The 57204-nt window shown below is 63.1% G+C and carries 52 protein-coding genes (1 of these 52 running past the window's edge); 19 read left to right on the top strand and 33 right to left on the bottom strand.

Translation table 11 applies throughout. The annotated features are described in order from the left end of the window. From QCE49_RS10100 to QCE49_RS10080, 5 genes are all read left to right on the top strand, one after another. On the top strand, nucleotides 1-145 hold the 3' end of the coding sequence (locus tag QCE49_RS10100; protein WP_033537200.1) for a GlxA family transcriptional regulator. It extends 854 nt beyond the left edge of the window; only the last 145 of its 999 coding nucleotides appear in the window; its start codon lies off the left edge, out of view; its stop codon occupies nucleotides 143-145. Between the two features lie 143 nt (nucleotides 146-288). Then, nucleotides 289-1818 (top strand): mannose-1-phosphate guanylyltransferase/mannose-6-phosphate isomerase, encoded by a 1530-nt coding sequence (locus tag QCE49_RS10095; protein ID WP_239295211.1) that lies wholly within the window; start codon nucleotides 289-291, stop codon nucleotides 1816-1818. Nucleotides 1819-1930: 112 nt separating this feature from the next. Continuing rightward, nucleotides 1931-3310, top strand: coding sequence for an undecaprenyl-phosphate glucose phosphotransferase (locus QCE49_RS10090; RefSeq protein ID WP_008342527.1), 1380 nt, complete (start codon nucleotides 1931-1933; stop codon nucleotides 3308-3310). A gap of 50 nt (nucleotides 3311-3360) precedes the next feature. Then, nucleotides 3361-4515: a polysaccharide biosynthesis/export family protein gene (locus QCE49_RS10085; protein ID WP_008342525.1), complete on the top strand. Its 1155-nt coding sequence runs from the start codon at nucleotides 3361-3363 to the stop codon at nucleotides 4513-4515. A gap of 86 nt (nucleotides 4516-4601) precedes the next feature. Beyond that, nucleotides 4602-6833 (top strand): polysaccharide biosynthesis tyrosine autokinase, encoded by a 2232-nt coding sequence (locus QCE49_RS10080; RefSeq protein WP_250457483.1) that lies wholly within the window; start codon nucleotides 4602-4604, stop codon nucleotides 6831-6833. A gap of 11 nt (nucleotides 6834-6844) precedes the next feature. On the opposite strand, the gene QCE49_RS10075 is transcribed toward QCE49_RS10080, so the two are convergent. Then, a complete protein-coding gene (locus QCE49_RS10075) occupies nucleotides 6845-7132 on the bottom strand; it encodes a hypothetical protein (RefSeq protein WP_250457484.1) in 288 nt (95 codons plus the stop codon). Between the two features lie 97 nt (nucleotides 7133-7229). Here QCE49_RS10075 and QCE49_RS10070 point away from each other — a divergent pair, with 97 nt between their 5' ends. After that, entirely contained in the window at nucleotides 7230-7688 is a 459-nt protein-coding gene (locus QCE49_RS10070) for a hypothetical protein (protein ID WP_034472777.1), read from the top strand. Nucleotides 7689-7699: 11 nt separating this feature from the next. Here QCE49_RS10070 and QCE49_RS10065 read toward each other — a convergent pair whose 3' ends face one another. Continuing rightward, nucleotides 7700-9121 (bottom strand): hypothetical protein, encoded by a 1422-nt coding sequence (locus QCE49_RS10065; RefSeq protein WP_309805928.1) that lies wholly within the window; start codon nucleotides 9119-9121, stop codon nucleotides 7700-7702. A 536-nt stretch (nucleotides 9122-9657) separates the two neighbouring features. On the opposite strand from QCE49_RS10065, the gene QCE49_RS10060 reads away from it, so the two are divergent. After that, nucleotides 9658-10353: a dienelactone hydrolase family protein gene (locus tag QCE49_RS10060; protein ID WP_008342514.1), complete on the top strand. Its 696-nt coding sequence runs from the start codon at nucleotides 9658-9660 to the stop codon at nucleotides 10351-10353. Between the two features lie 44 nt (nucleotides 10354-10397). Here the strand turns inward: QCE49_RS10060 and QCE49_RS10055 are convergent, their stop codons facing one another. From QCE49_RS10055 to QCE49_RS10035, 5 genes are read right to left on the bottom strand one after another with little or no spacing between them, the layout of a single operon-like run. Further along, a complete protein-coding gene (locus QCE49_RS10055) occupies nucleotides 10398-11507 on the bottom strand; it encodes a glycosyltransferase (protein ID WP_033537192.1) in 1110 nt (369 codons plus the stop codon). Between the two features lie 58 nt (nucleotides 11508-11565). After that, on the bottom strand, nucleotides 11566-12600 hold the full coding sequence (gene galE / locus QCE49_RS10050; RefSeq protein WP_034472825.1) for a UDP-glucose 4-epimerase GalE: 1035 nt from the start codon (nucleotides 12598-12600) through the stop codon (nucleotides 11566-11568). Nucleotides 12601-12625: 25 nt separating this feature from the next. Continuing rightward, nucleotides 12626-13765: a glycosyltransferase family 4 protein gene (locus QCE49_RS10045; protein ID WP_250457486.1), complete on the bottom strand. Its 1140-nt coding sequence runs from the start codon at nucleotides 13763-13765 to the stop codon at nucleotides 12626-12628. Between the two features lie 19 nt (nucleotides 13766-13784). Continuing rightward, a complete protein-coding gene (locus QCE49_RS10040) occupies nucleotides 13785-14591 on the bottom strand; it encodes a glycosyltransferase (protein WP_250440066.1) in 807 nt (268 codons plus the stop codon). Then, nucleotides 14588-15850 (bottom strand): oligosaccharide flippase family protein, encoded by a 1263-nt coding sequence (locus tag QCE49_RS10035; RefSeq protein WP_034472769.1) that lies wholly within the window; start codon nucleotides 15848-15850, stop codon nucleotides 14588-14590. The genes QCE49_RS10040 and QCE49_RS10035 overlap by 4 nt, the downstream gene beginning before the upstream one ends. A gap of 452 nt (nucleotides 15851-16302) precedes the next feature. Between QCE49_RS10035 and QCE49_RS10030 the strand changes: the two genes are divergently transcribed. After that, a complete protein-coding gene (locus QCE49_RS10030; RefSeq protein ID WP_250457487.1) occupies nucleotides 16303-17703 on the top strand; it encodes a phosphomannomutase/phosphoglucomutase in 1401 nt (466 codons plus the stop codon). A 391-nt stretch (nucleotides 17704-18094) separates the two neighbouring features. On the opposite strand, the gene QCE49_RS10025 is transcribed toward QCE49_RS10030, so the two are convergent. From QCE49_RS10025 to QCE49_RS10015, 3 genes are all read right to left on the bottom strand, one after another. Further along, entirely contained in the window at nucleotides 18095-18742 is a 648-nt protein-coding gene (locus tag QCE49_RS10025) for a hypothetical protein (RefSeq protein WP_250457488.1), read from the bottom strand. Between the two features lie 129 nt (nucleotides 18743-18871). Further along, a complete protein-coding gene (locus QCE49_RS10020; protein ID WP_250457489.1) occupies nucleotides 18872-19342 on the bottom strand; it encodes a hypothetical protein in 471 nt (156 codons plus the stop codon). 1 nt (nucleotide 19343) lies between these two features. Beyond that, nucleotides 19344-21785 (bottom strand): hypothetical protein, encoded by a 2442-nt coding sequence (locus QCE49_RS10015; RefSeq protein WP_250457490.1) that lies wholly within the window; start codon nucleotides 21783-21785, stop codon nucleotides 19344-19346. A 224-nt stretch (nucleotides 21786-22009) separates the two neighbouring features. Here QCE49_RS10015 and waaC point away from each other — a divergent pair, with 224 nt between their 5' ends. From waaC to QCE49_RS09995, 4 genes are all read left to right on the top strand, one after another. Next, nucleotides 22010-23005, top strand: coding sequence for a lipopolysaccharide heptosyltransferase I (gene waaC, locus QCE49_RS10010; protein WP_250457491.1), 996 nt, complete (start codon nucleotides 22010-22012; stop codon nucleotides 23003-23005). Between the two features lie 47 nt (nucleotides 23006-23052). Then, entirely contained in the window at nucleotides 23053-23937 is an 885-nt protein-coding gene (locus QCE49_RS10005) for a Kdo hydroxylase family protein (RefSeq protein ID WP_175980396.1), read from the top strand. A 44-nt stretch (nucleotides 23938-23981) separates the two neighbouring features. Beyond that, nucleotides 23982-25304, top strand: coding sequence for a lipid IV(A) 3-deoxy-D-manno-octulosonic acid transferase (gene waaA / locus QCE49_RS10000; protein WP_250457503.1), 1323 nt, complete (start codon nucleotides 23982-23984; stop codon nucleotides 25302-25304). A gap of 165 nt (nucleotides 25305-25469) precedes the next feature. Then, complete coding sequence (locus QCE49_RS09995; RefSeq protein ID WP_034472761.1) at nucleotides 25470-26273, top strand: FkbM family methyltransferase; 804 nt, start codon at nucleotides 25470-25472, stop codon at nucleotides 26271-26273. A 27-nt stretch (nucleotides 26274-26300) separates the two neighbouring features. Here the strand turns inward: QCE49_RS09995 and ureG are convergent, their stop codons facing one another. The 19 genes from ureG to QCE49_RS09900 all read right to left on the bottom strand — a co-directional run bounded on the left by ureG (nucleotide 26301) and on the right by QCE49_RS09900 (nucleotide 44490). Next, complete coding sequence (ureG, locus tag QCE49_RS09990) at nucleotides 26301-26951, bottom strand: urease accessory protein UreG (RefSeq protein ID WP_034472760.1); 651 nt, start codon at nucleotides 26949-26951, stop codon at nucleotides 26301-26303. 11 nt (nucleotides 26952-26962) lie between these two features. Then, entirely contained in the window at nucleotides 26963-27643 is a 681-nt protein-coding gene (locus QCE49_RS09985; protein WP_034472759.1) for an urease accessory protein UreF, read from the bottom strand. Continuing rightward, nucleotides 27630-28223, bottom strand: a complete 594-nt coding sequence (ureE, locus tag QCE49_RS09980) for an urease accessory protein UreE (protein ID WP_250457492.1) — start codon at nucleotides 28221-28223, stop codon at nucleotides 27630-27632. The genes QCE49_RS09985 and ureE overlap by 14 nt, the downstream gene beginning before the upstream one ends. Before the next feature lies 1 nt (nucleotide 28224). Continuing rightward, nucleotides 28225-29931 carry an urease subunit alpha gene (ureC, locus tag QCE49_RS09975; RefSeq protein WP_250457493.1) on the bottom strand — a complete coding sequence of 569 codons (1707 nt, stop codon included), beginning with the start codon at nucleotides 29929-29931 and terminating at the stop codon, nucleotides 28225-28227. Nucleotides 29932-29943: 12 nt separating this feature from the next. Further along, nucleotides 29944-30249: an urease subunit beta gene (locus tag QCE49_RS09970; protein WP_008342484.1), complete on the bottom strand. Its 306-nt coding sequence runs from the start codon at nucleotides 30247-30249 to the stop codon at nucleotides 29944-29946. 4 nt (nucleotides 30250-30253) lie between these two features. Continuing rightward, on the bottom strand, nucleotides 30254-30556 hold the full coding sequence (locus QCE49_RS09965; RefSeq protein WP_008342482.1) for an urease subunit gamma: 303 nt from the start codon (nucleotides 30554-30556) through the stop codon (nucleotides 30254-30256). Between the two features lie 99 nt (nucleotides 30557-30655). Beyond that, a complete protein-coding gene (locus QCE49_RS09960) occupies nucleotides 30656-31375 on the bottom strand; it encodes an amino acid ABC transporter ATP-binding protein (RefSeq protein ID WP_008342480.1) in 720 nt (239 codons plus the stop codon). Further along, on the bottom strand, nucleotides 31362-32012 hold the full coding sequence (locus QCE49_RS09955; RefSeq protein ID WP_008342479.1) for an amino acid ABC transporter permease: 651 nt from the start codon (nucleotides 32010-32012) through the stop codon (nucleotides 31362-31364). The genes QCE49_RS09960 and QCE49_RS09955 overlap by 14 nt, the downstream gene beginning before the upstream one ends. Beyond that, nucleotides 32009-32686 carry an amino acid ABC transporter permease gene (locus QCE49_RS09950; RefSeq protein ID WP_034472752.1) on the bottom strand — a complete coding sequence of 226 codons (678 nt, stop codon included), beginning with the start codon at nucleotides 32684-32686 and terminating at the stop codon, nucleotides 32009-32011. Before QCE49_RS09950 ends, QCE49_RS09955 begins: the two co-directional genes overlap by 4 nt. An 18-nt stretch (nucleotides 32687-32704) precedes the next feature. Next, nucleotides 32705-33493: a transporter substrate-binding domain-containing protein gene (locus QCE49_RS09945; protein WP_008342474.1), complete on the bottom strand. Its 789-nt coding sequence runs from the start codon at nucleotides 33491-33493 to the stop codon at nucleotides 32705-32707. Nucleotides 33494-33665: 172 nt separating this feature from the next. Further along, nucleotides 33666-34526, bottom strand: coding sequence for an urease accessory protein UreD (locus QCE49_RS09940; RefSeq protein ID WP_250457494.1), 861 nt, complete (start codon nucleotides 34524-34526; stop codon nucleotides 33666-33668). A 32-nt stretch (nucleotides 34527-34558) separates the two neighbouring features. Further along, nucleotides 34559-35251, bottom strand: coding sequence for an urea ABC transporter ATP-binding subunit UrtE (gene urtE / locus QCE49_RS09935; RefSeq protein ID WP_008342470.1), 693 nt, complete (start codon nucleotides 35249-35251; stop codon nucleotides 34559-34561). Nucleotides 35252-35401: 150 nt separating this feature from the next. Beyond that, a complete protein-coding gene (gene urtD / locus QCE49_RS09930) occupies nucleotides 35402-36268 on the bottom strand; it encodes an urea ABC transporter ATP-binding protein UrtD (RefSeq protein ID WP_008342468.1) in 867 nt (288 codons plus the stop codon). After that, entirely contained in the window at nucleotides 36265-37458 is a 1194-nt protein-coding gene (urtC, locus tag QCE49_RS09925; protein ID WP_250435012.1) for an urea ABC transporter permease subunit UrtC, read from the bottom strand. The genes urtD and urtC overlap by 4 nt, the downstream gene beginning before the upstream one ends. 3 nt (nucleotides 37459-37461) lie before the next feature. Next, entirely contained in the window at nucleotides 37462-39066 is a 1605-nt protein-coding gene (urtB, locus tag QCE49_RS09920; protein WP_250457495.1) for an urea ABC transporter permease subunit UrtB, read from the bottom strand. 77 nt (nucleotides 39067-39143) lie between these two features. Next, complete coding sequence (urtA, locus tag QCE49_RS09915) at nucleotides 39144-40451, bottom strand: urea ABC transporter substrate-binding protein (protein ID WP_008342462.1); 1308 nt, start codon at nucleotides 40449-40451, stop codon at nucleotides 39144-39146. Between the two features lie 320 nt (nucleotides 40452-40771). Then, a complete protein-coding gene (locus QCE49_RS09910) occupies nucleotides 40772-42088 on the bottom strand; it encodes an MFS transporter (RefSeq protein ID WP_008342460.1) in 1317 nt (438 codons plus the stop codon). A 175-nt stretch (nucleotides 42089-42263) separates the two neighbouring features. Further along, nucleotides 42264-43040, bottom strand: coding sequence for an SDR family oxidoreductase (locus tag QCE49_RS09905; RefSeq protein ID WP_175980390.1), 777 nt, complete (start codon nucleotides 43038-43040; stop codon nucleotides 42264-42266). A 10-nt stretch (nucleotides 43041-43050) separates the two neighbouring features. Continuing rightward, nucleotides 43051-44490, bottom strand: coding sequence for an aldehyde dehydrogenase family protein (locus tag QCE49_RS09900; RefSeq protein WP_250435011.1), 1440 nt, complete (start codon nucleotides 44488-44490; stop codon nucleotides 43051-43053). 188 nt (nucleotides 44491-44678) lie between these two features. Between QCE49_RS09900 and ppa the strand changes: the two genes are divergently transcribed. Continuing rightward, entirely contained in the window at nucleotides 44679-45206 is a 528-nt protein-coding gene (gene ppa, locus QCE49_RS09895) for an inorganic diphosphatase (protein ID WP_008342456.1), read from the top strand. Between the two features lie 51 nt (nucleotides 45207-45257). Here ppa and QCE49_RS09890 read toward each other — a convergent pair whose 3' ends face one another. Next, nucleotides 45258-45551 (bottom strand): GIY-YIG nuclease family protein, encoded by a 294-nt coding sequence (locus QCE49_RS09890; protein ID WP_008342455.1) that lies wholly within the window; start codon nucleotides 45549-45551, stop codon nucleotides 45258-45260. Nucleotides 45552-45716: 165 nt separating this feature from the next. Between QCE49_RS09890 and QCE49_RS09885 the strand changes: the two genes are divergently transcribed. The 5 genes from QCE49_RS09885 (at nucleotide 45717) to QCE49_RS09865 (ending at nucleotide 52931) form a co-directional block, all read left to right on the top strand. Then, nucleotides 45717-46859: a GNAT family N-acetyltransferase gene (locus QCE49_RS09885; RefSeq protein WP_250457496.1), complete on the top strand. Its 1143-nt coding sequence runs from the start codon at nucleotides 45717-45719 to the stop codon at nucleotides 46857-46859. A 55-nt stretch (nucleotides 46860-46914) separates the two neighbouring features. Further along, a complete protein-coding gene (locus QCE49_RS09880) occupies nucleotides 46915-48969 on the top strand; it encodes an NAD(+) synthase (protein WP_250435009.1) in 2055 nt (684 codons plus the stop codon). Nucleotides 48970-49098: 129 nt separating this feature from the next. Then, nucleotides 49099-49437, top strand: coding sequence for a P-II family nitrogen regulator (gene glnK, locus QCE49_RS09875; RefSeq protein ID WP_008342452.1), 339 nt, complete (start codon nucleotides 49099-49101; stop codon nucleotides 49435-49437). 167 nt (nucleotides 49438-49604) lie between these two features. Then, nucleotides 49605-51362 carry a cation:proton antiporter gene (locus tag QCE49_RS09870; RefSeq protein ID WP_034472734.1) on the top strand — a complete coding sequence of 586 codons (1758 nt, stop codon included), beginning with the start codon at nucleotides 49605-49607 and terminating at the stop codon, nucleotides 51360-51362. Nucleotides 51363-51524: 162 nt separating this feature from the next. Next, nucleotides 51525-52931, top strand: a complete 1407-nt coding sequence (locus tag QCE49_RS09865) for a gamma-glutamyl-gamma-aminobutyrate hydrolase family protein (RefSeq protein ID WP_008342450.1) — start codon at nucleotides 51525-51527, stop codon at nucleotides 52929-52931. Between the two features lie 87 nt (nucleotides 52932-53018). On the opposite strand, the gene QCE49_RS09860 is transcribed toward QCE49_RS09865, so the two are convergent. The 3 genes from QCE49_RS09860 to QCE49_RS09850 all read right to left on the bottom strand — a co-directional run bounded on the left by QCE49_RS09860 (nucleotide 53019) and on the right by QCE49_RS09850 (nucleotide 55527). Next, nucleotides 53019-53732 carry a DUF2968 domain-containing protein gene (locus QCE49_RS09860; RefSeq protein WP_250457497.1) on the bottom strand — a complete coding sequence of 238 codons (714 nt, stop codon included), beginning with the start codon at nucleotides 53730-53732 and terminating at the stop codon, nucleotides 53019-53021. Nucleotides 53733-53783: 51 nt separating this feature from the next. Further along, complete coding sequence (locus tag QCE49_RS09855; protein WP_250457498.1) at nucleotides 53784-54803, bottom strand: hypothetical protein; 1020 nt, start codon at nucleotides 54801-54803, stop codon at nucleotides 53784-53786. A 211-nt stretch (nucleotides 54804-55014) separates the two neighbouring features. Beyond that, complete coding sequence (locus QCE49_RS09850; RefSeq protein ID WP_250435007.1) at nucleotides 55015-55527, bottom strand: GNAT family N-acetyltransferase; 513 nt, start codon at nucleotides 55525-55527, stop codon at nucleotides 55015-55017. 247 nt (nucleotides 55528-55774) lie between these two features. Between QCE49_RS09850 and QCE49_RS09845 the strand changes: the two genes are divergently transcribed. Continuing rightward, the gene (locus QCE49_RS09845) at nucleotides 55775-57070 is read left to right on the top strand and encodes an MFS transporter (RefSeq protein WP_250457500.1); all 1296 of its coding nucleotides are present in this window, start codon (nucleotides 55775-55777) and stop codon (nucleotides 57068-57070) included. The last annotated feature ends 134 nt before the right edge of the window (nucleotides 57071-57204 follow it).

Below are 57204 nucleotides of genomic sequence, written 5' to 3'. Positions count from 1 at the left end.
GACGGATTCGGAACTGCCGGTCGACAAGATCGCGCGCAGAAGCGGCATGGGCAACGGCGACAGGCTCGCGAAGATTTTCCGCAAGCGCCTTCTGATCTCGCCGACGGAGTACCGGATGCAGAGCAGACGCGAGGCGAACGGCTGACCCGCGCGCTTATGTGACGTGGGCCGCTCTGAGCCCGACTATGGCGTAAAACGTCGGACCTTTGGCCGGACCCGATCGGTCCGGCACTTAATCATTTCCCGAACGGTTCGCCGTTCGGACGAACAGGCAGGCAGGAGTTCTTTATGACGAATGAAGCACGCACGGAAGGTGGGGTGAAGCAGGGAGCAGCAGGTGTGGAGGCGGGCCCGGCCAAGGCGGCCGGGCCGTGCCGCCGCCTCGTCCCTGTGATCCTCGCCGGCGGCTCGGGCACGCGCCTGTGGCCGATGTCGCGTGAACAATTCCCGAAGCAGCTGATCGGCGTCGTCGGACGTGACTCGCTGCTCCAGGCGACGGTGTCGCGGCTCAAAGGCTTTGCCGGCAACTTCAAGGTCGATGGCGAGCCGATCATCGTGTGCGGCGAAGAGCATCGGTTCACGACGGAAGAACAGACGCGCGAAGCCGGCGTCGATGCACGCATCATCGTCGAGCCGGCGCGCCGCGACACCGCGCCCGCGCTCACGCTCGCGGCACTTGCCGCGGTGAAGGACGGCGAGGACGCGATCATGGTCGCGATGCCGGCGGATCACTCCATCGCCGATATTCCGGCGCTGCATCGCGCGATCGCGATCGCGGCGGAACATGCGGAGCGCGGCGTGATCGCGACGCTCGGCATTCCGCCGACGCGCCCCGACACCGGCTTCGGCTACATCCGTCTGGGCGCGGCGCTCGATGACGGCGCGCACGAGATCGACCGCTTCGTCGAAAAGCCGGCGGCGGAACTCGCGGCGCAATACGTCGCGGCGGGCACGTACTGGTGGAACAGCGGCATCTTCGTCGTGCGCGCGAGCGTGTGGCTCGCGGCGCTGCAAAAGCTCAATGCCGACATGCACGCGGCGTGCTCGGCCGCCGCGCAGGAGGGCGAGGCCGACGGCAAGTTCTTCCGCCCGCAGGCGGCGCAGTTCGGGCGCGCGCCGTCCGACTCGATCGACTATGCGGTGATGGAGCACATCGGCACGCCGACGAAGCCGTGCGACGGCGTGGTCGTGCCGCTCGTCGCGGGCTGGTCGGATCTCGGTTCGTGGGACGCCGTGTGGGACGCGATGGACAAGGACGAATCGGGCAACGTCGCGAGCGGCCGCGTCGTGTTCGAAGGCGCGACATCGAGCTATGCGCGCTCCGAAGGCGGACGGCTCGTCGCGTGTGTCGGCACGACCAATGTGATCGTCGTCGAGACGGACGACGCCGTGCTCGTCGCGGACCGTTCGCGCGTGCAGGACATCAAGGGGCTGGTTGCGCGCATCCGCGAGCAGCACGCGCCCGAAGCGGATACGCATCGCAAGGTGCGCCGCCCGTGGGGTTTCTACGATTCGATCGAGCACGGGGAGCGCTTCCAGGTCAAGCGCATCGTTGTGTCGCCGGGCTCGAAGCTGTCGCTGCAGATGCATCACCATCGCGCGGAACACTGGATCGTCGTGTGCGGCACGGCGCTCGTCACGCGCGGCGAAGAGCAGTTTCTGCTCTCCGAGAACGAATCGACGTTCATTCCGCTCGGCGTGCGGCATCGTCTGGAGAACCCGGGCAAGGTGCCGCTCGAAATCATTGAAGTGCAGTCGGGGAGCTATCTCGGCGAAGACGACATCGTGCGTTTCGACGACACCTACGGGCGCAGTTGAGCGTTCGAAGGCAGAAGACTTTCTTGCAACCGTTCACAAGAAGAAGACGGGGCTAACGCGAGGAGGAGACTGAAGGGCGGTAAAGGGCTGATTGCGTTCCGGGGAAAAAAACATGCGCGATTTACAGGGATTGCTCGCGCGCCTGTTCGACGTCTTGATGATCGTCGGCGGTGCGGCAGTGGCGTCGCAAATCAGGTTCGAGTACATCGAGGCACACACCTATTCGGTGGCGTTCGTCGCGTTCGCGGCGGCGTTCTCGCTTGCGCTCTTTCCTGGCTTCGGCGTCTACCAGTCGTGGCGCGGCCGCAGCAAGCTTCAGCTTGCGTGTCAGGTCTCGCTCGGCTGGCTCGTCGTGCAGGGCTGCGCGCTCGCGCTGATGTTCTCGCTGCATCGGCTCGACTACGTGTCGCGCCTCTGGTTCGCCTACTGGACCGCGATGTCCGGCGGCCTCATGATCGCCGGCCGTCTCATCACGCACGCGATTCTCGCGCACATGCGCAACGCGGGCCTGAACCTGCAGCAAGTGGCGATCGTCGGCTGCGGCAGACATTGCGATTCGATGCTGCGCAAGATCGAGCGTTCGCAGGACACCGGTTTTCGCATGTGCGCGGCGTTCAACGCGGCGGCGGGCAAGTCGCGTCTGAACACGCGCCTGCCCGTGTATGACGATTTCGACGCGTTCGTCGCCTTCGTGCGCGCGCAGAACGTCCATGAAGTGTGGCTCGCGCTGCCGCTGTCGGAGGAGCCCACGATCCTGCGCTTCGTGAACGAATTCCGCGACGATCTCATCAACGTGCGCTTCATCCCCGACGTGCGCAGCCTCGCGCTGTTCGAAAGCGGCGTCACCGATCTGCTCGGCCAGCCCGCGATCAATCTCGTCGCGACGCCGTTGTCGGCGTCGGCGCAGCTGCAAAAGGAAATCTTCGACCGCCTGTTCGCGCTCGGCGCGATCATCGCGGTCTCGCCGGCGCTCATCTGCATCGCGCTCGCAATCAAGCTCACTTCGCGCGGGCCGGTGTTGTTCCGGCAGAACCGCAAAGGCGCGGATGGCCGCGTCTTCACCATCTACAAGTTCCGTTCGATGCGCCTGCACACGGAACAGGCCGGAGTGCTTCGCCAGGCCACGCGCAACGATCCGCGCGTGACCCGTGTCGGAGCGTTCCTGCGCCGCACCAGCCTCGATGAGCTGCCGCAGTTCTTCAACGTTCTGCGCGGCGACATGTCGGTCGTGGGCCCGCGTCCACACGCGCTCGAACATGACGACCTGTATCAGAAGGTCGTATCGGGGTACATCCATCGTTACCGGATCAAGCCAGGCATCACCGGCTGGGCCCAGGTCAACGGTTTTCGTGGGGAAACGGATCGGATCGAAAAGATGGAAGGACGCGTCGCTCACGATTTGTACTATCTGGGTAACTGGTCGTTCGGACTCGATATGAGAATCATCGCCGCAACGATCTTCAAGGGACTACGCCACACCAACGCTTACTGATGCAGGGGACGACCATCATGCACAACCAACAACAACCGGGCACCACCTCCATGGCCGCCAACACCAACGTGTCGCGTATCTTCCGCCTCACGAGCCTGGCTGCGGCAGCTTCCGTCGCCGTGATCCTGACGGGTTGCGGGCTCTCGCCGGGCATGCACATGGAAAAGCCCGCCCAGCTCGTCGAAACGTCGAACGATCAGGGCGATCCGGCCACGACCACCAACATTCCGATCACGACGATCGACGCCGCGCTCGTGAAGAAGATGCGCGCCGCGCAGCCGTCCGTGACGGGCGATCCGAACGCCTCGCTCTACGGCAAGCCCGCGCCTTACAAGCTGGGCGTCGGCGACGTGCTGCAGATCACGGTCTGGGATCACCCGGAACTCGTCGCGGCGCTCGGCCAGCCGGCGAACCAGACGCGCACGTCGGATGCCGCGCCCGGCTTCGTCGTCGATGCCGACGGCAATCTGCAATTTCCGTACGTGAACAAGCCGCTGCACGTCGCGGGCAAGACCGAGACGCAGGTTCAGCGCGAGCTGTATGCCGAGCTGTCGAAGGTGTTCGTGAAGCCGCAGGTGACGGTGCGCGTCGCGTCGTTCCGCGCGTCGCAGGTGTATATCGACGGCGATGTCCGCACGCCGGGCGCGCAGCAGATCAACGACATTCCGATGACGCTCACCGAGGCGATCGGCCGCGCGGGCGGTTTCGCGACGACGGCGGATCAGAGCCGCGTCACGCTGATCCGCGATGGCGTCACGTATCACATCAACATGGCCGGCATGACGTCGAAGGGCCGCAGCCCGTCGGACATCATGCTCAAGCCGGGCGATGCGCTGCGTGTCGATTCGCGCGACGAAAACGGCGTCTACGTGATGGGCGAAGTGACCAAGCCGGCCACCGTCATCCCGATGCGCAACGGCAAGCTCACGCTGTCGGACGCGATCTCGCAGGCGGGCAGCTTCAACCCGGAAACGTCGAACCCGCGCGAGCTGTACGTGATCCGCAACGGCGCGACGGACCAGCCGGAGGTCTACAAGCTCGACGCGCTGTCGCCGGTGTCGATGCTGCTCGCGAACAACTTCGAGCTGCAGCCGCATGACGTCGTCTATGTCGACAACAACGGGCTCGTGCGCTTCTCGCGCGTGCTCAACCTGCTGCTGCCGGCGATCAACGCTGGTTTGACGGCGGCCGTGTTGACGAAGTAAGCATCTGGCATCAAGTGTCTGACCGGCGCGCGCGGGGCGCGCCGGAGCATCATGGTTCGACTTAAAAAATATAAGCGAGCGAGATCATGTCGATGAACTTTGATACGCGATACGTGGACGTATCGACGGGTGACGAACTGCGCCTGTCCGATTACCTGGCCGCGGCGATGCTCAACTGGAAGCTCGTGACGCTCGTCATGCTCGCCGTGATTGCGCTCGGCACCTCTTACGCGTATCTCGCGACGCCGACCTACAAGGCCGACGCGATGATCCAGGTCGACGAGCCGGCCAACACGAACAACGCGAACGCCGGCGCCAAGGCGCTGCAAGCCGCCGTTCCGCAACTCACCGAAACGAAGACTTCGACTGCCGCGCAGATCGAACTGCTGCGCTCGCGACTCGTCATCGACGATACGGTGCGGCGTCTGCATCTGGATATCGATGCCTCGCCGCGCGTGTTGCCGGTCGTGGGCAAGCTCGTCGGCAACGTGTTCGCGATGCTGAACCGGCCGATTCCGCAGGGTTATCTGTCGCGCTTCGCGTGGGGCGGCGAAGCCATCGACGTGCCGCTCTTCGACACGCCGAAGGAGCTCTACGACAGGAAGTTCACACTCGTCGCGCTCGAGCGCGGCGCTTACGAACTGCGCGATCCGAACGGACTGATCGTGCTGACGGGGCAGGTCGGCAAGGAAGTGTCGGGCGCGACGCCGCAAGGCCCGGTGACGCTCAAGGTCGACAAGCTCGACGGCAAGCCCGGCGTGCAGTTCGAACTGCAACGCTTCTCGACGATCACGACCATCGACCGTCTTCAGCAGCGCCTGACCGTGGCGGAGACCGCACTGCAATCGGGCATCATCGGCGTATCTCTGGAAGGTAGTAATCCGAAGCAAATCGCGGCGATCGTCAACAACATCGCGAATCGTTATGTGGAGCAGGACGCGCAGAAGCGTTCGGCCGAAGCGGAGCACACGCTCGCGTTTCTGGAGCAGCAACTGCCGCTCGTGAAGAAGCAGCTCGATGAAGCCGAGCAGCGCCTGAGCGCGTTTCGCAACAAGCAAGGTTCCGTCGATCTCTCCGAAGAGAGCCGCTTGCTCCTGCAGCAGATCGTCGACAACAAGACGAAGCTCTCCGATCTTCAGCAACAGCGCGCGGAACTGTCGCTGCGCTTCACGGCGAATCATCCGTCGGTGCAGGCGCTCGATGCGCAGATTGCATCGCTCACCGCCGCGCAGACGCGCCTCGGCAAGAACGTGTCGACGCTGCCCGATACCGAGCAGACCGCGCTGCGCTATACGCGCGACGTGCGCTCGAACAGCGAGCTTTACGCGAACCTGCAGAACAGCGCGCAGCAATTGCGCATCGCGAAGGCGGGACAGGTCGGCAACGTGCGGATCGTCGATCTCGCGCAACCCGCCGACGATCCCGTGCGTCCGAAGCGCGCGCTCGTGATCCTGATCTCGGCGGGCATCGGCCTCGTGCTCGGCATCATCGCGGCGTTCGTGCGCAAGTCGCTGTGGGGCGGCGTCGAGCGTCCCGAAGACATCGAACGGCAACTGGGCACGCGCGTCTTCGCCATCGTGCCGCGCAGCACGCAGCAGCTTCGTCTGCAACGTCAGGTCGGCATGCGCCGCGAAGGCATGCACGTGCTCGCCGCGCAGGCGCCGGGGGATGCGGCCGTCGAAGGCATTCGCAGCTTGCGCACGTCGCTGCAACTGCAGCTCGGCGAAGCGCGCAACAACGTCGTGATGCTGACCGGATCGCGGCCCGAAGCGGGCAAGTCGTTTCTGTCGGCGAATCTCGCGACGCTCGTCGCATCGACGAGAAAGCGGGTGTTGCTGATCGACGGCGACATGCGCCGCGGCGACATCCACTCGCACTTCGGCGTGCGCCACACGCCGGGCCTATCCGACGTGCTGATGGGCGCCAACGCGATGGACGTCATCGTTCACGACGTGTTGCCCGGCGTCGATCTGATTCCGAAGGGCTCGCTGCCATCGCATCCGGCGGAACTGCTCGCGAGCGATCGGCTCGGCGAAATCCTCGGCGAACTGAAGCAGCTCTACGATCTCGTCGTCATCGATACGCCGCCCGTGCTCGCCGTCACCGACGCGACCGTGATCGGCCGGCACGCGGGCACGAGCCTGCTCGTCGTGCGGCACGGCAAGAATCAGGTGCAGGAAATCGGCGAAACGATGAAGCGCCTCTATCACGGCGGCGTGCACATGAAGGGCGTGCTCCTCACCGATGTGCCGCAATCGAAGGTGCTGATGGGCAGCACCTACGCGGGCTATTACAGCTACGAGAGCATCGCGGAGTAAGTCTTCTCAGTTCAATACGGCGACTTGTAGATGTCGCGCGCACGCGCGGCATTCGACGCCGGCGCCTTCAGACCCGAAGGCGCCGGATAAAGCGTCGCCGCGCTTCGCGGCATCATCATCGCTTTTGCGTCGGCCTTGCGCGTGCCCGGACGCAGCCGCGCGCCGCCCGCCGGATTGCCCACATAGCCGTTCTGTTGCGCGAGCAGCGCGTCCATCGACGGGGTATCGGCCGAATCGCCCGCATACGCGAACGACGGCGCGAAGGCCGCGATGGCCAGCCACAAAAGCGCGTGTTTCATGTGTCTCCTCCTGATCGCGCGATACCGCACGCAAATGGTTGCCGAAAGCGGGCGTCGTTATAATCGCCGTCCGACCTGATTCTTTGGCTTTCCGTCCGTGAAAAAGCTCATCGCTCTCGCAGTCGCTTCGATCGTCCTCACCGCGTGCTCGTCCGTCGAGAAAGAGCAGACGAAGGAACGCACGTTCCTGCTCTCGCAGCAATCGCTCGATACGGCGCAACGCAATGCGACCGTCGCATGCCGCGACGCCGCACAGTGCGATGCGGCCTGGAAGCTCACGAAGACTTACGTCGAGCAGAATTCGAAGGAACGCCTGACACGCGCCGACAATGCCGCGATCGAAACCGACGTGCCTTCGGACACCGGCAAGCCGGTGTTCTCGGCGACGCGCGTCCCGAACGGCGACGGCGCGACGATCTCGCTCTTTGCGCAATGCAAGGGCATGTTCGAGGACGAGCGCGCGCGAGGCTCGGATTTCGACGACTGCGCGACGAAGATCATCTCCGTTCAAAACGGCTTCGCGCCTTATCTGCGGGCACATCTGCGCGCGCAGTGAGCGGACGGACCTTACTGCGCGGGCAGCGAACCTGACGCGCGCGGCGGATTCGCCGGACGTATCTCCGTGAGCGGCCCGTCTTGCGGATGCATGTCGGGCGGCGCGCCGTAAAAAGGCGCGCTTTGCTGCGGCGTGCGACCGGCCGCTTCGGCGGCGCGCGCGTGGATGCCATGCGCGATGCGCGCATACGACGCGACGACGAGACCCAGCGCGACACCGAACATCAGCCCCGGAAAACGCTCGCCGAGCGGATTACCGCCGATCGACGTCGCGGGCAGCGCAGCGAGCACGAAGAGCGCACGGCCGAGCACCGGCAGCCAGGGCGCATCGGGCGTGCTGTGCCGCCATGCGCGATACGCCCGCGAACCGCGCCAGAGCGCCCACAGAATGGCGATCGGCAGCGCGAGCCCGAACAGCACGCCGCCTGCGAAGAACTGATAGACCCAGAAGTCGCGGCCGGCCGCCCATTTTTTGAAGGCGTAGAAGTCCTGCTCGCTGATGTCGCCGGCAAGATCCGGCAGATACGACGGCGCGTAGCGATAGTCGTGTCCGTAGCCCATGCCGACGATCGTCGAGATCGCCGACGACGTAGTCTGATCGACCTGATCCTTCATTTCCGCGAGACGCGCGATCATCACCGGATCGCGTGCGGGCGGCGCATCCTGCACGAGCGACAGACGCTTCATCCACGGGGCTCCGATCGTCGGAAAGAACGTGGCCGTCGCGGTGGCCATCGCGATCAGCAGCGTCAGGATCGTGGCCGCGCGCAGACCGGCGGCGAAGAACGCGCGCAGCGAAGGCGCGGCGAGCCACGTCGCATAAGCGATCAGCAGCACGGTGCCGACCAGGAGGCCCGGCGTGCCGAACAGAATCTCGATGACGATCGTCGCGAGAAAAAACAGCCCGGCCAGCTTCCCGATGCGCTGCGCGAAGACGATTTCGTGCAGCAACAGCCCTTGCAGGCAAAGGAACGTGACCGGGACGACGCGAATGCTCAAGGTGTCGATGCCGCCAGGCATCGCCATGCCGAAACCGCCGCCGAACACGAGCGATGCGATCATCGACCAGACCATCGCGCGTTCGATCTGCGCAAGACGCTGCGCATCCCACGGACGGCAGCCTACGAAATAGCCGAGCAGCATCAAGAGGAACGGCAGCACGACGCGCGCGTAGTTGCCGGCGTCGTTGCCTTGCAGCCATTGGGTTGCGACGCTGCCGAATATCGTGAGCAGAACGAGCGCGCTGACGAACCCGCGCATGCGCGAGCGGCGCGCGAAGCGCGGCGCGATGAGCAGCATCGCGCAGGCGGCGCCCATCGATGTCACGGTGAGCAGAACATCGATGGCCTTGCTGGCCGTCTCGACGCTTCGTAAGTCGAACGCGAGCGGAAGCAGGCAAAGCCAGATCCAGACGACGGCGAACTTGTTGCGCATGACGGCCCCGGCACCCCTATTTTTTGCGTCGAATATAGCAGCGGCTCTTGTCGTGCGCGGTTGCGGCGGCGTCTTGCGACTAGTCTTCGGCGCGAAACGACGGAAGCGCGTGTGCGCCGGACCACGCTTCATCGGACGCTTCGAATCGATGTCCGCAAAGCACGGCATTCTGGCGGATCGCCGCCGTTCGATGGACCGAAGATGCAATGGCCGGAAGCGGTCCGATCCGGCTTGAGACCACTCAATATGCGCGATGTGCGTGCTACACGCCGGAACGAGGTGCCCCGCGATGCCGGGGAAGCAGGCCCACGAGGACGCGCGGTTCCGGCCGCGCGAGCCACTCGATAACAATCGACCCTCGCAGAAGGGAAATGGCATGGGCGGTTCGGCGCGACACGCATGCAAGGCCCCGATCGATCGATACGCTCGATTCATCCGGGGACTCGCGATCATCGCCGAGATGAGTGGTCCGCTTCGAGCGCGGCGCGGGAAAGTTTGGATATGATGGGCTCGCTTCATCATCCAGGAGACTTCCCATGTCCGAGACGCTCAGCATCTCCATCCCCGATGGCAATTTCGACGCTTACGTCGCATATCCCGCGCAAACGACCGCGCCGGCCGTGATCGTGATTCAGGAAATTTTCGGCATCAACGCCGACATGCGCGAAACCTGTGACGAATACGCGCGCCAGGGATACGTCGCGCTATGCCCCGATCTCTTCTGGCGGCTGGAGCCGAACGTCGAACTCACCGATCGCACCGAAGCCGAATGGCAGCAGGCGCTCAAGTACTACAACGCATTCGACGTGAACACGGGCGTCGAGGACATCGCGGCGACGATCGGTTTCGCGCGCGGACTCTCACAAGTGCAGGGCAAGATCGGCTCCGTCGGCTTTTGTCTCGGCGGCTTGCTCTCGTTCCTGACGGCGGCGCGCACGGATGTCGACGCATCGGTTTCGTACTACGGCGGCGGCACGGATCAATACCTCGCCGAACTGCCGAAGATCAAGGTGCCGCTCATGCTGCATCTCGCGGAAGAGGACGAATTCATTCCCGCCGATGCGCGCAACCGCGTGCTGGCGGCGGTGAAGGGGCAGCCGAATGTCGAGGTGTACACGTATCCCGGCTGTCATCACGCGTTCGCGCGCAATCAGGGCGCGCATTACGACGCGGCGGCCGCGCAACTCGCCAACGGCCGCACCGCGGATTTCTTCGCAAAGCACCTGAAATAAGGCTTCGAATGAAAAACGCCGCCTGGAACTCAGGCGGCGTCGCTTCATTTCTTCACCGTGTGCGGCCGGCGAAACACGAGCCAGCGCGGTGATTTGAAGCGCACGATGCTCATGTAGAGCCACACGTAAGTTGCCGCGAACACGACGACGAAGCAGAACAGATGCACCGTATGCCGCCAGAAGAGCGTCGCGGGAATCACGGCGACGAGACACAGCAGCCACAGATACGGCGACGTCAGCGAATTGCGCCGCGTCAGCTCATGCGCGTTTTTCACGCCGACGGCCCAGCGCATCAGACGCTTGTAGACGAGCATATGCAGATGCACGCCGTCCGGAATGCCCGGCGAAATGCCGCGAATGAACTTCTTGCGATAGATCGAGAAGCACGTCTCGAAGATCGGATACATGAAGAGCAGCACCGGATACCACGCGGAGACATCGCGGTTGCGCATCACGAGCATGATCGAGAGTTCGCCCAGCATGAAGCCGACGAAGTACGCGCCGCCGTCGCCGAGAAAGATCAGCCCGGCGGGGAAGTTCCAGATGAAGAAGCCCATCACCGCGCCCATCATGATGAGCGAGCCGGAAAGCACGATCGGATCGTGCACCTGGAACGCCACATAGGCGAGCGAGGCGAACATCATGAAGCTGACCATCGATGCGAGGCCGTTGAAGCCGTCGATGATGTTCACCGCGTTGGCGAGCGCCGCGACGGCGAGCACCGTCACCGCGCATGAAATGACCGCGTAGGACAACAGGAAATCGAGCGGCGGCACGCTGATGCGCGTGACCGCGATGTTCAGGAACGCATAGGCGAGGCCCGCGGCGGCCATCGTGCAGACGAGGCGCGCGAGCGGCGAGACGCGCTTGGTCAGGTCTTCGATCAGCCCGGAGAGAAACGCCGGCAAGCCGCACGCGACGATGCCGAGAATGCCGCCCGATACGGCCGGATAGCCCCATCGCAACTGCACGGCCGATGCCGTGAGCCCGCAGATGATGCCCACGCCGCCGATGCGCGGAACGGGCCGCGCGTGAAACTTCTGCACGCCGGCGAGATCGGTGTCGCCGAGCACGCCTTCCTGCAGGTGTGCGAAGCGCACGATCAACAAGGTCACGAAGAGCGAGACCAGAAAAGCAAGCGCGAAACTGAGCATGAAATAGAACCGATGGAAAAAAGCGGCGCCGCGCGCAAAGCGCAGCGCCTCGACGCTTTTAAGCGAACCCTTGCGGATTCTGCGACTGCCAGCGCCAGTGATCCGCGCACATGCGTTCGATGCCATGCTCCGCGCGCCAGCCGATCAGTTCCGCCGCGGCGGCCGGATCGGCGTAGCAGGCGGCGATATCGCCCGGACGGCGCGGCACGAGCTCATACGGAACCGGCTTGCCCGACGCGGCCTCGAACGCCTTCACGACATCGAGCACGCTATAGCCTTGCCCCGTGCCGAGATTCACGACGAAGCTGCGGTCGAGCTTCTTGAGCGCATCGATCGCCGCGATATGCCCGCGCGCCAGATCCACGACGTGGATGTAATCGCGCACGCCGGTGCCGTCGTGCGTATCGTAATCGCTGCCGAACACGCGCAGTTGCGCGAGCTTGCCGACGGCCACTTGCGCCACATACGGCATCAGGTTGTTCGGAATGCCCGCCGGATCTTCGCCGATCAAACCGCTCTCGTGCGCGCCGACCGGATTGAAATAGCGCAGCGTCGCGATGCGCCACGACGGATCGGACACTTCGAGATCGCGCAGGATCTGCTCGGCGATGAGCTTGCTCTGGCCGTAGGGGTTCGTCGCGGAAAGCGGAAACGATTCGTCGATCGGCACGCTCTTCGGCACGCCATACACCGTCGCGGACGAGCTGAACACGAAGTTGCGCACGCCGCGCGCTTTCATGACCTTGAGCACCGCGAGCAGGCTGCCGATGTTGTTCTCGTAGTACTCGATGGGCTTCGCGACCGATTCGCCCACGGCCTTCAACGCCGCGAAGTGGATCGCGCCGGTGATCGCGTGCGCGTCGAAGATCCGGTTGAGCGCGGCTTCGTCGCGGGCATCGGCTTCATAAAACGTGACGCTCTTGCCCGTGATGCGCTCGACGCGCTTCAACGACTCCGCGCGGCTGTTGACGAGATTGTCGATGACCACGACGCCATAGTCCGCGTCGAGTAGTTCGACGCACGTATGCGAACCGATGAAGCCCGCGCCGCCGGTGACGAGAATCGTGCCCTTCGTCGGCTGATTGCCATTCATCTTGTGCTCTCCCGATTGCATGAAATCAAAGTGAAATGCCGGTAATGGCATGTATTGTGCCCTTGTAGCGTTCGACGACATTTTTTTCGTCGAATTCGCTCGCGACCTTTTCGCGGCCGCGCCGCGCCATGGCGGCGCGCTCGTCGGCGGAGAGCGTCAGCATGCGCTCGAGCGCTTCGGTCAGGCTGTCGGCGCTTTTGACCTCGCAGAGCAGGCCGTTCACGCCGTCCTCGACCACTTCGCGGCAGCCGGGAACGTCGGTGGCGACGATCGGGCGGCCCATCGCCGATGCTTCCATCAGCGTGCGCGGCACGCCTTCGCGATACGAAGGCAGCACGACGCAATCCGCCGCGGCGACGAGCGGCCGCACGTCGTTCGCTTCGCCGAGATATTCGACGATATGCTCCGCTTCCCACTTTTCTACGTCGGTGCGGCTGATCGCGCTCGGATTGTCGACGCCGACCGGCCCGAGCAACTGAAAACGCGCGTGCGGAAACTTCGCGCGAATCCTGCGTGCGGCTTCGACATATTCCGCCACGCCTTTATCCCACAACAGACGGCCGATCAGGATGAACACGAAATCCTCGCGCGCGGGCAGCGGCTCCAACGCGAATTCGTCGAGATCGACGCCTTCGCCGTGCAGACGCCGCGCGCGATCCGGATGCGCGAGCAGATTCTCGTGCAGGAAGGCTTCGTGATCGTCGCGATTGAGGAACCACACTTCGCGCGGAAAGCGGAACGCGAAACGGTACAGCCGCTTCGCGACCTGCGCCGTGCGGCTCTTCTGGATGAAGACGTAGCCGAGACCCGTCGTCACCGCGATCGACGGCACGTGCGCGAGCATCGCGGCAAGCGAGCCGTAGATGTTCGGCTTGATCGTATAGTGAAACACGATATGCGGACGCGTCGCACGATATTCGCGAAAGAGCGCGGCGAGCGTCCTGAGGTCATCGCGCGGATCGGTGCTTTTCGATGCGACCGGCAACTCGACGCAGCGGCAGCCCATTTCGGTGAGCGGCTCGAAGGTGCGGTCGCGCGGCGCGATGATCGTGACTTGCGCGCCGCGCGCGGTCAGCATGCGCAGCACGCCTTGCCGGTAGGTATAGATCGCCCACGCCGTGTTGCACACGAGGGCGATACGAAGATTCGACTTTTCTTTGGTCATCCGGAAGTCAGGAATAGGTTCACGCGGCGGATGCGCGCTTCAGCAAGCGCGCCTTCAATCCACGCAACGCGCGATACGGCAAAACGAGATGCGCGATGCTCTTCGCGACGCCCGCCCAGTCGAGCGGATTGGTCACGCGCAAATGGCGCAGTTGCAGACGCAGCGTCGACATGATTTGCGCACGCCGTTTGGTCGCGCTGATGCCGCTTTCGTTCAGTTCGTAGAAGAGACCGAACTCGGGCAGATTCGCGCCGTCGTGCCGTTGTAGCAGACGCAGGATCAGATCGAGATCCTCGGCGGCGCGATACTGCGCGCGATAGTTGCCCGCTTCGATCACGGCGTCGATGCGCAGCATCAGCGACGGATGCGTGAAGCATGTGCGCGCGAGCATCATGCGGCGGATCGCGGCGGGATCGGCGGGCGGCGTGAGATCGAAGAGCGGCGCGCCATCGGTCGATACGACGTGCGTCCACATGCCGAGCACCGCGACGCGCGGATGCGCCTCCATATACGCGCGCTGCTTCGCGAGGCGAGCGGGCGTCGCGAGATCGCCTGCGTCGATGCGCGCCGCGTAACGGACGCCTCGCGCGTACAGCGCCGCGATGCCCGCTTCGAGCGCGCGCTCGATGCCGCCGTTTTTCGGCATGCGCAGAATGTCGATGTTCATGCCGTCGATGACGGGCGCGACGATAGGCGGCGTGCTGCCATCGTCGACGATGAGCACGTTCACCATCGACGTTTCGCCAAACGACGCGAGCGTGCGTTCGACATCGGCCTGGCCGTTGAACGCGGGCATCAGCACGGCGACATCGTGGAGTTCGTTCATGCGCGCAGCCGAAAACGGATGTAGTAGAAATTCACCGATGCCGCCGCGACATAACCCGCCGCGAGTCCGATCAGCGCGCCGTAGCCTTCCATGCGCGGTATCGCGAACCAGTTCACCGCGAACGCGACCGCGAGCGCGAAAAGCCATTTTGACAGCAGCACATACTTCGCCTGATATTTCAGCACGACGAGATTGCCGATCGCTTCGATGCCCGCGGGCACCGAAAGCCACACGGCCCAGCGGAAGATGTCCGCCGCGCCCGCGTAATTCGGTCCGAACACGCGCGCGATGATGAAGCCCGCGAGCGCATCGAGGACGGCCGCGCCCGCGATCATCAGCGCGGCGGTCATCGCGAAGAGGCGCACGAGATTGCGCTTCAGGCGCGCGGTTTCCTGCACGCGATACACGAACGCCGGCGCGATGGTCTGCGAGAGCATCAGCGCGAGCGCGATCCAGTTCTCGTTCAACTGCTGCGCGGCGGAGTAAAGCCCGAGCTCCGCGAACGACACGCGATGCGCGAGCATCAGCCGGTCGAGCTTCAGAAACAGATACATGCAGATGAGGCCGAGCCAGAACACCGTGCCCGCGCTCGCGAAATGTCTGAACAGTGCGCGGTCGAAACGCCAGCCGAGCGTGCCGCCGTGACGGCGCACGTAGTACGCGACGAGCGCGGCGCTGATCGCCGCGGCTTCGAGCGCCCAGAGCCAGCCGAAGCTCGACGGCGCGGCCGCGATGCGCACGAGCGCGAAGACGAGCGCCGCCTTGACGATGGCCGCCGCCATGCTCGCGATGAGCTGCGGCTTGCTGTAGGTGAGGCTTTGCAGCCACGAATTGACGACGCCGATGAACGGCTCGCGAAAGAGCATCGTGACGGCGAGTCCGGCGAGCATCAGCCCGACCATCGGGTCGGTGCCGCCGGCGGCGATCCAGATCCACGTTACGCAGAGTGCGACGACCGACACGCCCATGCGCAGCACGAACGCGCTGCCGAGTACGGCGCCGGTATCGGCGGGCTTGCGGTTGACGATCGTCGGCACGAGAATCTCCGCGCCGCACACCCAGGTGATCGGCGCGATGACGAGCAGCAGCGTGTTCGCGTATTGCCATTTGCCGAAGTCGTCCGGGCCGAGGTAGCGCGCGAGCAAACCGGAGATGACGATGGCGACCGCGATCTGCGTGAGCCGCTCCAGCCCGAGCCAGACGATGTTGGCGAGCGCGCGGGCGACGTCCGGATTGCCGGAGCGCGTGAGCGCCTTCATGCGGTGAAGCGCTCGGCGTAATCGGGCACGGCGCGTGCTACCCAGGCCTGACCGCCTCGCGCAAACGAGCGATCGGTCAAGTTTTGTGTGTTTGCACGCAGACGCGCCTCATTCGAAGGCATCGAGGCGAAAGAGCGTTTGAGCATTGGATTAGAATGAACGCGCAGGCTCCAACCGGCTTCGTCAGAGCGAGCGCAACCACCAGAGCGCCGAAAGACAGCGATTATAAGTGCGATCCGTGGGCCGCCCGCTGCGCCGGTTTTGCATCCATTTGCTTCGAATTGTTTCTTTCGTATTGGTTTACCAGACGCATAGGCAGAATTCGATACGTCATCTGGCAGTCGTTCGCGCGCGCTGTGCATTGCAGCGGCGCGCCAACCGTCACGACCTGCATGCCCTCATGGCTGCATCGCCGAGAAACCATCAATTAATAGAGAGGAGGTAGCCATCTCATGAGCCAAGTTTCCCAATCCATCTTCAAGGCCTACGACATTCGCGGGATCGTCGGCAAGACGGTCGACAAGGACGTCGCTAAGAGCATAGGCCAGTCGTTCGGCAGCGAGATCAAAAAGCAGGGCGGCGATTCGGTCGTGGTCGCGCGCGACGGTCGTCTCTCCGGTCCCGAACTCGTCGGCGCACTCTCGGATGGCCTGCGCGCGGCGGGCGTCGATGTCGTCGATATCGGCATGGTGCCGACTCCGGTCGGCTACTTCGCGGCGAGCGTGCCGCTGCCGTTGCCTTCGGGCGAGCGTCGCGTCGATTCGTGCATCGTCGTGACGGGCAGCCACAATCCGCCCGACTACAACGGCTTCAAGATGGTGCTGCGCGGCGCGGCCATCTACGGCGATCAGATCCAAGGCTTGTACAAGCGCATCGTCGATAACGACTTCACGACGGGCGAAGGCACGTACACCGAATTTGACGTGTCGCAGATGTATCTCGACCGCATCGTGTCGGACGTGAAGCCGGTGCGCGCGATGAAGATCGTCGTCGATACGGGCAACGGCGTCGCGGGCGGTCTCGCGCCGCGTCTTTTCAAGGCGCTCGGCTGCGAGCTGGTCGAACTCTTCACGGAGATCGACGGCAACTTCCCGAATCATCATCCGGATCCGGCGCATCCGGAGAATCTGCAGGACGTCATCAAGGCGCTCAAGGAAACGGACGCGGAAATCGGCTTTGCGTTCGATGGCGATGGCGACCGTCTTGGCGTCGTCACGAAGGACGGGCAGGTCATCTATCCGGATCGCCAGTTGATGCTGTTCGCGCAGGAAGTGCTGTCGCGCAACAAGGGCGGCCAGATCATTTACGACGTGAAGTGCACGCGCAATCTCGCGAAGTGGGTGCGCGAGCAGGGCGGCGAGCCGGTCATGTGGAAGACCGGCCATTCGCTTGTGAAGGCGAAGCTGCGTGAAACGGGCGCGCCGCTCGCGGGCGAAATGAGCGGCCACGTGTTCTTCAAGGATCGCTGGTACGGCTTCGACGACGGTTTGTACACCGGCGCGCGTATGCTCGAAATCCTGTCGCGCGTGGCCGATCCGAGCAAGCTGCTCAACGATCTGCCGAATTCGCTTTCCACGCCTGAACTGCAATTGAAGTTGCAGGAGGGCGAAAATTTCGAGCTGATCGCGCGTCTGCAGAAATCGGCGAAGTTCACTGGCGCGGACGACGTGCTGACGATCGACGGTCTGCGTGTCGAGTACCCGGATGGGTTCGGGCTGGCGCGTTCGTCGAATACGACGCCGGTCGTCGTGATGCGTTTCGAAGCGGACAACGACGCGGCGCTTAAGCGCATTCAGGAAGACTTTCGTCGGGTGATTCTGGCGGAGAAGCCGGACGCGCAGTTGCCGTTTTAGAAAGTTGATGAGATATCGGCGGCTTTCCGGAGCATGGAGGCCGCTGATTTGTTTGCGGACGCTGGGCGACGTCGCCGGGTGAGTCAACTGTTATTCGGAACAGGCGACCGTCAACACTAGTGATGCATGCCCGCACCAAGCCCGCGAAGACAGGTTTTCTTTCCTCAAGAAACGCCGTTTCGGTTCTCGCCTTCTTCGCTTCTGCCGCTATCAGATAGCACTTGTCCAGGCATCAGGCAGGCTTGGCACAGTGCATGAATAGACGGAACCAGAGAAAAGTGACAAGGCACCAAGGGATCTGCGGCACATGACCAACAATATGTGCCAGGATATGCCGCGGGCGTCGGCGGAGGGTCCTGCAAAGGCTGGACTATCCTTTCTAATTCGAGAGCTACCAGCAATTAATCGATCCTCTCTGGCATTGTTCGATCTCGGTATTGGACAGTGCTCGCTCCCGGATAGCATTCATGGCCTCCTCGGACTGTATTTCCATCGAAACTGCTATCCCCGTTGAGTCATCATTCCAATTGAAGCCAATTGCGCGGTGCAGATCCAGCCTTTCGCCCTTCACTCTATAAAAGTATCTTATGGCTTGAAATTCACCGCTGCTCGACGTCAAGCCGGAAAAATAACCCTGCATGAATCTGTCCTTGGCCAACAAGGGAGCACTTCCGAGATCAGTTATAGATCGTCCGTCCTTCGAGATCTTCCAATAGTGCATTCCGTTTGCATCGCGCCCTTCGCCAGTGGTGACACCAAGGCCTTGACTGATGCCATTGTCGAAATCGATCAATGAATCCAGCGAAAGCTGATAGGCTGAGTCCGCATAGACTGTTCTTGCCCAGGCGCGCTTTTCAGCTCCGACTAATACCGTCAGCGTGATCGTCCCGCCGCCTTCGTCGTCGGGGCGGGCTTCAACGAGTACGCGGCCGTTGCTGACTTTAGATAGTGATAGATTCGCGCGTTGACATGACGCAAAGACGCTAGCCGATAGACAGCAAGAAATAGCGCCAATGGCGATTATGAATTTGCGTCGCATAAAATGTCCTTTGCCTTTAGGGAGCGAAGCTTCTTAGCCCGCTCACATGACCTCGGGTACGTGTCGTGGCATCGTTCCACAATGGGTTGAAATCTAAACTTCTTACCTGAAGCCGACAGCGCAATTTCTTCATCGGTTCAACCGTCTAGTTTCCGTCCTGCAAAGCTTCGGTTCGTTCCCGTCATAGTACGTGCTCACGAGTACATGCTTAACGCGATCGACCCGCAAATTGACGAACTCATCCGCGCATTTCGGACGTATTTCCACGAAACCACGTCTGTTTGGCGAGTAGAGAAAAACACGCGATATCGTGCTCGTTGCCATTCCTTCGTCCAAATACCACACAGAAAAGCCCCTGGTTCCATCGAAGCCGTAATCATCCACGCCAATATGAGGAGCGCTCTCTGTATCGAGTTCTATGTCTTGGGACGTTAAACCAAAGATGGTATCGCGGACATCCACATGTACCGACCGATCCTTCAATCGAACGGATGCTGACGCTGTTTCGGTCACTTTAAACGTCACGGTCTGAGCCGAGGCCCTTGCTAGTGCAAATAGGAAGGCGCAGACGACAATCATTAATGGTTTGTGGATCTTCATATCATTCGTTGCTCCTGGTCAGATCGGGCTTAATCGTGGTTCGTCGAGTAGGCGCGATTATTTCCGGGAAATAGCCGAGCGTTGCGTCCCATAATTCATTCATTATAAAAATGGTATAAGCCTGTCGTTCGTTGTATCCATTGAAACCGCCGTTGACCAGCCTGTTGATGAGTCCAATATTATCGGCGGAGTATTCTTTATCTGCGACGCGTTTGATATTCTGACCTTGCGAGAATGCCTTTGAAACCCAGTAGAATCCTCCAGAATCACAGGCTAACGGAGGCTCCTCCGCAATGCGATCAGGATCGAAACGAGGGAACCAACGCATAGGCATCCCGCCATCTCGAGGATTGAAATTATAGTGCTCAGAGGTCTCGGTAATTCTGACGGGCGAGTTAGGAAGTCGCTCAACGTAAGGCCCAACGTGCGCAGGCAATGCCCGATACGTTCCATACTCTGAAAAATTTCCAGCCCAAGTCAGTTGCATAATCCCGCGTCCGTAGAACGGTCCATAAAATTGAGTCGCTGGATTTACCGCCGAGTACTTACCGAAACCCCACTCACTCAACAATCGCCTTACGCCTCCCAAATTCCGCCACTGGGCAGTCTCCAGCAGAACCTGAGCGAGAAATATTGCAGTTCTACGGGCGTCTGCTCCCAGATATTTTCGAATCGTCTGATTCAGCGCGATTACATGATTTTGTATGCGCGCGATTGCAGTGGATTTTGTGATGACATACGTTGAATTGTTCGTTGTTATTGCTGATGCGGGCGATCCGTTATTCGTATAATACGGATAGCGAGGAAAAGTGTTGGCGAACTCCTTGTGATTCAACCACCCACACTTCCTAAAATGCCGAATAAACGCAAGCGGATGAAAGAACCAAAATTTCTTTCCTTCGCCAAGCGGCGTTTGCGCCAGGAACTGACACCGCTTCACGAAGTTGATGAAGTTCTCGTAACCGTGCGGATCAGTATCCTCGCGTTTGCCAAAAAATCCCTCCGGCTCGTTCAACCAGCCGTAGCGCTGATCGTTGTTGCCCGCATCCCATTCGCTCCGGGCGTGACAGATGAACCCTTTGAGCTTGGCGCGCACGCTCACATCGCGCTGTACTAGCGCCGCTACCTGCTGATCGTGGCTGAATTCTGACGTCATATCGCTTGGAGTAATCGGCTGCGAATCGGTCGCACCCGCAATTCGACACAACGTGTCGTATCCGCACAGCCCATCCTGATCGAACGGCGTATTGCCATCTTCGATCTTCTGCCAGTGCATGAACGACGGAAAGTCCGCATCCGAAAGCTTCTGGATGCCGGCCTGATTGATGTCGATATAGCCCGTTTTGCCCTCAGCAAACGGCACCGAGACCCATGTAGCCTGTTCAGTGGCAGTCAAGGTCGGCGTATCCGTGCTCAGGATTCGCCCGAAACGCAATAACTCGAAGCCTTCGCTCGGACAGGTTCCATAGAGCGCAGTGGCACGCTCATAAAGGCCGTACTCGTATTCCTCGAATTTGTCCCGTGCGAAATCGGATGTCACCGGAACCGGCTTACCGTCTCCGCGATCAATCCACGCACGCATAAAGCGCTCGCCACGATTGAAATACGTCTCGACATAAAGCGTGCTGTTTTCGTTCAACGCACCAGTGTCCAAAGCCGGAAAGAACGGCTTGGGCGAGCGGCCCTTAGTTTTCAGATCACCTAACCCCGCCGGCACGCTGACGAACGTCGAACCGCCCGGAATCACAAAATACGTGCTTCCCCAGTAATCCTTCGACGCCGGCGTCGTTGGCTGCGCTTCGCCTAATGCGACCTCATGCCCGTCTTGCTCAAAATATGCGATGAAATCCTCCTCGGTCATGAAGATCTCAAAGTGCAGATGAGTCTCGCCCTGATACCGGCCGCGAAAACCCAACCGATCCTTCCGAAAAACCTTCTTGCCCGCGCCCGCCTGCACACCGTCCGTCTCGGCGAGCAGCCACGCGGGCAGCGCATTGGGCGAGCTGTCCGAAGCAGGATGGTTCGGCTGCGGGCTCAATTCATTCGTTTTCACCAGATCAAGCAAATGCATATACAGCGAATAGAACGTGATGGTGCGGCCTTCACCGGTATCGGTTACATGCTTGAGCAGTACGAATCCGATGTTGCTGTTCAATGCCTCGGTGCCATCGGCGTTTCTATGTCCGTCCGAGATGGCCTTCAACGACACGCGATAGGCGACGACCTCTCCGTCTGCGATCGCGCGCACGGGCTCGAGCTGGCCGAGCCCTCCGAACGGCACCACGTGCATGCCGCAATGCCAGCGACGATCGAACGCGATAGGAAATACGCCACTGTGCGACAACTCGAAAGTATCGACCACATCCATCATCGGGTCGGTCTTCCATTTCTCAGCGGGCATGTTGAGGCCTTCAGCCGGAAGGAACGGCGGGCTGATTATCATGATTTAGCGTTACTAAATATACAGTGCGACAGAACTGAATCTTTCTCGGCTTATGGAGCAGCAGCGCGCCAATGCGACGACGTCCGAGTTCCACTCAGCCAGCATTATTTCAGACCTGAACCGCCGCGAAAGTCACGAACTGTGCCCGTTCAGCAGGCAAGCCGCGCTAAAATCCCCGTTTTCCTGCTCACCGCGCCGCGCCGTCCGCGCTTCTCCATCTCAGCGTGCAAAAGATCCTGATCGTCCGCGTGTCGTCGCTTGGCGACGTCGTCCACAACATGCCGGCCATCGCCGACATCCGCCGCCGCTATCCCGATGCGCAAATCGACTGGCTCGTCGAGGAAAGCTTCGCGAGTCTCGTCGAACTCGTACACGGCGTGCGCCGCGCGATTCCGTTTTCGCTCAGGCGCTGGCGCAAGGCGTTCACGTCGCCGGCGAACTGGCGCGAAATCGGCAAGTTCAAGCGCGAACTCGCCGCCGAAAAATACGATCTCGTCATCGACTGCCAGGGTCTCATCAAGACCGCGTGGGTCGCGAGCTGGGCGCGCGGGCCGCTCGTCGGCCTCGGCAATCGCACCGACGGCGCGGGCTACGAATGGCCGGTGCGCTTTTTCTACGACCGGCGCGTGCCGATCGAACCGCGCACGCACGTCGTCGAGCGCACGCGGCAACTCGTGGCGGCGGCGCTCGACCTGCCGAGGCCGCAAACGACCGACGACATCGACTTCGGCCTCGACACGCGACGCGCGACGCTTGCCGTCTCCGCGCTCGGGCTGAATCTTCCCGTGCCTTACGTCGTGTTCGTGCACGCCACCTCGCGCGCCGACAAGCAATGGCCCGAAGCCGCGTGGATCGAACTGGGCCAAGCGCTCGTGACGCGCGGCGCGTCGATCGTGCTGCCGTGGGGCAGCGAGGCCGAACGCGCAACGAGCGAAAAGCTCGCGAAGGAATTCGGCGCGGCCGCGATCGTGCCGCCGAAGATGTCGCTGCCCGCGGTCGTCGGGCTGATCGACGGGGCCGCGGCGACCGTCGGCGTCGATACCGGTTTGGTGCATATTGCCGCGGCGCTGAAGCGCCCGACCGTCGAGTTGTACAATTTCTCGACCGCATGGCGCACCGGCGGCTATTGGTCGCCGAACGTCGTCAATCTCGGCGACGCGAGCCGGCATCCGACGCTTTCCGAAGTGAAGACCGCGCTCGCGGGCTTCGGCCTGCTGTAGTTTTCACCGCGCTGCGCTGTGTGCGGGCAACTCAAGGTCGTAGACACATGACGGAATCTCAAATCATCGAAGTCGCCTCGGGCGATTGGCAAGGCAAGAACCTGTCCGTGCCGCGCGAGACGCTGCTCGCCGGCGTCGAAAACGGCAAAGTGCTGTATTTCCCCAACCTGCGCTTTCCGATCGAAGGCGGCGAGCTTTCGCTGCTCGATCCGGGCATCGCGGATCCGAAGCGCAAGAACATCAGCCTCGCGCCCAACGGCGGCGCGTTGAACGGCGTGCTCGGCGACAGCGTGATGCAGTCGGCGGTGCGCTCGCTCATCAAGCGCTATCAGGATCATGCGCGTTCGCTCGTCGACGGGCTCTTTCCCGAATACGACGGCAAGCTGCGCGTCGCGCCCACGAGCCTCAGGCTGCGTCAGGTCGAGACGCGCGAAACATCCTGGCGAAAGGACGATGCCCGTCTTCACGTCGATGCCTTCCCGTCGCGGCCAACGCACGGCGAGCGCATCTTGCGCGTGTTCACGAACATCAATCCGAAAGGCGCGCCGCGCGTGTGGCGCGTCGGCGAGCCGTTCGAGGACATGGCGAAGCGTTTCCTGCCCGGCATCAAGGCGCAGGCGCCCGGCTCGGCGTGGCTGATGAATCTGCTGCACATCACGAAGTCGCCGCGCAGCGAGTACGACCATCTCATGCTGCATCTGCATGATGCGATGAAAGCCGATCTCGACTATCAGAAAAATTCGCCGCAGGAGACGATGCCGTTTCCGCCCGGCTCGGTGTGGGTCTGCTTTTCCGATCACACCTCGCATGCGGTGATGTCCGGCCAGTTCATGATGGAGCAGACCTTCTTCCTGCCCGTCAAGGCGATGGCGCGCCCCGATCACGCGCCGCTCGGCATTCTCGAACGCCTGAAGGGCCGGGCGCTCGTTTGAGCGGCGCCGCCTCGTCCGCCGCTACGCCGGGCGCATCGGCTTCCGTGCTCCGGCTCGTCTATCGCGCGCTCTGGTGGATCGTCGCGCCGCTCGCGGTGCTGCGGCTCTACATCCGTTCGCGAAAGGAGCGCGGTTATCGCGAGCATATCGGCGAGCGTTTCGGCCACATCGCGCCGCGCCGCGCCGACGATCTCGCGCCGCTCATCTGGGTGCACGCGGTGTCCGTGGGCGAGACGCGCGCGGCGCAGCCGCTCATCGACGCGCTGATGAAAGCGCATCCCGAAGCGCGCGTGCTGCTCACGCACATGACGCCGAGCGGCCGCGCGACCGGCGTCGAGCTTTTCGGCGACCGCGTGTTGCGCAGCTATCTTCCCTACGATCTGCCCATTCTCGTGCGACGCTTTCTGCGCGCGTGGCGGCCGTCGCTCGGCATCGTGATGGAAACGGAAGTCTGGCCGACGCTCATCGACGAATGCAAACGCGCCGACGTGCCGCTCGTCTTGACGAACGCGCGCATGTCGGAACGTTCGTACCGGCGCGCGGCGAAGTTCGGGCGCGCCGTGCGCGAGGTGTTCGGCGGCTTTTCGCGTGTGCTCGCGCAGACGCCGTCCGATGCCGAGCGGCTCACCGCGCTCGGCGCGCGCAATGTCGCCGTGCTCGGCAATCTGAAGTTCGACATGACCGCGCCGCCCGAACTGATCGCGCGCGGTCACGCGTGGCGCGCGGCGATCGGCGAGCGGCCCGTGTGGGTCGCGGCGAGCACGCGCGAGGGCGAGGAAACGCTCGTGCTGCGCGCATTCTCGGCCCTCAACGTGCCCGATGCGTTGCTGATTCTCGTGCCGCGTCATCCGCAGCGTTTCGACGAAGTGTCCGCGCTGATCGCGAGTCTCGGGCTGACGAGCGCGCGCCGGTCGGTGTGGGCGCCGAAGCCCGTCGCGGCGGGCTCGGGCGCGGACGTGCCCGAGCCGTTGCCGGCGAGCGTGCAGGTCTTGCTCGGCGATTCGATGGGCGAGCTCGGCGCGTATTATGCGGCCGCGGATCTGGCGTTCATCGGTGGAAGTCTGTTGCCGCTCGGCGGGCAGAATCTGATCGAAGCGTGCGCGGCAGGTGTGCCGGTGCTGATCGGCCCGCACACGTTCAACTTCACGCAGGCGACGAACGATGCGATCGCGGCGGGCGCGGCGCTGCGCGTGCAGGATCCGCAGGAGCTCGCGCGCGGTCTGCGCGAGATCTTCGGCGACAAGGCGCGGCGTCTCGCGATGAGCGCGGCGGCTTCGGCGTTCGCGGCGCGGCATCGCGGCGCGACGGAGCGTACCGTGAGCGTGCTGAGCGCGCTGCTTGAAGAGGACAGCGAAGCGGCGAAGTGATCCGACGCGATCTCGCTGTTTCCTGCCGCCAACTGCGCTTTTCCTCAGATGAAACTTGAGAAGTAAGTTCGGAGGATAATGAACTTCCTCGAGCCGATCCTTTCGAACGCATAACAAGCGGCCGGGTGCCTGCGAACGTGCTTCCAATTTTCTTCGAGGACGCGCATGCAAGATCTCATCAAGTCCGTCGTCAAGGACATGTTGCCGCCAAGACTGTTGCGCCTGCTGCGGCCATCCCCAGGACCGACCGATGCATGGGGCACCGTCCGTTACGGCGCGCATGGCCTGATTCTTCCCGGCAATCGGCGCTTCGAATACCGGCCTTGTCCGGCGGATCGCTCGGTTTGTCGGCAGATCTTCTTTCTTCGCGAATACGCGACGGATCATCTCATGCGCGCGAAGGAAATCGCCGCGTTCTATGAGGCTTGCGAAAATCCGCTGATCGTCGATGCGGGCGCCAATATCGGCGCCGCCGCAGTGTGGCACGCGCTCACTTATCCGAAAGCGAAGATCGTCGCCATCGAGCCGGATATATCGAATTTCGCGCTGCTCAACAAGAATGCACAGGCGTTTCCGTCGATCAAACCGCTCAACGCCGCGATCGCGGCCAAGCGCGGCACGCTTTATCTGAACGATCCGGGCGGCGGCGAGTGGGCGTTTCGCACCGCGGAGCAGCCCACCGAGAAAGGCTATGCCGTCGATGCGCTCACGCTCGAAGACGTGATGCCGTCCGGCACGACGCCGTTCATCCTGAAGATCGATATCGAAGGCGCGGAGGCCGACCTGTTCTCGCGCCATTGCGATGCGCTGAACATGTTTCCGGTCATCATCATCGAGCTGCACGACTGGATGCTTCCCGGCGAATCGAACAGCCGCAACTTCCTGCAATGGCAAGTCGCGATGAAGCGCGACTTCGTGCAGGTCGGCGAGAACGCGGTCTCGATATCGAATTCGATCGCGCTGCCGTAACGCGCTGTCGTCACGCGATTTTCCGCGTCAAGCCAGCAGCAAACCCTTCTTCTCGATGAAGCGGATGACTTCGTCGAGCCCATCGAGCGCCTTCAGATTGCACATCACGAAGGGCCGCTCGCCGCGCATCTTCTTCGCGTCGCTCGCCATGATGTCGAGATTCGCGCCGACGTGAGGCGCTAGATCGGTCTTGTTGATGACGAGCAGATCCGACTTCGTGATGCCAGGCCCGCCTTTGCGCGGAATCTTCTCGCCGCCCGCGACATCGATCACGTAGATAGTCAGATCGGAGAGTTCGGGGCTGAAAGTCGCCGCGAGGTTATCGCCGCCCGATTCGATGAACACGATATCCGCATCCGGAAACTTCGACACCATGCGATCGACGGCTTCGAGATTGATCGACGCATCTTCGCGGATTGCCGTATGCGGGCAGCCGCCCGTCTCGACGCCCATGATGCGCTCGGCCGGCAGCGCGCCCGCGACGGTCAGCAGGCGCTGATCTTCCTTCGTGTAGATATCGTTGGTGATGGCGACGAGATCGTATTTCTCGCGCATCGCCTTGCAGAGCATTTCGAGCAGCGTGGTCTTGCCGGAGCCGACCGGCCCGCCGACACCGACACGCAACGGCGGCAGTTTCTTGGTTCGGCGAGCGGCGGAAGAGTAAGCGGGAGCGTTCATGGAGTGTCGGTTCAGGAGCGGAAAAGCCGCGAATATTGCGATTCGTGCCGCGCGGACAAAACGCCGAGCTGCGGCGCGAAGGTGTTGATCTGTTCAGGCGCTGTATCGAGCGCGCGGCGCACGGCGGCATCGATCGGCTCGCGCAACGCGACGATGATGCGCTGTCCCGCGAGCTGGCCGAGCGGCACGGCCTTGAGCGCGGCGGCCGCCTGATTCTCGACCCAGCTGAATGCGTAGGCCGCGAGCGCGGCGTCGGGTGCCGCATCGTACGCGAACGCGGCGAACGCGAAGGCGGTCGGCTGCGCGATCGGCTTGATCGCGGCGAGCGTCGCGCGGCGTGCTTCGTCGCCCCATTCGAGCGACACGCACAACTGCGCGAGCGACCAGCCCATCTGCTCCGTTTCGCGTCTCAATTCCGCCGATTCGCGGCTCCCGATGTATTCATCGTTCGCGGCGCTCAGCGCGGCTTCGTCGTGCGAACGCCAGTGTTCGATCTGATGCGCGAGCATCGGCAATTCGCCGCGCGCGAGCACGCTGGAAAGGCCGCTCGCGATCCAGTCGCGCGCGCTGTCGCCGTCGTGGATCAGGCCGTGCTCGATCGCCGCTTCGAGCCCTTGCGAATAGCTGAACGCGCCGATCGGCAATGCCGGCGACGCGAGATGCAACAGCGCGGTGAGCTCAGCGATGCGCATGGCCGTGGTGATGATGACCATGATCGTGACTATGATCGTGGCCGCACGACGAATGATCGTGATCGTGCCCGTGATGCTCGTCGAATACCTTCTGCGCGAGCGCGTAGTCTTCGCTGAATGTCTCGTCGTGGCCGTGCTTGTGTCCGCCGCCGTACGCGCCCGTTTCGGGCTGGAACGGCTGCGATTCGTGCGCGACGAGCACGCCTAAGCGCTTCAGCATGTCTTCGAGCACGGGATCGGCTTCGAGCTTCAGATACTCCGCGCCGACTTCGACCGGCGTATGCCGGTTGCCGAGGTGATAGGCCGCACGCGTCAAGAGACGCACGCTCGGCGCGCGCACGATGAGCACGTCCTCCGCCGCCGCGACGACGCGCACGAAGCCGCCGTCGTCGGCGACGAGCATGTCGCCATCCGCGAGCACGGTGCCGCGCGGCATGACGAGGGCGACTTCCTCGCCGTTGTCGAGCGTGGCGGCGAGGCGGCTCTTGCAGCGCGCATCGAAGGGAAGAGTCAGCGTGGGCGCGCGTTTTTTTAGGACGTCGGCAAGCTTCGCGGTCAGACGTTTGTCGATGGTACGCATATCAGAACAAGAAGTAACGCTGCGCCATCGGCAGAACGGTGGCGGGATCGCATGTGAGCAATTGTCCGTCGGCGATCACCTGATAGGTCTGCGGATCGACGCTGATGGACGGCTGCCATGCATTGTGAATCATGTCGGCCTTCGTCACATTGCGGCAGTTCCTGACCGCGACGATCTGCTTTTGCAAGCCATAACGATCCGCGATGCGCGCCTCCATCGCCATCTGCGATACGAATGTCAGCGACGTCTTGCCGAGTGCGCCGCCGCGTGTCGCGAACATCTCGCGATAATGCACCGGCTGCGGCGTCGGAATGGACGCATTCGGGTCGCCCATCTGCGCGACCGCGATCATGCCGCCCTTGACGATCATCGCGGGCTTCACGCCGAAGAACGCGGGTTCCCAGAACACCAGATCGGCCCACTTGCCCGGCTCGATCGAGCCGACTTCATGCGCGATGCCGTGCGTGATTGCCGGATTGATCGTGTACTTCGCGACATAGCGCTTCGCGCGGAAATTATCATTACGCGTGCTGTCTTCGGGCAACGCGCCGCGCTGCACCTTCATCTTGTGCGCGGTCTGCCATGTGCGAATGATGACTTCACCGACGCGGCCCATTGCTTGGGAATCCGAAGAAAGCATCGACAGCGCGCCGAGATCGTGAAGGATGTCTTCGGCCGCGATGGTCTCGCGACGAATCCGCGATTCCGCGAACGCGATGTCTTCCGCGATGGACGGATCGAGGTGATGGCACACCATCAGCATGTCGAGATGCTCATCGAGCGTGTTGACGGTGTAGGGGCGCGTCGGATTCGTGGAAGAGGGCAGCACGTTCGATTCGCCCGCGACCTTGATGATGTCCGGCGCATGGCCGCCGCCCGCGCCTTCTGTGTGATACGTGTGGATCGTGCGGCCCTTGAACGCGGCGATGGTCGTTTCGACGAAGCCCGCTTCGTTCAGCGTGTCGGTGTGGATGGCGACTTGCGTGTCGGTGTCGTCGGCGACGCTCAAGCAATTGTCGATCGCGGCGGGCGTCGTGCCCCAATCCTCGTGCAGCTTCAGGCCGATCGCGCCCGCTTTCACCTGCTCGATCAGCGGCTCCGGCAGGCTCGCGTTCCCCTTGCCGAGAAAGCCGAGATTGACGGGCCAGCCGTCGGCGGCCTGCAGCATGCGCTCCATGTGCCACGGGCCCGGCGTGCAGGTTGTCGCGTTGGTGCCGGTCGCGGGGCCGGTGCCGCCGCCGAGCATCGTCGTGACGCCGCTCGCGAGCGCTTCGTCGATCTGTTGCGGGCTGATGAAGTGAATGTGCGTATCGACGCCGCCCGCCGTCACGATCATGCCTTCGCCCGCGATCACTTCCGTCGCCGCGCCGATCGCGATGTTCACGTTCGGCTGAATGTCCGGATTGCCCGCCTTGCCGATGGCGAAGATGCGTCCACCCTTGATGCCGATATCGGCCTTCACGATGCCCCAGTGATCGAGGATCAGCGCATTGGTCACGACGGTATCGACGACGTCGGCGGCCGGGCGCTGCGACTGGCCCATGCCGTCGCGAATCACCTTGCCGCCGCCGAACTTCACTTCTTCGCCGTAGGTCGTGAAGTCGCGTTCCACTTCGATGATGAGATCGGTGTCGGCGAGGCGCACGCGGTCGCCGGTGGTCGGGCCGAACATTTCCGCATAAGCGCGGCGGCCGATGCGTAGCGTCATATCTGTCCTTTTTTAGAGCGGGCCCATGACGAGCGCGTTGAAGCCGTACACATGGCGATCGCCGGCCAGCGCGACGAGTTCGACGGTGCGTTCCTGACCGGGTTCGAAGCGGACTGCCGTGCCCGCCGCGATGTTCAATCGGAAGCCGCGCGCCTTCTCGCGCTCGAATTTGAGCGCCGCGTTGACTTCGTAGAAGTGGAAGTGCGAGCCGACCTGCACCGGCCGGTCGCCATGATTCGCGACGACGACCGTAACCGTCTCGCGGCCCGCATTGAGCTCGTGCTCGCCATCGTCGATGAAATATTCGCCGGGGATCATGGTGTCAGGGGATCGGATGATGAACGGTGACGAGCTTGGTGCCGTCGGGGAAGGTCGCTTCGATCTGGATGTCGGGAATCATCTCGGGCACGCCTTCCATCACGTCGTCGCGCGTGAGCAGCGTGGTGCCGTAGTGCATGACTTCGGCGACGGTCTTGCCGTCGCGCGCCGCTTCCATCAATGCCGCCGATATGAACGCGACCGCTTCCGGATGATTGAGCTTGAGGCCGCGCGCGCGGCGACGCTCGGCGAGCAGGGCCGCTGTGAAGATCAGCAGCTTGTCCTTTTCTCTGGGCGTGAGTTTCATGGGCTTCTTCTATGGAGAAAAGTGTTTCGGGCTTTGCAATGCTAGCACCGGAATGCCGCGTCTCATGCGCTTTTAAGGGGCTTTCGGTAGGCTTTCGGCTTACTGGATGAAGCGCTGCAACTCCACGGTCGACGGCCGCTCGAAGATGGCGTCCGGCGCGCCCGATTCCCACACGCGCCCCTGATGCATGAACACGACCTTGTCGCTCACCTTGCGCGCGAAGCGCATTTCGTGCGTGACCATGATGAGCGTCATGCCGTCGCGCGCGAGGTCTTCGACGACCGCTAGCACTTCGCCGACGAGTTCGGGATCGAGCGCCGATGTGATCTCATCGCAGAGCAGCACGGTCGGCTTCATCGCAAGTGCGCGCGCGATCGCGACGCGTTGCTGCTGACCGCCCGAAAGCTGATCGGGAAAAGCATCGAACTTGTCGCCGAGACCGACGCGTTCGAGCACGGTATGCGCCGTCGCGCGCGCCTTCGCCCTGTGGATCTTCCTGACGACGGTCTGCGCGAGCATCACGTTTTCGCCCGCGGTGAGATGCGGAAAGAGGTTGTACTGCTGAAACACCATGCCGACTTTCAGCCGCAGCGCGCGCAGGTCGGCATGACGCGCATCGATATGCTCGCCGTCGATTTCGATCGAGCCTTCGTCGATGCTCTCCAGACCGTTGAGCGTGCGCAGCAACGTGCTCTTGCCCGAGCCGCTGCGCCCGATGATCGACACGACTTGTCCGCGCTCGACGGCGAAGTCGATGCCCTTCAGCACCTGATTCGCGCCGAACTGCTTCTGAAGATTGCGGGTTTCAACGAGCGGCATTCCATTTCCTTTCGAGCGTGCGCGCATAGCGCGTCAGCGGATAGCAAAGCAAGAAGTAGATAACGGCGACGAGCCCATACACGAGAAACGGCCGGAAAGTTGCGTTCGAAATCATCGTGCCAGCCTTCGTCAGTTCCGTGAAGCCGATGATCGATACGAGCGCCGTGTCCTTCACCGCCTGCACCGCGAAGCCGACCGTCGGGCCGACCGCGATGCGCGTCGCTTGCGGCAGGATCACGTGACGAAGCTGCTCCATGTAACTCATCGCGAGCGACGACGATGCTTCCCACTGACCCTTCGGCACCGCTTCGACCGCGCCGCGCCAGATCTCCGCGAGATACGCGCTCGTGAAGAGCGTGAGACCGACGCTCGCCGCGAGCCACGGCGACACGTCGATGCCGAGCAAGGGCAGGCCGAAGAACACGAGGAACAACTGCATGAGAAGCGGCGTGCCCTGAAAGAGCTGGATATAGCCTTTGACGAGCATGCGCAGCACTTGCGATTTCGACACGCGCATGACGAGCAGCACGAAGCCGACGATGCCGCCCAACACGAACGACACGATCGACAGCACGACGGTCCAGCGCGCCGCGAGCAGCAGGTTCTCGAAGATCTGCGCGAGCGTGAATTCGATCATCGCGCGGCGCTCCGGTGGTTCATCAGAAAGCGCTTGCCCATGGCGTTCAATGCGGCGCGCAGAGCGAGCGCCATCACGAGATACGCGGCCGTGATGAAGAAGCACGTCTCGAACGCGCGGAAGTTGCGCGACTGGATATAGCTCGCGGCATACGTGAGATCGGGCACCGATATCTGCGAGACGACCGCCGAGCCGAGCATCGTAATGACGATCTGGCTCGTCAATGCGGGGAACACTTTGGCGAGCGCTTGCGGCAACACGACATGACGGAACGTCTCGCCACGCGACATCGCGAGCGATGCCGCCGCTTCGAGATGACCCTTCGGCACGGCGGCGACGCCCGCGCGCACGATCTCGATCGAGTACGCGCCGAGATTGAGCGTCATCGCGAGAATGGCCGCGACGTATTCGCTGAGATGAATGCCGAGCGCGGGCAGGCCGAAGAACACGAAGAACAGTTGCACGATGAACGGCGTGTTGCGGACCGCTTCGACATAGGCGCCGACGATCGCCGCGAGCCACGCATGCCGGCTGTTGCGCGCGGCGGCGCCGAGCACGCCGACCGACACGCCGAGCGCCGTCGAGACGGCGGTCAGCGCGAGCGTGGTCGCCGCGCCGCTCGCGAACATGCCCGCGTACTGCGCTAGATCGGCGAATTGAAGTTCATAGGCCATACGATGCCGCGCTCCCGATCAAAGGGTCGCGGGCAGCGGCTGGTTGAACCACTTCTTCGACATCGTGTTGAGCGTGCCGTCCTTCTTCGCCTGCGCGATGGTGTCGTCCACTTTCGACATCAGGCGCGGCTCGTTCTTGTTCATGCCGACGAAGCACGGCGAATCCTTGATGATGAACTTCGCTTCCGGCCGGCGCGGCGGATTCTTCGACAGGATCGCCGCCGCGACGATGTTGCCCGCCGCGATCAGTTGCACCTGTCCCGAGAGAAAGGCCGAGATGGTCGCGTTGTTGTCCTCGAAGCGCTTGATGGTCGCGTTGGGCGCCATCTGCGAGAGCGCGATCTCTTCGAGCGCGCCGCGCGTGGCGCCGACGGTCTTGCCGGTGAGATCGGCGGGGCTCGTCACCTTGATGTCGGCGGGGCCGAACACGCCTTGGAAGTAGGGCGCGTAAGCCGTCGAGAAGTCGAGCACCTTCTCGCGTTCCGGCGTCTTGCCGAGCGACGAGATCACGAGATCGACCTTGTTGGTCGTCAGATACGGGATGCGGTTCGCGCTGTTGACGGGCACGAGTTCGAGCTTCACGTTCATCGACTTGGCGAGCAGCGCGGCCATGTCGACGTCGTAGCCTTGCGGTTTCATGTCGGCGCCGACCGAGCCGAAGGGCGGATAGTCTTCGGGCACGGCGACGCGCAGCGTGCCGTTCTTCGCGATGGTGTCGAGCGCGTCGGCGTGCGCGGCGAGAGGCGCGAGGGAAAGCAGCAGCGCGACGAGTGCGGTGCGCCGCGTGCGGGAAAAAGTCGTGAGCATCGATGATCCTTCGGTCTTGAACGGCCGCGTTGGAATGCGCGGCTCTCGAGCGAAGGCTTAAAGCGAGAGTCGTGCCATCGATGCTTATTTCTTATGCTGTCAGCGTTTGCCGGTTACGCATATATCGCCGCGCACAACGGATGTGCAGACGCGTGCGCTTCGTTGGTGCGTACTAGGTAGTCCACAAACGCAGAGGTCGCGCATCGACGCCATGCACGAGCGGACGAAGACGCGACCAGCAATCGGTGAGTGCGTTTTGCAGCGGTTCCATGGAGCCGCTGATCGCGCGCACGATCAGCACGCCCGGCGCGACGCACGATGCGCCTGCGCGGAGCTCATCGTCGAAGGGAAGATGTGCGGCGAGGGTCTCGGCGAGGGCATCGTCGCATGCGGGGCCGATCGCCCAGAGCGTGCCGTAAGCGGGGAAGCCCGCGAGACCTTGAGCGGAGTCGCGCAGCGGATCGCGCGCATCGAGCAGCGTGCGTTCGAACCAGAGCGTCGAACCATTGCGATGCGCGATACGCGATGTCGCCTTGATTTGCCCTTGCGTCCACTTTTCGCCGGCGGCGGCGCGCCCGAGCAGCATTGCGTCCCAGCCGATCGCGCTCGCGCCTTCATCGAGTGTCAGGTTGAATTCGAGTTCGACGTTCGACGATTCGAACACGATGTTGTTTTGCGGCAGCCAGTCGAGCTTCGCATGCGCGGCGAGATCGATATCGATGCGCTGCGTCGCGAGCTTGCCGTTGGCCTTGTACCACTTGGTCGCGCCGGGCGTCGTGATGACGGCGTGCGTGTCTTGGTGCAGACGAACGTCGATGGAAAGACGATCGCCGCCCGCGACGCCGCCGGGCGGGTGCACGATCACCGAATGACAGATATCGCCTTCGGGATAGAGCGGCCGTTGCAGCCGCAATGGGCCTTCGTGCTTGCGATGAACGCAGACGGTGCGGCCGTGCTGACGCGCGTAGCCGAGTTCGAGCGAGCCGCGCCAGATGTTCGGATCGGCGAGTGTTGCGTGCGATTCGTGGTGCATGAGCGATGCGTTCTTCTAGAGCGGAGCCTCGATCATACGGCGATCAGCTCGCGCACTCCATGCGCGTCCATTTCCGAGCCCGCGCCGCCCGCGACGATTTCGCCGCGGCTCATGACCCAGTATCGATCGGCGAGTTCGCGCGCGAAGTCGTAATACTGCTCGACGAGCAGGACGGTCATGCCCATTTCGTCGACGAGTTGCCGAAGCGTTCGGCCGATATCGCGGATGATCGATGGCTGAATGCCTTCGGTCGGCTCGTCGAGGATGAGCAGTTGCGGCTCGCTCATCAGCGCGCGGCCGATTGCGAGTTGCTGTTGTTGACCGCCGGAGAGATCGCCGCCTCGGCGGTTCTTCATGTCTTTGAGGACGGGGAACAGCGCGTAGATGTGATCGGGAATCTTCGATGGCGCTTTGCGGCTCGCTGCTCCGACGAGCAGGTTTTCTTCGACGGTGAGACGACCGAAGATGTCGCGGCCTTGCGGCACGTAGGCGAGGCCGTTTGCGACGCGCGCGTGGGTGGGCATCGAGGAGAGCTTGTTGCCGCGCCAGGCGATGGTGCCGCTTTTTGTCGGGACGACACCCATCAGGCAGCGAAGGAGCGTCGTTTTGCCCACGCCGTTGCGGCCCAGCAGGACGGTGAGTTTTCCATCGGGGACGGTGAGTTTCACATCGCGGAGGATGTGGCTGCCGCCATAGTATTGGTTCAGGTTTTCGACTTCTAGCATTTGCTTTGTCTCTTGGTCTGCGCTTGTTTGCTTACGCTTGCGTGGAATCCTGTGATCGCGTCGGTCTATTAGCACTGCCCCGCACAGGGGCAACGCTAATCGACCACTAAGAAAACAGGCTTCCACGACGACCCACGCCGACATAAAACACTAACGCCCAAGATAAGACTCAATAACGGCCTCGTCCCGTTTGACGTCATCGAGCGTGCCTTCGGCAAGAACACTCCCCTCAGCCATAACAGTAACCTTCCCGCTATCCCCCGAAAGCGCAGCAACAAACTCCATATCATGCTCGACGACCATCATCGAACACGACCCACGCAGCTTGTTGAGCAACTCCGCGAGTTCCATCGTTTCATGATCGGTCATGCCGGCCGCAGGCTCATCGAGCAGCAAGAGAGCAGGCTGCTGCATCAACAACATGCCGATTTCGAGCCGCTGCTTCTGCCCATGCGACAACTCGCCCGCAAGCCGCGTCGCCTGATGCTGAAGGCGAATCAGCTCGAGCGTCTCTTCGATGCGAGCCTGCGCGGCACCATCCAGCCGCGCCCTCAACGATGCGAACCAGCGCTTGTCCGTCTTCATCGCGAGTTCGAGGTTCTCCCACACCGGATGATTCTCGAACACAGTCGGCTTCTGAAACTTGCGCCCGATGCCCGTGCGCGCAATCACCGGCTCCGACATGCGCGTGAGATCGAACGTCTGCCCGAGAAAAACCTTGCCGTCGTCGGGACGCGTCTTGCCGGTGATGACATCCATCATCGTCGTCTTGCCCGCGCCGTTCGGGCCGATCACGCAGCGCAACTCGCCCACATCGATCGACAACGTCAGCTTGTTCAGCGCGCGAAAGCCGTCGAAGCTCACGGTGACGTCCTCGAGATAGAGGATCGTGCCGTGCGATACATCGATCTCGCCGGGCGCGAGCACATGCCCCAGGCCCGACGACACGTTGATGTTCTTGTGGCTCGTCTCCGGAATCGGCGGCAAATCCACGATCAATGCGTTATGTGCAGTCATTCGGCAGCGTCTCCATGCGCCTTCTTGCGGCGCGCGAGATCAATCAGTCCCATGATGCCGTTCGGCAGAAGCAAGGGCACGAGCGTGAAGATGAGGCCGAGGAAAAACAGCCAATACTCCGCGAAATAGGCGGTGAAAAAGCTCTTCGCGCCGTTGACGGCGAACGCGCCGACGATCGGTCCGATCAGCGTGCCGCGTCCGCCGACCGCGACCCAGATCGCCATTTCGATCGAGTTCGCGGGCGACATCTCGCTCGGATTGATGATGCCGACCTGCGGCACATACAACGCGCCCGCGATGCCGCACAACACCGCCGACACCGTCCAGATGAAGAGCTTGTACGCGAGCGGGCTATAGCCGAGGAACATCAGGCGCGCTTCGCCGTCGCGCACGCCGGTGACGACTCGCCCGAGCTTCGACGTGACGATCCATCTCGCCGCGAGAAACGCGAGCACGAGCACCGCGAACGTGATGAGAAAGAGGGCAGTGCGCGTGCCCGGATGCGTGATTGGAAAGCCCGCGATGCGCTTGAAGTCGGTGAAGCCGTTGTTGCCGCCGAAGCCCGTTTCGTTGCGATAGAAAAGCAGCATCGCGGCGAAGGTCATCGCCTGCGTGATGATCGACAGATACACGCCCTTCACGCGCGAGCGGAACGTGAAGAAGCCGAACACCCACGCAAGCACGCCAGGCACGAGGACGACGAGCAACAGCGCATACCAGAGATGTTCCGTGCCCTCCCAGTACCACGGCAGCTTGTGCCAGTCGAGAAACACCATGAAGTCGGGAAGATCGCTTTGATACGTCCCCTCGCGGCCGATCGAGCGCATCAGGTACATGCCCATCGCGTAGCCGCCGAGCGCGAAGAAAAGCGCATGGCCCAAGCTCAGAATGCCGCAATAGCCCCATACGAGGTCGAGCGCGAGCGCGCCGATTGCGTAGCACATGAGCTTGCCGACGAGCGTCATCGCATAAGCCGAGAGATGGAACGTGCTCGTTTCCGGCAGCACGAGCGCGCTGACGGGCACGAAGATCACCATCGCGATGACGAGCGCGATCAACGCGAGCCAGCCTTTCTTCGGCAAGAGCGCGGCGCGCGGCGGCAGGCCGAGCGCGAAGCCCGCGCGCGCCGCGCCCGGATCGGGTTGCGGCGTGACGTCGAGGTTCGTGCCGACATTGGTCGAGGCGGTCATGTCTCAAGCCTCCGCGCTGCGGCCCTTGAGGGCGAACATGCCCTGCGGACGCTTCTGGATGAACAACACGATGAGCACGAGCACCGCGATCTTCGCGAGCACCGCGCCCCAGAACGGCTCGACCGCCTTGCTGACGAGCCCGAGCCCGAAGCCGCCGATCACCGTGCCCGCGAGCTGGCCGACGCCGCCGAGCACCACCGCCATGAACGAATCGATGATGTAGCTCTGGCCGAGATCGGGCCCGACGTTGCCGATCTGCGAGAGCGCGCAGCCGCCGAGTCCCGCGATGCCCGCACCGAACGCGAACGCGTACGAATCGACACGCGCTGTCTTGACGCCGACGCACGCGGCCATGCGGCGGTTCTGCGTCACCGCGCGCACGAAGAGGCCGAGGCGCGTCTTCGTGAGCACGCCCCACGCGATCGCGACGACGGCGAGCGAGAACGCGAGGATCGTCAGACGGTTGTACGGGAGGATGAGGTTCTGCATCACGGTGACGCCGCCGCTCATCCACGAGGGATTCGTCACCTGCACGTTCTGCGCGCCGAAGAGCGTGCGCGTCGCCTGAATCAGGATCAGGCTGATGCCGAAGGTCGTCAGCAGCGTTTCGAGCGGACGTCCGTAGAGATGCTTCAGCACGAGCCTTTCGAGCACGATGCCGACGAGCCCCGCGGCGATGAACGACGCAGGCACCGCGAAGAGCGGATACCAGTTGAACGCGGCGGGCGCGTAATGCTGCACGAGGTTCTGCACGACATAGGTCGCATAGGCGCCGATCATCAGGAACTCGCCGTGCGCCATGTTGATGACGCCGATCAGCCCATATGTGATCGCAAGCCCGAGCGCCGCGAGCAGCAGCACGCTGCCGAGCGAGAGGCCCGCGAAGATCGTGCCGAAGACTTCGCTGCGGCGCTGAATCGAATCGAGTGCGTAGATGCCTTCCTGAGCCGCGTTGCGTACGCGTTCGTCGGGTTCGTTGAACGTGCCGTCGGCCTTCTTCGCGACGATCGGGCGCAGCAGTTCGTACATGTCGAGGTCATGGCGCGCCGCGACGAGTTGCGCGGCTTCGAGACGCCTGTTCACGTCGGGATCGTGCAGCGCGGTCATCGCCCAGAGCGTGTCGAGGCGCTTCTTTAATTCGGAATCCTTTTCGATGGCGCGGGCTCGGTCGATCATCGGCTTCATCGATGCGTCCGGGTTCTTCAGCAACGCAGCGATGGCGTCGCGGCGTTTGGCCGTATCGGGCGATGCGAGCTGCAGCCCCGACAACGCGCCCGCGACCTTCGTGCGCAGCAGATTGTTCAGCGTGATCGGCTGCGCATCGGGCGCTTCGGCGGTCTTGCCGGTGATCGCGTCCTTCGTGCCGTCATCGGTCTGAATGTAGACGTGACCGTTATCGGTCGCGACGAGCGAGCCATCGGACAGCGCGCCGAGCACGGCGATGGAAGGCGCATCGGCATTGGCAATGAGCTTGTCGATGGCGGCGGTCTTGGCTTCGAAGTCGTCGCCGGCGAGCGGGCCGAGATCGTCGTTGGTGAGCGCGTGGGCCGCGAGCGACGTCATCGCGAGGATGAGCGCAAAGAGCGCGCGCTTGAGGGAGCCGGTCATGTGGGCCTTTCCGTTAGAACTCGAAAGGCCGCGCGCATCGCATGAAACGCGCGGCCTCGCTGCATCGACGTCACGCGTTACGCGACACGCACACGCTGACGGCGCAGGAACGCGGGAATCGAGCTGACGACATCCGGCTTGCCCTCGTTGCCCGCGATATACGGGCTCCACGGCTGCGCGCGTATGGCGGTCTTCGTCTTCCAGACGACGTTGAACTGACCGTCGCCGCGAATTTCGCCGATCATCACGGGCTTATGCAGATGATGGTTGCCGTCCATCGTCAGCGTGAAGCCGGAAGGCGCGGCGAAGGTCTGACCGACCATCGCGGTGCGGACCTTGTCGACATCGGCGCTCTTCGCCTTTTCGACGGCCTGCTTCCACATGTGGATGCCGACGAAGGTCGCTTCCATCGGATCGTTGGTGACGCGCTTGTCGCCGCCCGGAAGGTTCTGCGCCTTTGCGTACGCGAAGAATTCCTTCTCGAACTTCGAGTTGTTCGGGTTCTTCACCGACATGAAGTAGTTCCATGCGGCAAGATGGCCGACGAGCGGTTTCGTGTCGATGCCGCGCAGTTCCTCTTCGCCGACCGAGAACGCGACGACAGGCACGTCCGTCGCTTTCAGGCCCTGGTTGCCGAGTTCCTTGTAGAACGGTACGTTCGAATCGCCGTTGATCGTAGAGATGACAGTCGTCTTTCCCCCTTGGGCAAAGGTCTTGATGTTCGCGACGATGGTTTGATAGTCGCTATGTCCGAACGGTGTGTAGACCTCCTGAATGTCTGCATCTTTCACGCCCTTGGAGTGAAGGAACGCGCGCAGGATCTTGTTGGTCGTGCGCGGGTACACGTAGTCGGTGCCGAGCAGGAAGAAGCGCTTGGCGCTGCCGCCTTCCGGTCCCATCAGATATTCGACGGCGGGAATCGCCTGCTGATTCGGCGCGGCTCCCGTATAGAACACGTTGCGGGACATCTCTTCGCCTTCGTACTGCACGGGGTAGAAGAGCAGGCCGTTGAGTTCCTCGAACACCGGCAGCACGGACTTGCGCGACACCGAGGTCCAGCAGCCGAACACGACCGCGCACTTGTCCTGCGTGAGAAGCTGACGCGCCTTCTCGGCGAAGAGCGGCCAGTTCGAAGCGGGATCGACGACGACGGGCTGAATCTGCCGGCCCATGACGCCGCCGCTCTTGTTGATATCGGCGATGGTCATGAGTGCCGTGTCTTTCAGCGACGTCTCGGAGATCGCCATCGTGCCCGACAGCGAATGGAGGATGCCGACCTTGATCGGACCGGTATCGGCGGCGTGGGCTTTCGTGATCGGAAGTTGGCCCGCAAGGGCGAGCGCGCCCGACATGGAGCCGAACTTCAGCAGACTGCGTCGTTTCATTTCTGGGTTCCCCTTGCCGATGTGGTTGTTTGAGCAATGACGATTGCTCGGAGCGTTCTGCAAGGGGTATGCCAACTGGGGTCTTTTGCCCTAGTGGCGGGGGTTTGCGGGGAATCGCAGGGAAGTTTTACTTCGGGGGATGTGGGTTAGCGGGCGAGGTTTTGGTGCATGCACGGGGGATGTGCATCGTTGCGGTGCGGGTTTCGTTCTTTTTCGCCGGCTCGCGATTACGCGTCGGTCTATTGGGACTGCCCTGCACAAGGGCCGTGCCAAAGACCGACGCGATCACAGGCTGCCGCGAAAAAAAGCGGAACGCAACCTTACCGATTAACCAACCGCGCCGGCACACTAAGCACAAGCACAGCCCCAAGAACGAGAAAACCCGCGAGCATATACATCCCACTCGAATTAGAAGCAGTGACCTGCTTCAACCACCCCACGAGATAAGGACTCAAAAACCCGGCAAGATTCCCAAGCGAGTTGATCATCGCAATACCCGCAGCCGCCCCGGTGCCGGCAAGAAACGCCGTCGGCAGACTCCAGAACAGCGGCAGCGTCGTGAGAATGCCCATCGTGGCGAGCGTGAGGCCGAGCATCGCAAGCGTCGTGTTGTTGAACCACACCACCGACAGCACCAGTCCGATCGCACCGATCAACGCCGGAATCGCGATATGCCAGCGACGCTCGCCGGAACGATCCGCGCTGCGCGCCGCGTACAGCATGCCGATCACCGCCGCGCCATAAGGAATCGCGGAGAGCAGGCCGACATGCAGCGCATCCTTGATTCCCATCGACTTGATGATCGTCGGCAGCCAGAAGCTCACGCCATACAGTCCCATCACGAACGAGAAGTAGATGATGCTCATCAGCCACACTTTCGGGCTCGACAAGATCTTGCCCAGCGACAGATCTTCCTTCTGGACGTTATCCGCCGCGATGTTGCGTTCGAGCAGTTCGCGTTCTTCCTGCGTGAGCCAAGAAGCCTTCGAGATACGATCGTCGAGCTTCAGGAACACGACGATGCCGACGATGATCGACGGAATGCCTTCGAGCAGCAGCAGCCATTGCCAGCCGTGCCAGCCGTTCTTCATGTGGAACGCATCCATGATCCAGCCGCTGATCGGCCCGCCGATCAGACCCGAAAGCGCGATCGCCGTCATGAACAGCGTCGTGATGCGCCCGCGCCGCTGCGCCGGAAACCAGTACGTCAGATAAAGAATGATGCCGGGGAAGAAGCCCGCTTCCGCCGCGCCGAGCAGAAAGCGCATGACGTAGAACATCGTCGGCGTGGTGATGAACATCGTGAGCGCCGAAATGACGCCCCACGTAATCATGATCCGCGCGATCCACACGCGCGCGCCGACGCGATGCAAGATGATGTTCGACGGAATCTCGAAGATGAAGTAGCCGAAGAAGAAAATGCCCGCGCCGAAGCCGTACACGGCATCCGACAGTTGCAAATCGGCGGCCATCTGCAGCTTGGCGAAGCCGACGTTCACGCGGTCGAGATACGCCACGACATAACAGATCAGCAGAAGCGGCGCGAGACGCCAGACGACCTTTCGGTAAGTGGCCTCCTCGAACGCGGAAGGCGTGCCCGCGCCGGGGCGCGGCATGGGTTTGGCGGTGCTGGCCATGATGCTTGTCTCCAATATTTTTTGTGTGCGCCAGGCGAGCGGACGGGCCCGCTCGCGATTACAGGCGCGTAAGGATTCTAGCCCGTCGGCCGCACCGCAAAACGCCCGTTTCTGCTAGGGAAAGCACCGATGCCCGCACTCGCCGCACACGGCGCGCGGCGTGCGCGGGCAAGCGTCAGACGCAGCGTCCGCCGTCCACTTCGAGCGCGACGCCGGTGATGAACTCGGCATCGTCGGATGCGAGATAAAGCGCCGCGTTGGCGATGTCCTGAGGCGTCGAAAGCCGGCCGAGCGGTATCGTCGCGAGAAACTTGCGGCGGTTCTCGGGCGTGTCCTCCATGCCCATGAACTCGGAGAGCAGGGCGGTCTCGCCCATCACCGGATTGATGCAGTTCACGCGGATGCGGTCCGCGCCCAGTTCGACCGCGAGCGCCTTGCTCGCGATGATGACCGCCGCCTTGCTGCCGTTGTACCAGACGAGTCCCGGACGCGGCCGCACGCCCGCCGTCGACGCGATATTGATGAACGCGCCGCCGCCCCGTTCGCGAAAGTACGGCACGAACTGCTCGACGCTCCAATAGATGCTCTTCACGTTCACCGCGTAGACGCGGTCGAATTCGGCCTCGGTGACGTCGAGAACGGGCTTGTTACGGTGCGTCGTGCCCGCGTTGTTGACGACGATCTGCACGCTGCCGAAGTCCCCGATCGCGGCATCGAAGAGCGTTTGCCAGTCGGCGCGCTGCGTCACATCGCCTTGAACGGCGATCGCGCGGCCGTGCTTCACCTCCGGCGACGATGCGAGCGCGATCTCGCTCGCGACGCGCTCGGCGGCCGGCCCGTTCAGATCGTTGACGACGACGTTCGCGCCCTCACGCGCGAACGTCTTCGCGATGCCTTCGCCGAATCCCGAGCCGCCGCCCGTCACGATGACGGTTTTGCCTTGCAGTCGCATGCGTGTCTCCTTATCCGTGTTTGATGGCGATGGTCTTGAGCGTCGTGAAGCCGTACAGCGCCTCGAAGCCTTTCTCGCGTCCGTGTCCCGAATGCTTGACGCCGCCGAACGGCAATTCGATGCCGCCGCCCGCGCCGTAGTTGTTGATGAACACCTGTCCGGAACGCACGCGGCGCGCGAGCCGCATCTGACGCGCGCCGTCGCGGGTCCAGATGCCGGCGACGAGCCCGTAGTCGGTGCCGTTGGCGAGTCGGAGCGCGTCGGCTTCGTCGTCGAAGGGCATCGCGGCGAGCACCGGGCCGAACACTTCCTCGCGCGCGAGACGATGCGTCGGCGGGACGTCGCGCAACAGCGTCGGCGCCTGATAGAAGCCCGCTTCGGGCGCATCGCCGACGACTTCGCCGTGCGCGGCCATCGGAATGCCGTCGTGCTGCGCATCGGACAGAAAATCCCACACGCGCTGCTGCTGCTTCGCGCTGATGAGCGGGCCGCAGTCGAGATCGAGCTTGCTCGGACCGACCTTCAGCGCCGCGAACGCCTCCGAGAGACGATCCAGCAAGGGTTCGTACGCCGCGCGCTCGATCAGCACGCGGCTGCCCGCCGAGCACGTCTGTCCGGCGTTCTGCACGATCGCGGCGACGAGCACGGGGAGAGCGGCGTCGAAATCGGCATCGGCGAATACGATTTGCGGCGACTTGCCGCCGAGTTCCAGCGTGACGGGGACGTGATTGTCGGCGGCCATCTTGGTGACGGCCGCGCCCGTCGCGGGCGAGCCGGTGAACGAGATGTGATCGATGCCCGGATGCCGCGCGAGCGCCGCGCCCGCTTCGTGACCGTATCCGGTGACGATATTGAGCGCGCCATCCGGCAGGCCGGCTTCCGCCGCCAGTTCCGCGATGCGCAACAGCGACAGGCACGCGTCCTCCGCCGGCTTCACGACGCACGCGTTGCCCGTGGCGAGCGCCGCGCCGACGCTGCGCCCGAAAATCTGCAGCGGATAGTTCCACGGCACGATATGCCCGGTCACGCCGTGCGGCTCGCGGATCGTGAGCACGGTGTAGCCGTGCTGATAGGGCAGGGTTTCGCCGTGGAGCTTGTCGGCGGCGCCCGCGTAAAACTCGAAATAGCGCGCGATGCCGGTGGCGTCGGCGCGTGCCTGCTTCAGTGGCTTGCCGGTGTCGCGCGCCTCGACCTGCGCGATCTCCTCGTGGCACGCGCCGATCAGCATCGACAGGCGCGCGAGGATGCGCCCGCGTTCCGCCGCGCTCGTCGCGCCCCAGCCGCCGTCGAAGGCCGCGCGGGCGGCGGCGACCGCGCGGTCGATGTCCGCCGCGGTGCCCCGCGCGATCTGCGCGAAGATCTGGCCATCGGACGGATCGACGACCGGAATCGTCTCGTTGCCCGATGCCGCGATCCAGCGGTTATCGATGAAATGCTTCGCGTCTTCCATGCATGTCTCCTGAAATCGGATGTTCTGGAGCCGGAAACCGATTATCGCGCCAACCGGGAACGTGCGTCGGGCGTGCGGGGTCGATTGGCTATAATGGCGAAATCACGCGCAGACAAGCGCGACGGGCCGCAAGACACCGTCCGCCCGTGCGATTCCATCTCCGATCTCAACTTCTCCAGAGAGCGCTCATGAGCTTCAACAACGTACCTCCCGGCAAAGATCTCCCGCACGATTTCAACGTCATCATCGAAATTCCCGCGCAGAGCGATCCGGTCAAATACGAAGCGGACAAGGACATGGGCCTGCTCGTCGTCGACCGTTTCGTCGGCACCGGCATGCGCTATCCGGCGAACTACGGCTTCATTCCGCAGACGCTCTCCGGCGACGGCGACCCGGTCGACGTGCTCGTCATCACGCCGTATCCGCTGCTGGCGGGCTCGGTCGTGCGCGCGCGCGCGGTCGGCATGCTGCAGATGACCGATGAATCGGGCGTGGACGCGAAGCTCGTCGCGGTGGCGCACGACAAGGTCTGCCCGATGACGGCGAACATCAAGTCGATCGACGACGTGCCCGAGTATCTGAAAGACCAGATCAAGCACTTCTTCGAGAACTACAAGGCGCTCGAAAAGGGCAAGTGGGTGAAGGTCGAAGGCTGGGCCGGCATCGACGCCGCGCACAAGGAAATCTCGGAAGGCGTCGCGAACTACAAGAAGTAAACGCGTTCTCCGACAAAACGCCGCCGCGTGTCACCCACGCGGCGGCGTTTTTTATTCTTCTTCGCTTGCTTCGGTCTGAGGCAACAACGACTCCAGCGTCCTTTCCCCCGCAATCAACGCGCGCTTCTGCTGCGCGGTCAGTTGCTTGACGCGATATTCCGCGCGCAGCGCCTCCGATTTCCCCGCCAGTTCGAACGACGCCAGCACGCGCACCGGCTTTCGCGCCCGCGTGTAGCGCGCGCCCTTGCCGCTCGCGTGCGCGGTGAAGCGCGCCTCGACGTCCGTCGCGATGCCCGTGTAGAGGCTGCCGTCGGCGCATTCGATCAGGTACAGAAACCAGGGCATGGGAGAACGATGAAAGATTTGCCGCGCATTATCGCCGAAAGCACCGCGCCGGGGCGTTTTGTCCGCATCGGCGCGCCGCTGCGACTTGCGCGAGAATAGCCGCTTTCGGGCGCGCTCTGCGATGGTTCGAGCGCGCTCGTCGGTCAATCACAGCGAGGTAGCCTGTTGAATCGCGAGGTCGAAATTCATGTGGTCGATGCGCTCGCCGACATCGCCGCCGACGACTGGAACCGGCTCGCCGGCGACAACCCGTTCGTGCGTCACGCGTTTCTCTCGGCGTTGCAGGAGACGGAGTGCGCCGTCAAGCGCACCGGCTGGCGCGCGCATCATCTGATACTGAAGCGCGGCGGCGAATTTGCCGGCGCGATGCCGCTCTACATCAAGTCGCATTCGCGCGGCGAATACGTGTTCGATCACGCCTGGGCCGATGCCTTCGAGCGCCACGGTCTGCGCTACTACCCGAAGGCGCTGTCGGCGGTGCCGTTTTCGCCGGTCACGGGCCCGCGCCTCATCGCCGCGCATCACGAGGATCGCGTGCTGCTCGCGCGCGGCGCGATCGAATTGACGCGGCGACTCGAACTGTCGTCGCTGCACGTGCTGTTTCCGCACGCGCAGGATGTCGAGGCGCTCACCGACGCGGGCTACATGCTGCGCGAAGGCGTGCAGTTCCACTGGGAGAATCTGCCCGGCGATGGCTACGCGAGCTTCGACGCCTTCCTCGCGACGATGAGCCACGACAAGCGCAAGAAAGTGAAGCAGGATCGCCGGCGCGTGGCGGATGCGGGCGTCACGTACAAGTGCCTGCGCGGTGGCGAAATCGACGATGCCGCGCTCGACTTCTTCTACGACTGTTACGACAACACGTATCGCGAGCACTGGAACGCGCCGTATCTGACGCGCGAGTTCTTCGGCCGCATTCACGCCGATGCGCCCGACAGCATGCTGCTCGTCATCGCCGAAGCGGACGGCGAGCGCCTCGCATGCGCGCTCAACATGATCGGCGGCGACACGATGTACGGCCGCTATTGGGGCACGCGGGAGTTCGTCTCCGGGCTGCACTTCGAGACGTGCTACATGCAGGGCATCGCGTATTGCATCGAACATAGGCTCGCGCGTTTCGAGGGCGGCGCGCAGGGTGTGCACAAGATGTCGCGCGGACTGTTGCCGACGCCGACATGGTCCGCGCACTGGATCGCGGATCAGCGTTTCGCGCACGCGATCGCCGAATTTCTCGATGCCGAAACGCAGGCGATGGATCAGCACATCGAGGAACTCGAAGCGCACACGCCGTTCAGGAAGAAAACCTGAGATGCGATAATCGATTCGACCCCTTCGCTGCAACTCGCGCACATCCATGTCAGCCATGAGCAGAAATTTCTTCAACCTGTACAGCCACGATTTCGCGCGCGTCGCGGTCGGCGTTCCGTCCTGCAAGGTCGCCGATCCCGCGTTCAACGCGGCGCAGACGATCGAACTCGCGAAAGAAGCCGCCGCGCACGGCGCGGTGCTCGTCGCGTTTCCCGAGCTCGGGGTGTCCGCGTATACCTGCGACGATCTCTTCCATCAGCGCGCCTTGCTCGACGCGTGCGAGGACGCGCTGCAAAGCATTCTCGACGCATCGAAGCAACTCGATATCGCGATGATCGTCGGCGCGCCGGTGCGCGCCGAGCACAAGCTGTTCAACTGCGCGATCGTCATCGCCGGCGGCTTCATTCGCGGCGTCGTGCCGAAGAGCTATCTGCCGAACTACGGCGAGTTCTACGAGGCGCGCCAGTTCAGTCCCGCCGATGCCGCCGCCGAAAACACGGTCACGCTATGCGGTCAGGACGTGCCGTTCGGCGCGTCGCTGCTGTTTCAGATCGAGGATCTTCCGCTCTTCCGGTTTCACGTCGAGATTTGCGAGGACGTTTGGGTGCCGATTCCGCCGTCGTCGTTCGCGGCGCTTGCGGGCGCGACCGTGCTCGTGAATCTGTCGGCGTCGAATATCGTCGTGGGCAAGTCGGCTTATCGGCATCAGCTCGTCGGGCAGCAGTCTGCGCGTTGCGTCGCGGCGTATCTGTACACATCGGCGGGCAATGGCGAATCGTCCACCGATCTCGCCTGGGACGGGCAAGGCCTCATCTACGAAAACGGCGAGCTGCTGGCGGAGTCCGAGCGCTTCTCGGACCAGTCGCACCTCATTTACGCCGATATCGATCTCGAACGCCTCTCGCGCGAACGCATGCGGCAAACCACGTTCGGCCGCTCGACGCATCGCCACGCCGGCGAAGTCGCGCAATTCGACGTGATCGAATTTCCGCTATCGATTCCCGACGATGAAAAGCTGCCGCTCGAACGCCGGGTCGCGCGCTTTCCGTACGTGCCCGCCGATGCCGCGCGCCGCGACGAACGATGCAACGAGGTCTACAACATTCAGGTGCAGGCGTTGCTGCAACGGCTGCAATCGTCGGGGATGTCGAAGGTGGTCATCGGCATATCGGGCGGGCTGGACTCGACGCATGCACTGCTCGTGTGCGCGAAAGCGATGGACCGCCTCGGTCTGCCGCGCTCGAACATCCTCGCCTATACGATGCCCGGCTTCGCCACCAGCGACCGCACGCTCAAGCAGGCGCGCGAGCTGATGGAAGTCGTCGGCTGCACGGCGAGCGAGATCGACATTCGTCCGAGCTGCGTGCAGATGCTCGCCGACATCGGCCATCCGCACAGCACGGGCGCCGAACAATACGACATCACGTACGAGAACGTGCAGGCGGGCGAACGCACGAGCCATCTGTTCCGGCTTGCGAACTTCAACCATGCGATCGTCATCGGCACGGGCGATCTGAGCGAGCTCGCACTTGGTTGGTGCACCTACGGAGTGGGCGATCACATGTCCCACTACAACGTGAACGCGAGCGTGCCGAAGACGCTGATCACGCATCTGGTGCGCTGGGTTGCCGAGTCGGGACAGATCGGCGGAAGCGGAACCGATGTGCTCGAAAACATCCTCTCCACCGATATCAGCCCGGAACTCATCCCCGGCAAGACGAGCGGCGTGGTGGAGCAGAAGACGGAGAGCGTGATCGGCCCGTACGAATTGCAGGACTTCAACCTGTACTACACGTTGCGCTTCGGCTTTGCACCAACGAAGGTCGCGTTTCTCGCGTTGCATGCATGGCGCGATCGCGATGCGGGCGCGTGGCCGGAAGGCCCGACCGTTACGCGGAATCAATACGACATCGGCGAGATCCGCAAAAATCTGCGCATCTTCCTGGATCGGTTCTTCCGCACGAGCCAGTTCAAGCGCTCATGCGTGCCGAACGCGCCGAAGGTCGGCTCGGGCGGCTCGCTTTCGCCGCGCGGCGACTGGCGCGCGCCGAGCGACGGCCAGGCGACGGTGTGGCTCGCGGACCTCGAACGCGTGCCGACGAAGGAGTGATATCCGACGTCCTCGCGAATATACGGACCGCCTGCTCGATGAAACGCGGCTAGAATCGAAAACATCTGTCCCGCGCGGGACACGACCTTTTTTCGAACCCCTTGAATCGATCTTTACGCGAGGCACGCCATGAAACGCATCACCGCCATCATCAAACCGTTCAAGCTCGACGAAGTTCGCGAAGCGCTGGCCGAAGTGGGCCTGACCGGTCTCACGGTCACGGAAGTGAAGGGCTTCGGCCGTCAGAAGGGGCATACCGAGCTTTATCGTGGTGCAGAGTATGTCGTCGACTTCCTGCCGAAGGTGAAGATCGAAGTCGTCGTCGCGAACGATCAAACCGATCAGGTCATCGACGCGATCATCGGCGCCGCGCGCACGGGCAAGATCGGCGACGGCAAGATCTTCGTCGCCGATGTCGAGCGCGTGATCCGCATTCGCACCGGCGAGGAAAACGAAGCGGCAGTCTGAGCGCCGTTGTTCTTTCGTTTTCATCGAGGCCCGCCATTTGCGCGGGCCTTTTCTTTGCGCTTGCACCAGCGCGATGCGCGTCCAAAAGATCGCTTGCCGGAGGGCAGGAATCCGCGTCCGTGCGGTAACATCGGCTATCCCATTATCATTTTGTAAGGAAATAGTTGATGCATCACGCGATCGGCTTCATTCAGGATCTCGCAGTGATCATGGCCATCGCGGGCGTGGTGACGGTGCTCTTTCACCGTCTGCGGCAGCCGGTCGTGCTGGGTTATATCGCGGCGGGCGTGATCATCGGGCCGTACACGCCGCCGTTCAATCTGATCCACGACGAAGCGACCATCCAGACGCTCGGCGAACTCGGCGTCGTCTTCCTGATGTTTTCGCTCGGGCTCGAATTCAGCTTGCGCAAGCTCTTCAAGGTCGGCGCGACCGCCTTCGTCGCCGCGCTTTCGGAAATCGTGCTGATGATCTGGGTCGGCTACGAGATCGGGCGATGGTTCGGCTGGAGCTCGATGGACTCGCTCTTTCTCGGCGCGATGCTCGCGATCTCGTCGACAACCATCATCGTGAAGGCGCTTTCCGAACTCGGCATGAAGGGCGAGCACTTCGCGCAGATCGTGTTCGGCATTCTGATCGTCGAAGACATACTCGCGATCGCGATGCTCGTGCTGCTCTCCGGCATCGCGCAGACGGGGTCCGTAAGCGCTGGCGTCGCGGTCGTCACGCTCGGCAAGCTGCTGCTTTTCATGACGGTGTCGCTGGTCGTCGGCATTCTCACGGTGCCGCGCGCGCTCAACTACGTCGCGAAGGCGAAGAGCGACGAGATGCTGCTCGTCACCGTGCTCGGCTTCTGCTTCGGCTTCTGCCTGCTCGTCGTGAAGCTCGATTATTCGATCGCGCTCGGCGCGTTTCTCATCGGCGCGATCATGGCGGAGTCGCGGCATCTCGCGCGCATCGAGCATCTGATCGCGCCGGTGCGCGACATGTTCTCGGCGATCTTCTTCGTCACCATCGGTTTGCTGCTGAACCCGACGGTGCTCGTCGACTACGCGTGGCCGATCGCCGTCATCACGATTGCCGTCGTGCTCGGCAAGATCGTGTCGTGCGGGCTCGGCGCGTTTCTCGCCGGCAAGGACGGCCGCACGTCGATGCGCGTCGGCATGAGCGTCTCGCAGATCGGCGAGTTCTCGTTCATCATCGCGTCGCTCGGCCTGTCGCTGAAGGTCACGAGCAGCTTTCTCTATCCGATCGCGGTGGCCGTGTCCGCGCTCACGACGCTCTTCACGCCGTATCTGATCCGCGCCGCCGATCCGCTCACGATGCGCCTTTCCCGCGCGATGCCCGCGCCGCTCGCGCATACCTTCGGCCTGTATTCGCAGTGGCTCGCGAGCCTGACGCCCGCGTCCGGCGGCCCGACGCTTTTCTCGATGACGCGGCGCATCGTCATGCAGATCGCGGTGAATCTGGCGCTCGTCGCGGCGATTTTTCTCGGCGCGTCGTATGCGGCGCCGTTCGCGTCGGGCTATCTCGCGCGCTGGCTCGACACCGATAACGCGCAGCGCGTCGTGCTGTGGGGCGCCGCGTTGGTGATCGCGCTGCCGTTTCTCGTCGCGGTGTATCGCAAGCTCGAATCGCTCGCGCTGCTGCTCGCCGAAGTGAGCGTGCAGCCCGCGAAAGCGGGGCGCTTCACGAGCGCGATCCGTTCGGCGATTTCCGGGCTCATTCCGATCGTCGCGATGTTCGGCGTCTTCCTGCTCGTCGCGGCACTGTCGGGCGGGATCCTGCCGCCGTTCGGGTTGATGGTCGGCGTGCTCGTGTGCGTCGCGCTGTTGCTGACGGTGTTGTGGCGCTGGTGCGTGAAAATCCACGCGACGATGCAGATCGCCTTGCGCGAGACCTTCGAGGAGCCGCGCGACCATTGAGGGTTTTCGTCACGGGATAGCCCCGACAGCGGCCCGCACCGGGTTCCCGCGATAATGTGAGCCAATGTGACCAAATGTGTGCTGGTTTGCCCCGTGCAGGTCTCAGGCGGATAATCGGGGTTTGTCCACTCTCCTTATGGCGTTCGAGCGCCTGAATCAGGAATGAGCGATAACAAAACGTCCAACGACGCAAGCAGCACCGACGCCCGCCGCAGCGGCGCCGATTCACAAGCGGCCCCGCGCAGCGCGAACCCGACGGCCTCGCCCGAAGCCGCCGCCGCGGCCTCGGCGCCCGGTCCGCAGGCGAGCGCGACCGAACGGGCATCGACGGATGCGCCTTCGAGCGCGTCGAACGTCGAGCCGGCCGACACGGCGCAAGCCCGCCGCGACGACGCGCTGCAGGACGCTCGCGAGGCGCGCGCATCGGCGGCTAGCGCGACCGCCGCGCAGGAAGCCGCGGTGCGCGAGAAGCAGCGCGCATCGGCGAAACCGCGTGCGAGCCTCGCCGAAAACTTCGAGGCCGCGACCGATGCGGAAGCCGCCAGCACCGCGAACGCGCAATCCGCGTCATCCGATTCCCCGACTGGCCGCGCCACCGTTCTGCCGCCCGAATTCACCGAGGCGCCGGACTTCGGCAAGCTCAATCCGCCGCCGCTGCCCGCCACCGAGCAGACGTCCGCGCAGCCTCAACCCGCGTATCTCAAGCAATCCGATTCGGCGTGGTCCGTCTTTGGCCGCGTGATCGCGGCGCGCGCGCGGCAGATTTTCGATCGCGCGGGACAGCGCATGACTCAGCGCACGTTGCGCATCGGCGTGTCGGCGCGGATCTTTCATCCGGAGCCGGGCGCGAAAGGCTTGCGCGGCAAGACGCTGCAATATCTCGAGGAATCCATCGCGCATTGGGTGATGTCGCGCGACGTGCTCGTGTTCATGATTCCGACGGTCGGCAATCAGGGCATGCTGCACACGAGCAATATCCGTCTGCGCGACTACGCGAAGCATCTCGACGGCCTGCTGCTGCAAGGCGGCGCGGACGTCTCGCCGCAGTCGTACGAAGAAGCGACGACGCGTCCCGAATGGCCGGGCGACCGCGTGCGCGATATGTACGAACTGGAGTTGCTGCATGAGTTCGTCGAGTCGGGCAAGCCGGTGCTCGGCGTGTGCCGCGGCTGTCAGCTCATCAACGTGGCGTTCGGCGGCACGCTTTACGGCGACATCGCCACCGATGTGCCCACGGCCGGCATCCACGTCAACGAGCAGTACGACCAGCATAGGCATTCGATCCGCTTCCCCGAAGGCTCCACGCTCGTCAACATGTTCCCCAACCAGCGCGAGGCGATCGTCAACTCGATCCACCATCAGGCGGTGAAGACGATCGGGCGCGATCTGAACATCGAGGCGGTGTCGGCCTCCGATGGGATCATCGAGGCGGTGCGCTACCGGAAGGCGCCGTTTGTCGTCGGCGTGCAGTGGCATCCGGAGTTTCATCGCGCGGGCGGCGCGGAACTGCTCGATTGCACGCCGCTGCTCGATACGTTTCTGCGCGTCGCGCGCGAAACACGCTTCTGACGCGAGACGCGTTTTCGACGTCGCCAAGCAGGAAGGCCCGCTCGGATCGAGCGGGCCTTCTTCGTTTTCAGATGCGTATCGCGCAGATCAACGCGACGGCGACGCGCTCACCGGCGCGAGTCCGGCTTCCGTCTGCTTTTGAAGCTGCTCGACCTGCAACTGCAGCGTGCGCAGCTTGCGTTCGGCTTCGAGCTTGTCCGTCTGCAGCACGGCCGATTCGGCCTGCAATTGCTGCTGACGTTGCGACACCTGCGAATCCTGCTGCTGCGCGAGTTCGAGATCGGCGGTGAGACGGTTGGCGCGATCCGCCGATTTCGCGATCACGCGATCGAGCAGCGCTTTCTGCGCCTGCAATTGCGCGCGGCGGATTTCGCCATCGGCAAGCTCGAAGCTCTTGCGTGAGAACTGCGCGTAGATCGTTTCCGCGCGGGCCGCGTCCTGTGTCTTCACGACGCGCCACAAGCGCGCTTCCTGCGACAGCGCGACGTAATACAGCATTTCCTGCGCGAGGAAGTAGAGCCGCGCCCCGTAACTGCCGTTGCGCGTGGCGCGCAACTCGGTGAGGCTTCCCGCCTGCACGAGACTCTGCAACTCGGCGATGTTCCCCTCGACGCGCGGCGCGTTCGAGTTGGCGGTCAAGTCGGAGAGGTCTACGGGCGCGGGTTGCGCGGGCTCGCTTGCGGCGGATTTCGCCGCCGTTGCGGGCGCCGCGAACGTGCTGCCGAAAGGCGCAAGGAAACCACACAGCGACAAGGCGAGGGCGAGCGTCGCGTAACGGAGATGATGACGTAGTTGCTTCATGTTGGCGTCGTGGCCGGGAATGGTTGATCGTTCTGATGCGTATTGCGCGCTTCAGCGCGCGCTGTTCGCGGATGCGCGACCGGACGAGGCCGCGTTGCTGTCGAGTGTCGGTGAGTGCTGAAGCATCGCGTAGAGCGTGGCCGGATTCGTCGATTCCGACGCCTTCGACTGGCTCGCGATTGTTGCGGCCGGCGTCGAGCGCGTGCGCCGCGCGGGTCCGTGCTTGGCGGACCGGCTCGCGATTTTTTCGACCCGCGTCGCCCGCGCCGGTCGCGCCGATTCCTGCTTCACGACGCGCGCGTCCGACGCAGGGATGCGGTAAAAGGCCGGCTTCCCTCGCGGCGTCAGTACGGCTCGCACACGACCGCCGTTCTTTTCCGGTCCTGCCGTCGATGCCGCAGGTGACTTCGGATTGTCAGCAGTCACGATTCCTGGCGCGACGGAGTCATTGGCGGTTGCGGCCGGGAGCGAGGCGGGAGGCTCCGCGACCGAAGGCTGCGCGTCCGTCGCGGGTTGATCGGCCGTCGATACGGCGGTCGCCGCGACCGGCGCCGGAGCCGATGCGGGCTCGGCTTGCTGCGTGCGCGTCTCGCTCTGCGCAGCCGGTGCGGCGTCGCGCTTCGAGTCCGACGGATATCCGAGCACGAGCCATACGATGAACACGCCGCAAGCCGCCGCGATCGCAGTCGCGACCGGCGCGCTCAGGCGATAGGTCCGCGCGGTCTTCGGAGCGTTGACCGCCAGTTGGATGGGATCGGTGCGCGAGTCGCTGGCGTTGCTCGGGGCATTCGAGCCTTGCATGAGGCGCAGCATCGCGCGGGGAATGTCCTCTTTGCCGAACACGCCCCACAGACTCGTGGCGCGATAGGGCGAACTGGTGTCGGACAGGCTCAGCGCCGGCACATAAGCCGTGGCGAAGCGCGCGGCGAACAGCGCGACTTCAGATGCCGACTGGACAGGTCGCGCGCACGCGGGCGTCCACTCGCAACCGAATTTCAAGGACGGATCCTTCAGCACGCGCAGCGCCGGCAGACGCAGATTGCCTTCCACTACGATCAAGGGTTCGGACATGAAGATTCCACATGCATGCGCCCGGGCGTGGGCAACGCGACAACTCACCCGGACCATCGTGGTGTATGGAGACAGCACCGCGGGTTCGACGCGAGAATCGCCGAAATTTCGACCCGCGATCATACGAAACGGTCACGTCCCCGACGACCAGAAGATTCCTATTGTCGATTTTTGACAGGAATGCTTATTGACCGAGCCGATCCTCGTGTGCTCAGTCGAGCGGATACACGTATCGAAGAGAGAAAAGCGCGACGCCCGCCATGTGATCCGCTTCGCGCGCCGCGAGTTGCCAGCCGCGCGATTCGTAAAAGCCGATCGCCGCGGCGTTCTGTTCGAGCACGGAAAGATACAGTTCCCGCGCCCCGCGTGCGCGTGCCCAACGCGCCGCTTCCTCGAGCATCGCGGTGCCGGTGCCGAGGCCGCGATGTCCCGGCAGCGCGTGCAGATTGTCGACGAGCACGCTGCCCGCCGCATCCGGCTCGACGAGACAGATGAAGCCGACCGGCTCGCCCTCGTGCTCCGCGATGAACACGGTCGCCGCGCCGGCCGCGACATCCTTCATGCGCGCGATCCAGTGTTCGGCGCGCTCCGCGCTCAGATCGCGATCGAGATACTCGTCCGGCAGGATGCCCCGATACGCCGACGCCCAACTCGACGCGTGCATCGAGGCGATGAGGGCGGTGTCTTCGGCGGTCGCCGTGCGTAGCCTGATATTCGCGTTCATCTTTTGAGGTGCTGTCAGTTAAAAGTTAGGCATACGTAATCGTATTTTAAGCTTTATTTCGGCGATATTGCACGAAGTTGTGTACAGTCGCGAGCGGCGCGGCGTTAAGATTGTCGACGTTGCGCTTACAAAAGATGGCACAAGTCGTCCCGTCGTCGCGGCCGGCCGAGCACGGCGACCGTCTACGGTCTTGCGGCCACGCCGAAACCAAAAACTGAAGTGCGCCCACAGCTCTTTCGAGAAATTCATGTCCACAGCCCACGTAGCACCCGCCAACGAGTCGAAGTTCAAGACGGTGTTTCGCGTCGTCAGCGGAAACTTCCTTGAAATGTATGACTTCATGGTCTACGGCTATTACGCCTCGGCGATCGCCAAAACCTATTTTCCGAGCGGCAACGAATTCGCCTCGCTGATGCTCGCGCTGTCCGTCTTCGGCGCGGGCTTTCTGATGCGGCCGGTCGGCGCCATCGTGCTCGGCGCCTATATCGATCATCACGGCCGGCGCAAGGGCCTGATCCTCACGCTCGGGCTGATGGCCGCCGGGACCGCGTGCGTCGCGCTCGTGCCGGGCTACGCGACCATCGGTGCGCTCGCGCCGGTCATCGTACTAGGCGGGCGGCTGCTGCAAGGATTCTCGGCCGGCGTGGAGCTGGGCGGCGTCTCCGTGTATCTGTCCGAGATCGCGACCAGGGGCAACAAGGGCTTCTATTGTTCGTGGCAGTCGGGCAGCCAGCAGGTCGCCGTCGTGTTCGCCGCCCTGATCGGCGTCGTCATGAACCGGCTCCTTCCGCCCGAGCAGATGACCGCGTGGGGCTGGCGCGTGCCGTTTTTGATCGGCTGCCTGATCGTGCCGTTTCTCTTCATCGTGCGGCGCTCGCTGCGTGAAACAGACGAGTTCCTCGCGCGGAAGCATCGTCCGAGCATGGGCGAGATCGCGCGCTCGATCGGGCAGAACTGGGGCATCGTGCTGGCCGGCATGGGCATGGTCATCATGACGACGGTGTCGTTCTACATGATCACCGCGTACACGCCGACCTTCGGCAAGGAAGTGCTGAAGCTCTCCGCGATCGATGCGCTCGTCGTGACCGTATGCGTCGGCATCTCGAATCTCGTCTGGCTGCCGCTGATGGGCGCGGTCTCGGATCGCGTCGGCCGCCGCCCGGTGCTGCTCGTCTTTACGATTCTCACCATTCTGACGTCGTATCCGGTCGTGCAATGGCTCGTCGCGGAGCCGTCGTTCGTGCGTCTGCTGATGTGCGAATTGTGGCTCTCGTTCCTGTACGGCAGCTACAACGGCGCGATGGTGGTGGCGCTGACCGAAGTAATGCCCGTCGATGTACGCACGACCGGCTTCTCGATGGCCTATAGCCTCGCGACGACCATCGGCGGTTTCACGCCCGCGATCTCGACGTATCTGATCCACGCGACCGGCAACAAGGCCGCGCCCGGACTGTGGATGGGACTTGCCGCGGTGTGCGGCCTGATCGCGACGCTCGTGCTGTATCGCTCGCCCGAGGCGCGCAATCAGTACAAGACGGCGTGATCCGGCTGAACAGTCGAAAAAAATCCCCGCCGATGAATGAACTGCACCCCAAAAGTTGGACACCCGTTCAACGATTTGGGGTGTTTTTTCATGAGCAAGTACAGCGCACGACTCAAGAGCAGAGTCGTTCAAGA

It is taken from the genome of Caballeronia sp. LZ008 (genome assembly GCF_031451435.1).
Lineage (GTDB): Bacteria > Pseudomonadota > Gammaproteobacteria > Burkholderiales > Burkholderiaceae > Caballeronia > Caballeronia zhejiangensis.
The sequence above is the reverse complement of the archived record's forward strand: the minus strand, read 5'-3'. Positions and strand labels throughout refer to the sequence as shown.

What these genes read in the sequence shown, in the direction of transcription:
- QCE49_RS09900 (WP_250435011.1), bottom strand. Translation starts at nt 44,490, where the DNA reads ATGGAAGACGCGAAGCATTTCATCGATAACCGCTGGATCGCGGCATCG.
- urtD (WP_008342468.1), bottom strand. Translation starts at nt 36,268, where the DNA reads ATGACTGCACATAACGCATTGATCGTGGATTTGCCGCCGATTCCGGAG.
- QCE49_RS10060 (WP_008342514.1), top strand. Translation starts at nt 9,658, where the DNA reads ATGTCCGAGACGCTCAGCATCTCCATCCCCGATGGCAATTTCGACGCT.
- QCE49_RS09860 (WP_250457497.1), bottom strand. Translation starts at nt 53,732, where the DNA reads ATGAAGCAACTACGTCATCATCTCCGTTACGCGACGCTCGCCCTCGCC.
- QCE49_RS09905 (WP_175980390.1), bottom strand. Translation starts at nt 43,040, where the DNA reads ATGCGACTGCAAGGCAAAACCGTCATCGTGACGGGCGGCGGCTCGGGA.
- QCE49_RS09940 (WP_250457494.1), bottom strand. Translation starts at nt 34,526, where the DNA reads ATGCACCACGAATCGCACGCAACACTCGCCGATCCGAACATCTGGCGC.
- ureG (WP_034472760.1), bottom strand. Translation starts at nt 26,951, where the DNA reads ATGAACGCTCCCGCTTACTCTTCCGCCGCTCGCCGAACCAAGAAACTG.
- QCE49_RS09995 (WP_034472761.1), top strand. Translation starts at nt 25,470, where the DNA reads ATGCAAGATCTCATCAAGTCCGTCGTCAAGGACATGTTGCCGCCAAGA.
- QCE49_RS10045 (WP_250457486.1), bottom strand. Translation starts at nt 13,765, where the DNA reads ATGACCAAAGAAAAGTCGAATCTTCGTATCGCCCTCGTGTGCAACACG.
- QCE49_RS09960 (WP_008342480.1), bottom strand. Translation starts at nt 31,375, where the DNA reads ATGCCGCTCGTTGAAACCCGCAATCTTCAGAAGCAGTTCGGCGCGAAT.
- QCE49_RS09910 (WP_008342460.1), bottom strand. Translation starts at nt 42,088, where the DNA reads ATGGCCAGCACCGCCAAACCCATGCCGCGCCCCGGCGCGGGCACGCCT.
- QCE49_RS09850 (WP_250435007.1), bottom strand. Translation starts at nt 55,527, where the DNA reads ATGAACGCGAATATCAGGCTACGCACGGCGACCGCCGAAGACACCGCC.
- QCE49_RS10015 (WP_250457490.1), bottom strand. Translation starts at nt 21,785, where the DNA reads ATGATAATCAGCCCGCCGTTCCTTCCGGCTGAAGGCCTCAACATGCCC.
- QCE49_RS10030 (WP_250457487.1), top strand. Translation starts at nt 16,303, where the DNA reads ATGAGCCAAGTTTCCCAATCCATCTTCAAGGCCTACGACATTCGCGGG.
- QCE49_RS09890 (WP_008342455.1), bottom strand. Translation starts at nt 45,551, where the DNA reads ATGCCCTGGTTTCTGTACCTGATCGAATGCGCCGACGGCAGCCTCTAC.
- QCE49_RS09950 (WP_034472752.1), bottom strand. Translation starts at nt 32,686, where the DNA reads ATGGCCTATGAACTTCAATTCGCCGATCTAGCGCAGTACGCGGGCATG.
- QCE49_RS10035 (WP_034472769.1), bottom strand. Translation starts at nt 15,850, where the DNA reads ATGAAGGCGCTCACGCGCTCCGGCAATCCGGACGTCGCCCGCGCGCTC.
- QCE49_RS09870 (WP_034472734.1), top strand. Translation starts at nt 49,605, where the DNA reads ATGCATCACGCGATCGGCTTCATTCAGGATCTCGCAGTGATCATGGCC.
- urtE (WP_008342470.1), bottom strand. Translation starts at nt 35,251, where the DNA reads ATGCTAGAAGTCGAAAACCTGAACCAATACTATGGCGGCAGCCACATC.
- QCE49_RS10080 (WP_250457483.1), top strand. Translation starts at nt 4,602, where the DNA reads ATGTCGATGAACTTTGATACGCGATACGTGGACGTATCGACGGGTGAC.
- QCE49_RS10055 (WP_033537192.1), bottom strand. Translation starts at nt 11,507, where the DNA reads ATGCTCAGTTTCGCGCTTGCTTTTCTGGTCTCGCTCTTCGTGACCTTG.
- QCE49_RS10075 (WP_250457484.1), bottom strand. Translation starts at nt 7,132, where the DNA reads ATGAAACACGCGCTTTTGTGGCTGGCCATCGCGGCCTTCGCGCCGTCG.
- glnK (WP_008342452.1), top strand. Translation starts at nt 49,099, where the DNA reads ATGAAACGCATCACCGCCATCATCAAACCGTTCAAGCTCGACGAAGTT.
- QCE49_RS10020 (WP_250457489.1), bottom strand. Translation starts at nt 19,342, where the DNA reads ATGAAGATCCACAAACCATTAATGATTGTCGTCTGCGCCTTCCTATTT.
- urtB (WP_250457495.1), bottom strand. Translation starts at nt 39,066, where the DNA reads ATGACCGGCTCCCTCAAGCGCGCGCTCTTTGCGCTCATCCTCGCGATG.
- QCE49_RS10090 (WP_008342527.1), top strand. Translation starts at nt 1,931, where the DNA reads ATGCGCGATTTACAGGGATTGCTCGCGCGCCTGTTCGACGTCTTGATG.
- QCE49_RS10025 (WP_250457488.1), bottom strand. Translation starts at nt 18,742, where the DNA reads ATGCGACGCAAATTCATAATCGCCATTGGCGCTATTTCTTGCTGTCTA.
- QCE49_RS09845 (WP_250457500.1), top strand. Translation starts at nt 55,775, where the DNA reads ATGTCCACAGCCCACGTAGCACCCGCCAACGAGTCGAAGTTCAAGACG.
- urtC (WP_250435012.1), bottom strand. Translation starts at nt 37,458, where the DNA reads ATGACCGCCTCGACCAATGTCGGCACGAACCTCGACGTCACGCCGCAA.
- QCE49_RS10085 (WP_008342525.1), top strand. Translation starts at nt 3,361, where the DNA reads ATGGCCGCCAACACCAACGTGTCGCGTATCTTCCGCCTCACGAGCCTG.
- ppa (WP_008342456.1), top strand. Translation starts at nt 44,679, where the DNA reads ATGAGCTTCAACAACGTACCTCCCGGCAAAGATCTCCCGCACGATTTC.
- QCE49_RS09880 (WP_250435009.1), top strand. Translation starts at nt 46,915, where the DNA reads ATGAGCAGAAATTTCTTCAACCTGTACAGCCACGATTTCGCGCGCGTC.
- QCE49_RS09965 (WP_008342482.1), bottom strand. Translation starts at nt 30,556, where the DNA reads ATGAAACTCACGCCCAGAGAAAAGGACAAGCTGCTGATCTTCACAGCG.
- urtA (WP_008342462.1), bottom strand. Translation starts at nt 40,451, where the DNA reads ATGAAACGACGCAGTCTGCTGAAGTTCGGCTCCATGTCGGGCGCGCTC.
- QCE49_RS10095 (WP_239295211.1), top strand. Translation starts at nt 289, where the DNA reads ATGACGAATGAAGCACGCACGGAAGGTGGGGTGAAGCAGGGAGCAGCA.
- QCE49_RS09985 (WP_034472759.1), bottom strand. Translation starts at nt 27,643, where the DNA reads ATGCGCATCGCTGAGCTCACCGCGCTGTTGCATCTCGCGTCGCCGGCA.
- QCE49_RS09970 (WP_008342484.1), bottom strand. Translation starts at nt 30,249, where the DNA reads ATGATCCCCGGCGAATATTTCATCGACGATGGCGAGCACGAGCTCAAT.
- QCE49_RS10005 (WP_175980396.1), top strand. Translation starts at nt 23,053, where the DNA reads ATGACGGAATCTCAAATCATCGAAGTCGCCTCGGGCGATTGGCAAGGC.
- QCE49_RS09855 (WP_250457498.1), bottom strand. Translation starts at nt 54,803, where the DNA reads ATGTCCGAACCCTTGATCGTAGTGGAAGGCAATCTGCGTCTGCCGGCG.
- QCE49_RS09865 (WP_008342450.1), top strand. Translation starts at nt 51,525, where the DNA reads ATGAGCGATAACAAAACGTCCAACGACGCAAGCAGCACCGACGCCCGC.
- QCE49_RS09955 (WP_008342479.1), bottom strand. Translation starts at nt 32,012, where the DNA reads ATGATCGAATTCACGCTCGCGCAGATCTTCGAGAACCTGCTGCTCGCG.
- QCE49_RS10065 (WP_309805928.1), bottom strand. Translation starts at nt 9,121, where the DNA reads ATGCGCAACAAGTTCGCCGTCGTCTGGATCTGGCTTTGCCTGCTTCCG.
- ureC (WP_250457493.1), bottom strand. Translation starts at nt 29,931, where the DNA reads ATGACGCTACGCATCGGCCGCCGCGCTTATGCGGAAATGTTCGGCCCG.
- galE (WP_034472825.1), bottom strand. Translation starts at nt 12,600, where the DNA reads ATGAATGGCAATCAGCCGACGAAGGGCACGATTCTCGTCACCGGCGGC.
- ureE (WP_250457492.1), bottom strand. Translation starts at nt 28,223, where the DNA reads ATGCGTACCATCGACAAACGTCTGACCGCGAAGCTTGCCGACGTCCTA.
- QCE49_RS10040 (WP_250440066.1), bottom strand. Translation starts at nt 14,591, where the DNA reads ATGAACGAACTCCACGATGTCGCCGTGCTGATGCCCGCGTTCAACGGC.
- QCE49_RS09945 (WP_008342474.1), bottom strand. Translation starts at nt 33,493, where the DNA reads ATGCTCACGACTTTTTCCCGCACGCGGCGCACCGCACTCGTCGCGCTG.